The sequence below is a fragment of the Iningainema tapete BLCC-T55 genome, assembly GCF_014698965.1.
Lineage (GTDB): Bacteria > Cyanobacteriota > Cyanobacteriia > Cyanobacteriales > Nostocaceae > Iningainema > Iningainema tapete.
In genome coordinates, this window is sequence record NZ_JACXAE010000049.1 from 1 (window position 1) to 57671 (window position 57671).

Annotated in this window: 39 protein-coding genes and 8 pseudogenes (1 of these 47 running past the window's edge); 30 read left to right on the plus strand and 17 right to left on the minus strand. The window is 43.9% G+C overall.

Features of this window, described 5'->3' with window-relative positions; translation table 11 throughout:
• Positions 1–107: 107 nt before the first annotated feature.
• The gene (locus ICL16_RS13415; protein WP_190828377.1) at positions 108–809 is read right to left on the minus strand and encodes a hypothetical protein; all 702 of its coding nucleotides are present in this window, start codon (positions 807–809) and stop codon (positions 108–110) included.
• 109 nt (positions 810–918) lie between these two features.
• On the opposite strand from ICL16_RS13415, the gene ICL16_RS13420 reads away from it, so the two are divergent.
• Together ICL16_RS13420 and ICL16_RS13425 are read left to right on the plus strand one after the other, a co-directional pair.
• Positions 919–3495, plus strand: a complete 2577-nt coding sequence (locus ICL16_RS13420; RefSeq protein ID WP_190828379.1) for an AAA-type ATPase lid domain-containing protein — start codon at positions 919–921, stop codon at positions 3493–3495.
• A 56-nt stretch (positions 3496–3551) separates the two neighbouring features.
• On the plus strand, positions 3552–4733 hold the full coding sequence (locus tag ICL16_RS13425) for a low temperature requirement protein A (RefSeq protein WP_190828381.1): 1182 nt from the start codon (positions 3552–3554) through the stop codon (positions 4731–4733).
• Positions 4734–4806: 73 nt separating this feature from the next.
• Here ICL16_RS13425 and ICL16_RS13430 read toward each other — a convergent pair whose 3' ends face one another.
• The 6 genes and pseudogenes from ICL16_RS13430 to ICL16_RS13455 all read right to left on the minus strand — a co-directional run bounded on the left by ICL16_RS13430 (position 4807) and on the right by ICL16_RS13455 (position 22591).
• A complete protein-coding gene (locus ICL16_RS13430; RefSeq protein ID WP_202895534.1) occupies positions 4807–5160 on the minus strand; it encodes an asparagine synthase-related protein in 354 nt (117 codons plus the stop codon).
• Positions 5114–5410: pseudogene (locus tag ICL16_RS45615) on the minus strand (class II glutamine amidotransferase domain-containing protein). Before ICL16_RS45615 ends, ICL16_RS13430 begins: the two are co-directional and overlap by 47 nt.
• A 168-nt stretch (positions 5411–5578) precedes the next feature.
• Entirely contained in the window at positions 5579–6352 is a 774-nt protein-coding gene (locus tag ICL16_RS13440; RefSeq protein WP_190828386.1) for a thioesterase II family protein, read from the minus strand.
• A gap of 17 nt (positions 6353–6369) precedes the next feature.
• Positions 6370–13002, minus strand: a complete 6633-nt coding sequence (locus tag ICL16_RS13445) for a type I polyketide synthase (RefSeq protein ID WP_190828388.1) — start codon at positions 13000–13002, stop codon at positions 6370–6372.
• Between the two features lie 110 nt (positions 13003–13112).
• Positions 13113–20867 (minus strand): polyketide synthase, encoded by a 7755-nt coding sequence (locus tag ICL16_RS13450; protein ID WP_190828390.1) that lies wholly within the window; start codon positions 20865–20867, stop codon positions 13113–13115.
• 635 nt (positions 20868–21502) lie between these two features.
• Positions 21503–22591 (minus strand): annotated as a pseudogene (locus ICL16_RS13455) (IS630 family transposase).
• 321 nt (positions 22592–22912) lie between these two features.
• Between ICL16_RS13455 and ICL16_RS13460 the strand changes: the two are divergent.
• From ICL16_RS13460 to ICL16_RS13470, 3 genes and pseudogenes are all read left to right on the plus strand, one after another.
• Complete coding sequence (locus ICL16_RS13460) at positions 22913–23320, plus strand: DMT family transporter (protein WP_202895535.1); 408 nt, start codon at positions 22913–22915, stop codon at positions 23318–23320.
• Between the two features lie 8 nt (positions 23321–23328).
• The gene (locus ICL16_RS13465) at positions 23329–23646 is read left to right on the plus strand and encodes a DMT family transporter (protein ID WP_190828392.1); all 318 of its coding nucleotides are present in this window, start codon (positions 23329–23331) and stop codon (positions 23644–23646) included.
• A 97-nt stretch (positions 23647–23743) separates the two neighbouring features.
• Positions 23744–24820: pseudogene (locus tag ICL16_RS13470) on the plus strand (ISKra4 family transposase).
• A gap of 223 nt (positions 24821–25043) precedes the next feature.
• Here the strand turns inward: ICL16_RS13470 and ICL16_RS13475 are convergent.
• Positions 25044–25291: pseudogene (locus ICL16_RS13475) on the minus strand (transposase); the annotation flags it as partial.
• A gap of 147 nt (positions 25292–25438) precedes the next feature.
• Here ICL16_RS13475 and ICL16_RS13480 point away from each other — a divergent pair.
• The 3 genes and pseudogenes from ICL16_RS13480 to ICL16_RS13490 form a co-directional block, all read left to right on the plus strand.
• Positions 25439–25777 (plus strand): annotated as a pseudogene (locus ICL16_RS13480) (ATP-binding protein); the annotation flags it as partial.
• Positions 25778–26187: 410 nt separating this feature from the next.
• Positions 26188–26391, plus strand: a complete 204-nt coding sequence (locus ICL16_RS13485; RefSeq protein ID WP_190828394.1) for a hypothetical protein — start codon at positions 26188–26190, stop codon at positions 26389–26391.
• A gap of 339 nt (positions 26392–26730) precedes the next feature.
• Positions 26731–27501, plus strand: a complete 771-nt coding sequence (locus ICL16_RS13490) for a sterol desaturase family protein (protein WP_190828396.1) — start codon at positions 26731–26733, stop codon at positions 27499–27501.
• A 69-nt stretch (positions 27502–27570) separates the two neighbouring features.
• On the opposite strand, the pseudogene ICL16_RS13495 reads toward ICL16_RS13490, so the two are convergent.
• The 4 genes and pseudogenes from ICL16_RS13495 to ICL16_RS45630 form a co-directional block, all read right to left on the minus strand.
• Positions 27571–29081, minus strand: a pseudogene (locus ICL16_RS13495) (ISKra4 family transposase).
• A gap of 849 nt (positions 29082–29930) precedes the next feature.
• Positions 29931–30122: a hypothetical protein gene (locus ICL16_RS45620; protein WP_190828640.1), complete on the minus strand. Its 192-nt coding sequence runs from the start codon at positions 30120–30122 to the stop codon at positions 29931–29933.
• A 250-nt stretch (positions 30123–30372) separates the two neighbouring features.
• On the minus strand, positions 30373–30999 hold the full coding sequence (locus tag ICL16_RS45625; protein ID WP_238360764.1) for a hypothetical protein: 627 nt from the start codon (positions 30997–30999) through the stop codon (positions 30373–30375).
• Positions 31000–31469: 470 nt separating this feature from the next.
• Positions 31470–31851, minus strand: a pseudogene (locus ICL16_RS45630) (ISAs1 family transposase); the annotation flags it as partial.
• Positions 31852–32067: 216 nt separating this feature from the next.
• Between ICL16_RS45630 and ICL16_RS13520 the strand changes: the two are divergent.
• From ICL16_RS13520 to ICL16_RS13555, 8 genes are all read left to right on the plus strand, one after another.
• Positions 32068–32895, plus strand: a complete 828-nt coding sequence (locus tag ICL16_RS13520) for a sensor histidine kinase (protein WP_190828399.1) — start codon at positions 32068–32070, stop codon at positions 32893–32895.
• A gap of 212 nt (positions 32896–33107) precedes the next feature.
• Positions 33108–34037: a CHAT domain-containing protein gene (locus ICL16_RS13525; protein ID WP_190828401.1), complete on the plus strand. Its 930-nt coding sequence runs from the start codon at positions 33108–33110 to the stop codon at positions 34035–34037.
• Positions 34038–34053: 16 nt separating this feature from the next.
• Entirely contained in the window at positions 34054–34701 is a 648-nt protein-coding gene (locus ICL16_RS13530; RefSeq protein WP_190828403.1) for a hypothetical protein, read from the plus strand.
• A 147-nt stretch (positions 34702–34848) separates the two neighbouring features.
• On the plus strand, positions 34849–35535 hold the full coding sequence (locus ICL16_RS13535; protein ID WP_190828405.1) for an RICIN domain-containing protein: 687 nt from the start codon (positions 34849–34851) through the stop codon (positions 35533–35535).
• Between the two features lie 267 nt (positions 35536–35802).
• Positions 35803–37494, plus strand: a complete 1692-nt coding sequence (locus tag ICL16_RS13540) for a potassium channel family protein (protein WP_190828407.1) — start codon at positions 35803–35805, stop codon at positions 37492–37494.
• A 65-nt stretch (positions 37495–37559) separates the two neighbouring features.
• On the plus strand, positions 37560–37748 hold the full coding sequence (locus tag ICL16_RS13545) for a hypothetical protein (RefSeq protein WP_190828409.1): 189 nt from the start codon (positions 37560–37562) through the stop codon (positions 37746–37748).
• Positions 37745–38044, plus strand: coding sequence for a type II toxin-antitoxin system mRNA interferase toxin, RelE/StbE family (locus tag ICL16_RS13550; RefSeq protein WP_190828411.1), 300 nt, complete (start codon positions 37745–37747; stop codon positions 38042–38044). The genes ICL16_RS13545 and ICL16_RS13550 overlap by 4 nt, the downstream gene beginning before the upstream one ends.
• A gap of 77 nt (positions 38045–38121) precedes the next feature.
• On the plus strand, positions 38122–38706 hold the full coding sequence (locus ICL16_RS13555) for a TIGR00730 family Rossman fold protein (protein WP_190828413.1): 585 nt from the start codon (positions 38122–38124) through the stop codon (positions 38704–38706).
• A 9-nt stretch (positions 38707–38715) separates the two neighbouring features.
• On the opposite strand, the gene ICL16_RS13560 is transcribed toward ICL16_RS13555, so the two are convergent.
• Positions 38716–39753, minus strand: a complete 1038-nt coding sequence (locus tag ICL16_RS13560) for a S66 peptidase family protein (protein ID WP_190828415.1) — start codon at positions 39751–39753, stop codon at positions 38716–38718.
• Positions 39754–40029: 276 nt separating this feature from the next.
• Here ICL16_RS13560 and ICL16_RS13565 point away from each other — a divergent pair, with 276 nt between their 5' ends.
• The 3 genes from ICL16_RS13565 (at position 40030) to ICL16_RS13575 (ending at position 45266) form a co-directional block, all read left to right on the plus strand.
• A complete protein-coding gene (locus ICL16_RS13565; RefSeq protein ID WP_190828417.1) occupies positions 40030–42219 on the plus strand; it encodes a LamG domain-containing protein in 2190 nt (729 codons plus the stop codon).
• A 34-nt stretch (positions 42220–42253) separates the two neighbouring features.
• Positions 42254–43843, plus strand: coding sequence for an AAA family ATPase (locus ICL16_RS13570; protein WP_202895537.1), 1590 nt, complete (start codon positions 42254–42256; stop codon positions 43841–43843).
• Positions 43844–43952: 109 nt separating this feature from the next.
• Positions 43953–45266 (plus strand): hypothetical protein, encoded by a 1314-nt coding sequence (locus ICL16_RS13575; RefSeq protein ID WP_190828421.1) that lies wholly within the window; start codon positions 43953–43955, stop codon positions 45264–45266.
• On the opposite strand, the gene ICL16_RS13580 is transcribed toward ICL16_RS13575, so the two are convergent.
• Both ICL16_RS13580 and ICL16_RS13585 read right to left on the minus strand, forming a co-directional pair.
• A complete protein-coding gene (locus ICL16_RS13580) occupies positions 45238–45504 on the minus strand; it encodes a Txe/YoeB family addiction module toxin (RefSeq protein ID WP_337906999.1) in 267 nt (88 codons plus the stop codon). The two genes, ICL16_RS13575 and ICL16_RS13580, sit on opposite strands and share 29 nt — an antisense overlap.
• Entirely contained in the window at positions 45501–45773 is a 273-nt protein-coding gene (locus tag ICL16_RS13585; RefSeq protein WP_238360765.1) for a type II toxin-antitoxin system Phd/YefM family antitoxin, read from the minus strand. Before ICL16_RS13585 ends, ICL16_RS13580 begins: the two co-directional genes overlap by 4 nt.
• 58 nt (positions 45774–45831) lie before the next feature.
• On the opposite strand from ICL16_RS13585, the gene ICL16_RS13590 reads away from it, so the two are divergent.
• The 5 genes and pseudogenes from ICL16_RS13590 to ICL16_RS13610 all read left to right on the plus strand — a co-directional run bounded on the left by ICL16_RS13590 (position 45832) and on the right by ICL16_RS13610 (position 48747).
• Positions 45832–47613, plus strand: a complete 1782-nt coding sequence (locus ICL16_RS13590; protein ID WP_190828429.1) for a bifunctional serine/threonine-protein kinase/formylglycine-generating enzyme family protein — start codon at positions 45832–45834, stop codon at positions 47611–47613.
• A gap of 10 nt (positions 47614–47623) precedes the next feature.
• Complete coding sequence (locus ICL16_RS13595; RefSeq protein WP_190828431.1) at positions 47624–47776, plus strand: hypothetical protein; 153 nt, start codon at positions 47624–47626, stop codon at positions 47774–47776.
• Between the two features lie 90 nt (positions 47777–47866).
• Positions 47867–47980 (plus strand): annotated as a pseudogene (locus ICL16_RS13600) (IS1 family transposase); the annotation flags it as partial.
• Between the two features lie 87 nt (positions 47981–48067).
• Entirely contained in the window at positions 48068–48553 is a 486-nt protein-coding gene (locus tag ICL16_RS13605) for a PIN domain-containing protein (protein ID WP_190828433.1), read from the plus strand.
• A gap of 2 nt (positions 48554–48555) precedes the next feature.
• Positions 48556–48747, plus strand: a complete 192-nt coding sequence (locus tag ICL16_RS13610) for a hypothetical protein (protein WP_190828435.1) — start codon at positions 48556–48558, stop codon at positions 48745–48747.
• A gap of 694 nt (positions 48748–49441) precedes the next feature.
• Here the strand turns inward: ICL16_RS13610 and ICL16_RS13615 are convergent.
• On the minus strand, positions 49442–50020 hold the full coding sequence (locus tag ICL16_RS13615; RefSeq protein ID WP_190828616.1) for a Uma2 family endonuclease: 579 nt from the start codon (positions 50018–50020) through the stop codon (positions 49442–49444).
• A gap of 58 nt (positions 50021–50078) precedes the next feature.
• Between ICL16_RS13615 and ICL16_RS13620 the strand changes: the two genes are divergently transcribed.
• The 5 genes from ICL16_RS13620 (at position 50079) to ICL16_RS13640 (ending at position 57180) form a co-directional block, all read left to right on the plus strand.
• Entirely contained in the window at positions 50079–52070 is a 1992-nt protein-coding gene (locus tag ICL16_RS13620) for an AAA family ATPase (protein ID WP_190828436.1), read from the plus strand.
• A 779-nt stretch (positions 52071–52849) separates the two neighbouring features.
• Positions 52850–53872, plus strand: a complete 1023-nt coding sequence (locus ICL16_RS13625; protein ID WP_190828438.1) for a DUF2235 domain-containing protein — start codon at positions 52850–52852, stop codon at positions 53870–53872.
• A 74-nt stretch (positions 53873–53946) separates the two neighbouring features.
• Positions 53947–55587 (plus strand): peroxidase family protein, encoded by a 1641-nt coding sequence (locus ICL16_RS13630; RefSeq protein WP_190828440.1) that lies wholly within the window; start codon positions 53947–53949, stop codon positions 55585–55587.
• Between the two features lie 93 nt (positions 55588–55680).
• Positions 55681–56862: a catalase family protein gene (locus ICL16_RS13635; RefSeq protein ID WP_190828442.1), complete on the plus strand. Its 1182-nt coding sequence runs from the start codon at positions 55681–55683 to the stop codon at positions 56860–56862.
• A gap of 57 nt (positions 56863–56919) precedes the next feature.
• The gene (locus tag ICL16_RS13640; RefSeq protein WP_190828444.1) at positions 56920–57180 is read left to right on the plus strand and encodes a type II toxin-antitoxin system Phd/YefM family antitoxin; all 261 of its coding nucleotides are present in this window, start codon (positions 56920–56922) and stop codon (positions 57178–57180) included.
• Positions 57181–57250: 70 nt separating this feature from the next.
• On the opposite strand, the gene ICL16_RS13645 is transcribed toward ICL16_RS13640, so the two are convergent.
• On the minus strand, positions 57251–57463 hold the full coding sequence (locus ICL16_RS13645) for a hypothetical protein (RefSeq protein ID WP_190828447.1): 213 nt from the start codon (positions 57461–57463) through the stop codon (positions 57251–57253).
• A 33-nt stretch (positions 57464–57496) separates the two neighbouring features.
• Between ICL16_RS13645 and ICL16_RS13650 the strand changes: the two genes are divergently transcribed.
• Positions 57497–57671, plus strand: partial view of an FHA domain-containing protein gene (locus ICL16_RS13650; protein ID WP_190828449.1) — the 5' portion only. 149 nt of this gene lie beyond the right edge of the window; the window shows 175 of its 324 coding nt (coding positions 1–175); the start codon lies at positions 57497–57499; the stop codon falls past the right edge of the window.

The following is a 57671-nucleotide window of genomic DNA, read 5'->3' on the forward strand; positions in this document are numbered from 1 at the left end:
AGCAATCTGGCTTAAAGTCACGGAAAAATTTCTTTTATATATTAGATAAACTTATCACCAATTAATCTGAAGACCCTATGGGCTTAAGGATGATGCTGGATTGACAATCATAATGAGCTTAACTGGTAAGTACCGATAATTTTCCTAGTTTTATGACTACAAATAGAATTACACGTAATTAGGTGTACTGTTTTTATATGAGTTGCTCCAATATAAATTTTCTCCAAGTCTTTGACTTTATTCTGAAATGATATGCTGGGAGCATGGGTGAATCGGCACAATGTTATGTTACCAAAAAATATAGTATCTGAAAAATACTTCTTGTTATCTGGTACACCAATTTCTCGTAATCCAGAATCTAGAGCTAGAACTAAATCTTTCAATGCTTCATTGCAGTAACCTATTAGAGAAACACTTGTTGGAAACAAAATCAAATCTTCAAAAGTAAAAGTTAAAAATCTGAAAGTAGGAATTAGTTCGGCAAATAATTGGTTCACCTTAACCACATCTGATTCATCAAAAAGAGGCGGCTTATGCACAGTTCGTACATTTTTAATAGTCAAGTGTAGTAACTCATGAGAGTAGTAGAAGTGATCTGGTTCTATGTTTCTCAATGGTTTAATAATTTTTTCTAATATTGCTTCTCCAATATTTTCTGGTATGAAAGCTACTGATGTTAGACAGGTTTCGTCATCGTTTTCGTAATCACGTCGCATCTCAACAAAACTAGCATTGCCTTGCCCTTTCTGAAGGCTACCTTTGATCTGCTGTATAACTTCTTTTTGACAAGTGACATAATCATTGTTCATAGTTAAGTACTTACTCCTATGATGGAAAATATATTCAGTTTGTGTCCAACGGAACTGTTATTCGGAGATAATTACTTTTATATAAAGCAGCCTGCGTGGATAACCTACCATGACATCTCCAGAAATTGTCATCTGGCTACAAGAACGTACAGCTTTGGGAATTCTGTCACCTGAAGTGTTGGATGCGATCGCCTCTGTGATTGAAGAGCAAGTTGTACCAGCTCACCACACCTTAGTGACTGAAGGCACACCGCCAGAAGCGCTATACATTATACAACAAGGTCAAATAGAAAGCAACAGTAGCAATAATAACCCAGCTTTAGCTGTAGGATTCCTTCCTGGAGCAGTCATTAACCTACAAGAATTACTGTTAGATGAAGTTGCTGGGCGCACAATTACTACGGTAAGAGAATGCCACTTGTTAGTTGTACCTGCTGCTAAATTTCGGGAAATAGCCGAACAACACCCGGAAATTGCTCAAGCTGTTTCCCGCCAAATGGCTCAAGAATTAGCTCAACTCTCATCAGCCCTCACTTACGAACAAGAACGTTCCGTAGCTTTGCGCCCTTATTTAGTCACCAAAGCGCAACGGGGAATTGTGGGCACAAGTCGCTATGCAGTGCGATTGCGAGAAGAAATTAGAAAAGCTGCGGGAGAACGTAAATCTGTACTCATTTTTGGCGAACCGGGTTTAGAAAAAGATAATATAGCAGCCCTAATTCATTACGGCTCTGCTTATCGAAGAGAACCAATTATTAAAATTAACTGTGGTATTCTTCAGACAAGTGGCGCAGATTTGTTTGGACGTTTTGGCGGTAAACCAGGATTGTTAGAATGGCTGGGGGAAGGCACTCTAGTACTCAACAACATTCAGGAAACACCACCAGAATTGTTGCCAGCGTTGGCTGAGTTGATCAAAACGAATACTTATACCCCTGTAAATCGTTCAGGAGAAGCAAACGTTGAATCTCGTGTTAGTAAAGCCCGCATATTGATAATATCAGAAAAAAACCAACCGCAAATTGAGCGTGCTGTTGGGCATGTAATCAAAGTGCCACCGTTACGGGTACGCAAAGCTGATATTAAAGCGCAGGTAGAATATTACATTAGTTTGTACACCAGGTCAAGAGGTGTTGCGAAACCTAAAGTGACGGCAGAAGCTTTGCGCCGCTTGCAATCTTATGATTTTCCTGGTAACATCAGAGAATTGCAAAATCTGGTGGAACGAGCAATTGTTCAAGCTGGAGAGGCAAGAGAACTTACAGAAGAAATTTTCTGGTCAGCAGAAACTAAGAAAAAGCAATTTCGCGTCAATCTTTTAAATGCTTATCCTAGTCTGCGGCGATTTCTACGTAGTGATTGGTGGCCTGACAGGATCAACTATGGCTTTACTTTAACTGCCTTTGCCTTTATTATTGGGGTACTATTTCTAGGTCCACAAACACGCGATCGCAATTTCGCTTTAAATCTATTCTGGGCTTGGTGGTGGCCTTTTTTCCTACTAGCGTTTCCCTTTTTAGGGCGCGTCTGGTGCGCAGTTTGTCCCTTCATGATTTACGGCGAAGTCACCCAAAAGTTATCTCTATGGCTATTTCCTCGACAACTCAAGGGTTGGCCCAGACATCAAGCAGAAAAATGGGGTGGCTGGTTTCTATTTGGACTATTTACACTGATTTTCTTGTGGGAAGAACTTTGGAACTTAGAAAATACAGCTTACCTGTCTGCTTGTTTACTGCTATTAATTACCGCCGGGGCAATGATTTTCTCAGCTATTTTTGAACGGCGGTTTTGGTGTCGATACCTCTGCCCGATTGGTGGGATGAATGGTTTATTTGCTAAACTATCCATGACAGAACTACGAGCGCAACAAGGTATCTGTTCTGCCAGTTGTACCACATATCAATGTTACAAGGGTGGACCGCAAAAAGGCGAGGGGATGGAAACTTTAGGATGTCCTTTGTACTCTCACCCGGCACAGTTAGAAGATAATAGAGACTGCGTGCTGTGTATGACTTGTCTCAAAGCTTGTCCCCATCGTTCCGTTGAGTTTAATTTACGTCCCCCTGGAATTGAATTGTGGACAACTCATGTAGCTCACACCTATGAGGTAGCACTGTTATTTTTACTATTGGGAGGAGTGTATCTGCATCGTTTATCAGAGTTACAATCTTGGTTGGGATTAAATCTGGATTTAACACAGTTTTTGCCTCACTTAGGATTATCACTCTTGGCATTGATTGTTCCTGCCGTTATCTCATTTGCAGCATATGGATTGATGCGGGGTTTTTACTGGTTGAGTAATAAAATTCAAAATCCGAACCGCCCAGCCCCCCTTGCCAAGGGGGGAGCTAAGCCGCGACGATTCATAGAACTTGCCTATGGTTACTTACCATTAGTTTTGGGAGGTAACTTGGCTCACTATCTTAGATTGGGTTTGGGAGAAGGAGGACGAATTCTTCCTGTAGCTTTTGCTACTTTTGGTTTCTCTGGTGAACAGTTGCCTGTGGTGGTGGCGCATCCGGCTGTGATTGAATTTTTGCAGGGGAGTACTTTGATTTTTGCAGTACTTTTAAGTATGGTACTAACGCAAAAGATTGCTCGTCAACCGATGCGTTCGCTGTTGTGGCAACATTTGGCTACAATTGGGTTAGCTGCAAGTTTGTGGGCGATTATAGTATCTAGCTAATGGTAAAAAACAACTAGCTATTAACAATCAGCTATCAACAATTAACAATTAGCAATATGTCAAGCTTTTTACAACCACCACGTTTACGTATCGGTGAGGATGGCGAAGAAGAACGACGCGCCACTTGGCTAGAACTTTTTTATGATTTGGTGTTTGTGGTTGCAGTTTCTCAACTTGCTCACAATCTTCACGATCATGTTTCTCTCTCAGGAGTGTTAGGATTTGTAGCTCTTTTTATACCAGTGTGGTGGTCTTGGATTGGCAGCACATTCTATGCTAACCGTTTTGATAGTGACGACGTAGGACATCGGCTGCTAACTGGTTTACAAATGCTTGCCATTGCTGCGTTAGCTGTCAATGTCCATCACGGTTTAAGCGCAAGTTCTGCTGGCTTCGCCCTTTCTTATGCTTTCGGTCGCGCTCTGCTTGTGGTAGAATATATTCGAGCAGGGCGTCACATTGCCAAAGCACGTCCTCTGACAAATCGTTACGCAACAGGTTTTGCGATCGCTGCTTCCTTCTGGCTAATCTCAATATTTGTACCGATGCCTTGGCGTTTCGTATTTTGGACATTGGGGCTCCTTGTTGATTTTGCCACACCTTTGACAGCACGTAAGTTAATGCTAGAACTACCCCCTCACGCTTCCCATTTGCCGGAGCGTTTTGGGTTGTTTACCATGATTGTACTAGGAGAAGCAATTATCGCCGTTGTCGATGGTGTCTCTGAGCAAAAATGGGATATTTTAACCGTGATTTCCGCTATATTCGGTCTAACTATCGCTTTTAGCTTATGGTGGGTATACTTTGACAATCTTGGTGGTACACCTATTCAAAGGGCGCGAACAGAAGGAAGAGCAGTAATTGCTAATATCTGGCTATATACTCATCTACCTCTAGTGATGGGCATTGCTGCTACCGGTGTTGCTGTGGAACTGGTACTATTGAGTAAGCCAATGCTAGCCCTACCCGATGCAATACGGTGGCTACTTTGTGGCTCTGTAGCATTGTGCTTCCTAACTTTAGGTATTCTCCATCGCATTGGGGTAATTCGCTACTGTAAAATTCGCACTAAGTTTCGCGTTGCGGCGGCGATTGTTTTGCCGTTGATTGCTTTATTTGGTAAAGGTTTGTTACCAGTTATGGTGATTGGGCTGGTAGCTGTAGTTGGTGCTGTACAAGTAGTTCAAGATTTGCTCCAAAGTCGTCCAACTACCCGCTTAGTAGATCCAGAAATATAAACCAATTGGTGTGTTAGGTTTGTAGATTAATGGTTCTCTTAAGTGATGTATCCTGAATTGGCAGCCGTATTGTTCACTTGACTGTAAGCCCGAACCGTTCATGGAGAAAACAAGTACTCAACAGCTTCATCAAGACAATATCTAGGAAAATGTGTTGGTTGTTATCCATTTCAGGCAATTTGTCAAGTAGTGCAATTACTTTTGCTTGGTCGTATAATGGTACTGATGCCATAACTGAACCTCGCATCGTATCCTGAATCAATTCGTTAAACGACTCATTGAGTCTCTGACCTGGCGGCGGGGCAACATACGGATGTTTCTGGCGACGGTAAACAGTATCCGTTAAGAAAGGCTTTGCTGCTTCTCGTAGCACATATTTTTCAGTCATGCCACGAATTTTCATGGAAACGGAGATTATTTCTTTCATCCCACAGCACAAAGGCAAATTCACCCCGCAAATGCTGCAAGCATTGTGTTCCAAACTCATCGTAGAGATGAAGAGCTATTTCACTATCAGAATGGGTACGAAGTCGCTAACCTCGTTGTTTCAATTCATCCTGTATTCGTTTAAAATCATAAAACTCGCCATTGACAACAATGTGTAAATTCTCTTGTTCGTTAGAAATCGGCTGATCCCCTGTTGTTAGATCAATGATGCTGAGTCGGGTGTGACCCAACCCAACTCGTCGATGGGGAGCAATCCAACACTTTTGTCCGTCTGGTCCTCAATGATGTAAAGTCTGGGTTGCCCGTTTCAACGATTCTTCTGAAATGGCTCCGTTTTTTGCGAAAAATCCGACAATTCCACACATCAATCTACTGTTCCTTGATCAAATATAGACAAATCAGTTTATTTTATTGATACTTTGCTGTAGTTCTTGAGAAAGAAACTGTAGCACAAGTGATTGGGCAGAGTGAATGAAGAAATGATCTCCCTTGAACATCTGCAGTGAGAATGCAGCATTTGTTTGCTCTTGCCAACCTTGGAGTTCTGAGCCACTGACTTCTGAATCCTGTAAGCCACCAAAAGCAGTAATAGGACAGTTAAGTGGTGGCTCTGCAGTGTAGACATAGGTTTCCGCTACCGCAAAATCTGCCCGTAAGACAGGAATAATCAGTAGCTGCATCAGTTCAGTATTCTCCAGCACTGCTTTGGGTGTAGCATTAAGGCTCCGCAGTTTCTCTATGAACTCCGGTTCGTTGAGAGTGTGGATGGATCGATCTGGATCGGGAATCTGCGGAGCCCCCTGACCGGAAACAAACAAGTGTATTGGTTCCAGACTATACTGTTTGCGGAGTAGACGGGCAAGCTCAAAACAGACAAGCGCCCCCATACTGTGACCAAAGAAAGCGAATGGTTTGTCTAAATGTGGAAGGAGAGCAGGAGCGAGCGCACTGACAAGAGGTTCTAACTGCGAGAATGGGGCTATCCCGATCTGGGTTCCCCTTCCAGGTAGTTCAATGGGACAAACTTCGATACTCTTGGGTAGACTGTTGAACCACGAGCGAAAAATGAGAGATCTACCTCCTGCGTAGGGAAAGCAAAATAAACGCATTGAAGCCTGAGGATTAGGGTAAGGACAGGTAACGCAGGAGTTATACATCTGTGAGGTTTGCATAATCAGACTTTTAAATTTTATGGTTGCATACTCTTCGCCAATGCTAATTCCTCAAGCATTAGCTCTGCTAGTTGAGAAATGCTCGGACCTTGCATTATTGACATTATCGACAAGTTCAGTTCTGTCTCCTTATTGAGCCAACTCCTTAGTTCGATCGCCATTAGCGAGTCAAGTCCCAGACTGGTCAGCGATTCCGCGATGTCTAACCTAGAGGTAGAAAATCCGAGTATCTTGGCTACTTGTTCTGTAATGCGAAACTCCAACAACTGTTGACGCTCAGCAGGAGGAGCCGACACGAGGGTGTCTCGGAGCGAATTTGTTTTGCTCTCCTGTTTTGTTTCTTCCACAGACAAAGAACGCACTCCTTGAATTTCTACCTGGAAATCTGTGAAGAACCGCGAGTTGGTCGATTGTTCTGACAAATAACGCGACCAGTTGATGGACGAAACCCCTACTTGTACAGGGGAATTCCATAACAACTGTTCTAGTGCTTGCAATGCTTGTTGAGGAGCCATGCTCTCCTCTCCTTTGAGCTTGAGACGATCGAGTAATTGGCCTCGAGCCGCCATTCCTATCTCACCCCAATTTCCCCAGTTGATGCTCGTGGCTGGTAATCCCTGTGCCCGACGATAAAAGGCCAAGGCATTTAGAAAAGTATTGGCTGCACAGTAGTTGGCTTGACCGGCAGAGCCTAACATAGCGGCTGTGGAAGAAAACAGCACAAAGAAGTCTATTGGCAGATTTTGGGTTAATGCGTGTAGATTCCACGCCCCTTGTACTTTCGGAGCCATCGCTCGCCTAAAGCGCTGCCAATCAAGCTGCTGTATTATGCCATCATCCAGAACGCCTGCGGTGTGGATAATTCCCCGCAGGGGCAAAGCCGATTGCTCAATCACAGCCAGCACTCGGGCTAGTTGCTCGTAGTTGCATACATCAGCCTGGGCTACGACTACCGTAGCACCAAAAAGTTCTAACTCTTTTAACTGACTGTTGACCTCGTCGTTCGGCTGTGACCGCCCTAACAGCACCAAATGCCGGGCACCACGTTCCACCATCCACCGAGCTACTGCTAAACCCAGATCCCCTAAGCCACCAGTAATCAGATAGCTGCTATCCCTACCGAAGCTGACATTAGGGCTAGTAGAATCATCGCTGTTGATCTGGTCAGGGCGTACCAGTCTGGCAACATAACGAGTTTGATTCCGAAAAGCGACTTGGTCTTCTGTATCGTCTGACCAAATTTCCGCAAATAGGGTTGATGCCTCATCCCCTGTTGCTTCTGGGTCTAAATCTATTATCCCACAGTTGAGTTCGGGATGTTCCAGACGGATTGCTTTGTGCATTCCCCACATGGGAGATTGAGCCACTCCTGGAAGATGGTAACTGTTCACTGCTTGCGCTCCTTTTGTCACTAACCACAGGCGAGGAGGTTGAGACAATTTCTTAAGTAGCGCTTGGACTAAGTGCAACGTACTGCCACAACCTTTCAACGAGGCTACTTCTAAGTCGGCTGTTGTTGGGGCAGAAGCTGCATCTAAACTCCAGCAGTGTACCACAGAGTGCAACTCAGGTATAGCCTCCAGTAGCTGCTCAAAGTGTTCTGGACTAGCTGGGTTTATCCTGAATTCAAATGGGGCTATCTGTTCGTACTCCTTGCCTGGAAAAACTAGGGTACAAACCTCTCCTTGGGAACGAAGGAGTTTACCGAATTGCTGACCGACGCCTTGACTATCAGCCATCAGTAGCCAGTTCTTCGGTATGGCGTTCTGGGGCAACGCTTCCGCTTGTGCTACAATCACTGCCGTTTGTGGTAAGTTTCTTATTTGATCGCATAGAGCTACATCATTAAGAGAAACATTCGCAGCTTGTTGAAACCCAACTTCCTGTAACAGAGTCTGCCACTGGTTTGCACTCATCAAGAGGTAGTTGGGGCGCAATTCGCGATCGCTAAACTTCCACCACCCTTGTGTTAACCCAAATGTCAAATCCATCCAACGTGCGGGAGCAGTATGTTCCACCAGCACTAGTATTCCGCCAGGAACCAGCAACTGCTTTACGTGACGCAAAGAGGCACGCAAATCGCTGGTGGCTTCCAGCACGTTCGCCGCCACAATTAGATCGTACTGATGGGGTTCAAATCCTTGCTCAATCGGCGCTTTTTCGATATCCAAAACTTGATAGCGCACAAACGGGTAATTTTTAAACCGCGCCTGCGCTTTTGCCGTGAAAAAGGCTCCGATGTCGGTAAAGACATATTTTGTCCGATCCGCTTTTAGATGCGGCAGGAGATAGGAGGTTGTTGCCCCAGTGCCAGCCCCAATCTCTAAAATCCGCAAGCCCCGTCCTTGAGGCAAACGCAAGAGAGCTGATAGCACGGTTTCTTGGACTAGGATATTCATCATCCGCGCCGTTGGGGCATCTTGATACAGCTTAGTTAGTGTAGTTGTGTCTCCTTCAGGAAATAGTAGTTGTAGGGGGTTGCACTCTCCTCGAAGTACCTCAGCAAGTCTTGGTCCGCAAAGTAAGAGCAGGGTTATCTCGGCTTCTGCCTCTGGGTAGTACACTGAGGCAGAAGCCGACTGCGGGTTTTGAATTTCGGGAGTAGAAACCACTTCCCAATGCTCATTGATGCGTTTGAGTATCCCAACTTCAACTAATATATCTAGCAAACGCCCAAACAGTTGCTGGTGTTGACCGATCACACCCAACTGTTCGGCTATTTGGGCTGTGGAAAAGCGCTCTTGGCACTGAAACTCCCATCCCATTTGTCGGAAGGCCCAAACAATGTAAGCAACGCTCAAAACTTCGAGCCCAGCTAATGCTTCCCCATAAACTGCCAAACTTCGCTGAGTCATCAACTGAAGTAACCGGGGCAAGAGGTGATCGCGAACTTCTTTTGGAGTGGGCAAATAATTTGGTGGAAGACCATAACTCACTTGAGGTCGCCACTCTACTTGATAAAGCCATTTTTTCCAGGATTCAGGCGAGATGCTTAACATCGCTTCCCTGCGGGCGTGCATCAGTTGCAAACCTTCTAGGACTGCAATTAGCTCCCCTTTTGGGGTGAAAAGGCGAAAATCGGCGGTCAGGCTCTGTTGATGCTGACCTTCTGCTTTCCGCAACTGGGCATGGCACCACACGCTTTTGCCAGGACGACCCAAAACCCTCAAACGATCTAAGCCTACTGGTACATAGGTATTTCGTTGGCCTTCATCAGAGGGAATTTCTCCTAAAACAGTTAAGCACATGTCTAACAATACAGGGTGCAACTGGTACTTCCCTGCTTCTGGCACTAATTCTTCCACCAGATTTACCTTGCCCAGAGTTCCTTGAGAGTGCTGCCAGACTTGTTCAAACCCCAGGAAGCTCGGACCGTAGTTAATTCCCTGCTCTTGAGACCATTGGTACAACTTTTCGACAGGAATCTCTTGGGTGCATTGCGCCCTCATTGCCGCCAAATCCACCAGCTCTATCGGTTCTTTTTCTTTGACAAGCAACTTGCCTGAGGTATGCAGCGTCCAGGATGGCTGCGAGTTGTTTTCCTCTGCACTACAACAGAGGCTGTAGATTTTAAAGGAATAGATACCAGACTCTTGTGGAGTTAAAATCACCTGAACGGTCTTAACTTCATTCTCCTGCAGAACCATCGCCTGTTGGATGACCACATCCTCTAGCCAAAGATTATCGGACTTAGCAATCACCGCTCCTGCTGCCAAGGCAATCTCAAAGTAACCCGTTCCTGGTAAAATTGCTGATTCAAAAATGTGATGGTCTTTCACCCAAGCTGGGGAGTTCTGGCTAACAAGCGACTCGAAACGGATTTCTTGCGTTCCTGCTAAGAATAACTGTTGACCCAGCAGTGGATGAAGGTTGTGACTGAGGATACCGTTGTTCTGGAAAAGCCCTTGCATCCCATGCCCATTATCAGTCGCCTCTATCCAATAGCGCTGTCGCTGAAAGGGATAGGTTGGCAGTTGCAGGCGGCGACGCGAATAGTCTTGGTCAAAGCCAACCCAATTTAATGAGACTCCACGTACATATAACTGTCCTAGACTAGTTAGTAGCTGCTGCCAATCATCTTGCTCCGGACGCAAACTGGCAAGCCATAGTCCTTGATGTTCAGGTAAGTACAAGCGACCCATGCCCAATAAAATTGGTTTAGAGCCAATCTCTATTAATATCTCTACCCCCTGCTGTTCAAGGGTTTTCATGTTCGCAGCGAATTGTACGGGTTGCCGGATATGACGGCACCAATACTCCGGTTTAGTAATTTCATCTGTTGCCAGTTTGCCCGTGGTATTGCTCAGAAGTTGCAGCTGTGGTGAGGAAAATCTCACTTGTCGAGCAATTTGCTCAAATTCTGCCAGCATCGGCTCCATCAACTGTGAATGGAAAGCATGGGAGACATTTAATTTCTTGGTTTTGATTCCAGAAGCTGACAACTTGGCAACAAGAGCGTTAATCGCCTCGCATCTACCAGAAATCACCACGCTTTCTGGACCGTTAATAGCAGCGATTGAGATTTCTTGAGCATAGGGTTGAATTAGAGTCACAATTTGCTCTATACTCGCCATTACCGAAACCATCTCTCCACCAGGGGGCAAAGCCTGCATTAAACGACTCCTGTGAGCAATTAGTTTTAAGCCATCTTCCAGACTGAAAACTCCAGCAACACAGGCAGCCACATATTCTCCAAGGCTATGACCCATGACGAAATCTGGTTCCAAGCCCCAAGATTTCCATAATTGGAATAGGGCATATTCTAGAGCAAATAAGGCGGGTTGGGTATAAGCCGTCTCGTCAATTTTGGATGAAATATTTTCTCCTTCCGGGGGATAGAGAACTTCTAGCAGGGGTTTTTCTAGATCAGAACGGAGAATGCGATCGCATCTGTCAAGGGTTTCTCGAAAAGTTGCCTGAGTCTCGTAGAGTTGGCGTCCCATGCCCACATACTGCGACCCTTGACCAGTGAAGAGGAAGGCGATTTTATTATTTGTGTTTACATGCCCCTGAAAAACTTCTATTGTTTCTTGTCCTGCACTGAAGGCAGTTAACTTTTCTCGTGCTTCCTCTGGTTGCGAAGCCACCACACTTAGCCTGTATTTAAAGTGCGATCGCCCGGTATTGGCAGTAAAGCAAATATCTGCTAGCTCTAAGGATGGTTTAGCTGCCAAGTGCTGCGAATACCGAGCTGCTAATTCGGAAAGAGCTTCTGGTGTCTTCGCCGACAAGCATAGTAAATGTAGGGGACGTTCCACTGCCGATGTCTTTCTCACCTCTGGAGGTGCCTCTTCCAGTACGACATGGGCATTGGTGCCGCTAAAGCTAAAAGAACTCACTCCTGCCAGCCGACTGTCAATTAGCCAAGGCAGGCGCTGTGTTACCACCTTGACTGGCAGTTGCTCCCAGTTAATGTGAGGATTAGGCTGCTCGAAGTGCAAAGAAGGGGGAATTTCCCCGTGTTGCAAGGAAAGCACTACCTTGATCAGACTTGCGATTCCTGCTGCTGCTTCTAAGTGACCGATATTGCTTTTCACTGAACCAATGACTAAAGGATGTTCTCGCTGACCGAACACTGCTCCCAATGCCCCCACCTCGATCGGGTCTCCCAAAGATGTCCCAGTACCGTGAGCTTCTACATAACTTACCTGATCGGGTTGCACACCTGCGTCCGCTAGGGCTTGGAGAATCACAGCTTGCTGAGACTTGCCATTGGGTACTGTCAAAGCACTGGTGCGTCCATCGTGGTTAATTGCACAACCGCGAATCACCGCCAAAATATTGTCTCCGTCCGCTTGGGCATCCCGGAGACGTTTGAGAACGATCACACCACATCCTTCTCCACGGACAAAACCGTTAGCGGTTGCGTCAAAAGTCTTGCAACGACCATCTTTTGACAACATGTGGGCTTGTGATAAACAGATATTGTGTTCTGGTGAGAGAATGATATTTACCCCCCCAGCCAGAGCTAAATCGCACTCTCCACGACGTAGACTTTGGCAAGCCAAATGAACTGTCACCAATGATGAAGAGCAGGCTGTATCCACCGACAAGCATGGTCCGCTGAGACCCAGAAGGTATGATAAACGACCACTCGCTGTCGCCCCAGTATTCCCTGAGTCCACATAGCTATCAATTGCAGCCGGATCTTGATTAAACAGAATTTGGTGATAGTCATTGGTTTCTATGCCAATAAAAACACCAGTTTTCCGCGTCAACCTTTCCGGCATTAGAGCGGCGTTTTCCAGGGCTTCCCAGCTCACCTCCAAGAGTAAGCGTTGCTGGGGGTCTAGGCTTTTGGCTTCCCGTTTGGAAATGCCGAAAAATTGGGGGTCGAATTCATCAACCCGCTCGACAAACCCCCCAAAGCGGGTGTACATTTTCCCTGGTGCATCTGGATTCGGGTCGTAGTAAGCATCTATATCCCAACGTTTTTTTGGCACTTCTGATATAGCATCCACTCCATCGACTAGCAATTGCCAAAAATCATCTGGGTTATTAGCACCAGGAAATCGGCAACCCATGCCAAGAATGGCGATCGGCTGGCTTTGCGCATACTTCAAAGCATCAAGTTCTGATTGCAGTTTGGTAATCTTTCTTGAAGCTTCTTCCATTAAAGAAGCATAATAATTATTTGAACTATTATTCATTATCCCTGCTTAAATTCTAATTCCAAATATTACAAATTCAAAATTTTTGCCTAATAAGTGTCACTAAAAAGCATTTGCATGACGCATTAGGTGGAGGCATTTTTGTAGGTTTAGCTAAATCCAAGTTTTGCAGCAAGTTGTTTGGCAATTTCCTCTATAGATTTCTCCTTGTTATTTAAGTCCTGAGTAACGCTCATCATCTCTGCTTCCTTTTGTTGTGCCTCAACCGAAGATTTTGCCCAAAGCTCTGAGTTAGGTACGATCAAACCTGAAAGCACTTCTTGAGCCAAATAATCAACAAGTTCTTCCACTGTTGGATAATCAAATACTAAGGTTGAAGGAAGAGGTGAACCCAAGCTAGTTTGCAAGCGGTTTCGCAACTCTATAGAGGTCAGCGAATCCATTCCCATCTCGAAAAAGCCGCGCCTAAAGTCAAGGGGATTCGAGGGATTCCAACCCAGAAGTTGGGCTACATGAGAGCTAACATGAGCCACCAAGAGGTCTTTGCGTTCCCGAACCGGAACTGCCTCTAATTTCTGGCGAAACTTTACTGTAACCGATTGCTTTGATGGCTGCTCAGATACCTTAGTAAAATTTGTGAAGAATGGCGAGGCTGTCCATTGTTCTTCCCGGAACTGCGACCAGTTCAGGGGTACGACACCAACCCGGATGGGTTGTTCTAAGAACAATTGCTCCAGTACCTGCAATCCTTGCTCAGGGGCTATAGCTCCCATTCCTATGTGATTGAGCCGCTCAATTACCTGTTGGTTTCTCGCTGCCATTCCTACCTCGCCCCAAGCTCCCCAATTAATGCTCGTGCAAGGGACGCCTTTTGAGCGACGATAAAATGCCAAGGCATCTAGAAAAGCATTAGCAGCTACATAGTTGGCTTGACCGGCAGAACCAAGTAGAGAGGCACAAGAAGAAAACAGCACTAAGAAGTCTAAAGGCAGATTTTGGGTTAATAGGTGTAGATTCCACGCCCCTTGCACTTTTGGAGCCATCACTTGCCTAAAAGACTCCCAGTGAAGCTGTTGGAGTACGCCGTCATCCAGAACACCAGCAGCGTGGATAATCCCTCGCAGCGGTGGTGAGGATTGCGTAAGGGAGGTCAACAACCCTGCTACTTGCTTGTAGTCAGATACATCGGCTTGAGCGACGACTACCTGAGCGCCAAACAGTTCTAGCTGCTCCAACTGACTGCGGACAGCAGGCTTAACGGCACTCCGCCCTACCAGCACCAAATGTCTAGCACCACGTTCCACCATCCAGCGCGCTACCAGCAAACCCAAATCGCCCAAGCCGCCCGTAATCAGATAGCTGCTATCTTCACGGAAGCTGACGCTATGGGAAGCGGCATCACCGATTCCTTGTTCGCATATCTCTTGGCGGAGCGACTGGGGGCGTAACCAGCTAACCTCAGGTTGGCTACGCGCCAGTCGCGCCACATAGCGCCTACCGGCACGAAAAGCGACTCGATCTTCTAAAGTCTCTGAACTGATTTCTTCCAGAATTACCCGAGGAGCGTCTGTCGCATTGGGGTCTAAGTCCACCAGCACGCAATTCAATTCGGGGTGTTCCAAGGCGATGACTTGCCCCATACCCCATAAGGGAGATTGAGCGAGTCCCGGCACGCCAGATGCTACTCCTACCGCTTGCGCTCCTTGGGTCACTAACCACAGCCGTGGAGGAGAGGAATACTTCTGGGCTAGAGCCTGCACTAAGTACAACGCACTGCCGCAGCTTACCTTCGATGCTACCTCCAAGTCTTCTCCTGTATGGGTTGGTGGTGCATCTAAGCTCCAACAGTGTACCACTCCATGCACGCTAGTAACTATTTCACATACCTGCTGAAAGTGTTCGGGATTAGCTGGGTCTAACCTGAATTCTTGTTCAGCGACCTGTTCGTACTTGGAAGCTGGCAATATAATGGTACAATTGTCTCCAAGAGATCGCAGGCGTACTACTAAGTGCTGACCAATTCCTTGACTATCAGCAAAAATTAGCCAGTTTTTTGTTGTACCTACCTTGAACTTAGTTTCTACACCCACTTGGGCTGAAATGACCCCATTAGGCATGTCATTTCCTGAGAGGCTTTGGTGGAGCACCTGGGGTAGCCACTCCACCTCATAAAGCCAATTCTTCCAGGATTCCTGCGGCATACCCAGCGTGGTATTACTGCGAACAGCCTTCATTTGCAAGCCTTCTAAAACAGCAATTAGCTCCCCAGAATCAGCGAACAGTTGCAAATCAGCGCTCAGGTTCTGTTCGTGTTGATGAGCGGATTCTACGTTCCGCAATTGGGCATGACTCCACATAGAGACACTAGGACGACCGCAAATCCGCAGACGCTCTAAACCCACTGGCACGTAGCTAATTTGTTTTCCATGCTCAGGGGAGATAGCTTCCATTACCTGCAAGGCAATGTCCAACAACACCGGGTGTAGTTGATAATCTTCTATTTCCCAGACCACTTCCTCCGCCAGCTTGATTTTCCCCAAAGCTACTGTTTCATGATGAAACAGTTGTTCCATACCCCGGAAGCTTGAACCATAATTGAGGTCTTGCTCTTGAAAGCGTCGGTACAACTCAACGATGGGAAATTCTTGAGTACATTGCGCCTTTAGTGCAGCCAAATCCACCCGTTCGGCTACTGACTCTTTTTCTTTGATCAGCAGCTTACCTGAGGTATGGAGCATCCAGGATCGCTTCCCATTGTTTTTCTCTGCAGGAGGTTCGAGGCTATAAATCTCAAAGGAATAAACATCAGCTGACTGTGGGGTCAAAATCACCTGAACGGCTTTGACTTCATCCGACTGCCAAATCATCGCCTGCCGTAAGACAACATCCTCCAGCCAAAGATTGTCAGATTTGGCAACAACAGCTCCCGCAGCTAAAGCCATTTCTAAGTAAGCTGTTTCTGGCAGAATCGTTGTCCCAAAAAGACAATGCTCTCTCAGCCAGAATGGGAAGTCAGGGGTGATTTGGGACTGAAAACGAATCTGAATTTCTTGGGTTGCTGCTAAATATAACTGTTGCCCCAGTAGAGGATGAAGCGTCTGGTTGCCGACACCATTTTTCTGGAAAAGCGCATCACGAGCATATCCCTTGCTGGCTTCTATCCAATAGCGCTGTCGCTGGAAGGGATAAGTTGGTAAGGAAAGGCGACGACGGGAATAGTCTCGATCAAATCCCAACCAGTTTACGGAGACTCCATGCACGTAAAGTTCTGCCAAACTGGCTAATAGCACTTGCCAATCGTCAACCTCCGGACGCAAACTGGCAAGCCAAAGTTTATTACTATCGGGCAGACAAGAGCGAGCCATTCCCAATAAAATTGGTTTAGAGCCAATCTCCACTAAGGTTTCTACACCCAAGTGATCGAGACTTTCCACACTCGCGGCAAATCTGACTGGCTTTAGGATATGACTGCACCAATATTCCGGAGTCGCTACTTCCTCTGTTGCCAATTCGCCAGTAACGTTGGAAATCAACTTAATCTGTGGTGAACAAAAGCTCACTTGTCGGGCAACCTGCTCAAATTCTGCCACCATCGGCTCCATTAAAGGTGAGTGGAAAGCATGAGAGACATTTAATTTTTTCGTCTTGACTCCTGATGCTTCGAGCTTGTTACAGATGGCGTTAATCGCCTCGCAACCACCGGAAATTACAATGCTTTGTGGCGCGTTGATAGCAGCAATTGATACATCTTCATACGGTTGAATTGCTGCTTTTGCCTGTGCTTCCGAGACTTGTAGGGCTACCATCTCCCCATCAGTAGCCAGCGCTTGCATTAAACTTCCCCTGAGGGCAATGAGTTTCAAGCCATCTTCCAGACTGAAAACTCCGGCGACACAGGCAGCTACGTATTCCCCGACACTATGACCCATGACTACATCGGGTTCTATGCCCCAGGATTTCCACAACTGGAACAAAGCATATTCTAGGGCAAATAAGGCGGGTTGGGTATAGACGGTTTCGTCGATTTGAGATTTTGGATCGAGGATTATGTCTGGGAGATTCTCCCCCTGTTGGGGATAAAGTACCTCCAGCAGGGGCTTTTCTAGTAATGGTCGCAGAATTTCATTGCAGCGGTCAAGAGTTTGTCGGAATGTGGGCTGAGTCTGGTAGAGTTGACGTCCCATATTCACATACTGCGACCCCTGACCCGTGAAGAGGAAGGCGATCGCGCCGACTGATGAAGTTACCCCTGATACTGTTGGCAGGGGGCAATTCGTTTGATTATTCGATGCGGGAGTAGTCTGTTGTCCAAAAGCCTGCAGTTGAGAGCCAAGCTGCTCAACAGAGAAAGCCGTGACTGCCAAACGATGGTTAAAGTGCTTGCGTCCTGCGTTAGCTGTGAAACAAATATCCGCTAGGGAAGCATCTGCATTGGACTTGAGATAAACTACATAATTCTGTGCCAACTCCTCCAGAGCCTTCTGGGACTTCGCCGATAATGTCAAAATATGCAGCGTTCGGTCATGTTTGACTTTTGACTTTTGATCGCCACTTGCTTCAACGGGGGAAACCCCAACGCCAGATGCCTGCGACGGGAAACCCGTCTTCAGCACTGGCTTTGCAACGCACTGGCTCCTTTTGACTTGTTCTGGTGCTTCTTCCAAAACTACATGACAATTGGTTCCCCCTATACCAAAAGCACTCACTCCAGCACGTCTTGGAGTTCCATTCGCTTTCCATTCAGAAAGTGTTGTATTAACGTAAAAGGGGCTTTGGGCAAAATCAATATTGGGATTGGGTTGACTAAAGTGCAGACTAGGTGGTATTGATTTATGTTTTAGTGCCAGCACAGTCTTAATTAAACCTGCGATCCCAGCCGCTTCAGCAATATGTCCGATATTGGTTTTAACCGAGCCAATCGCACAAAAACCGTTTTTCTCGGTACTCTGGCGAAAGGCTTGGGTCAGCGCTGCAATTTCAATGGGGTCTCCCAGACTTGTAGCAGTTCCGTGGGTTTCTACATAAGTAATTGTGCTTGGGTCAACTTGTGCGATCGCCAAAGCCTCCGAGATTACGGCAGCTTGACCTTCTACACTGGGTGCTGTGTATCCCACCTTCGCTGCACCATCGTTGTTAATCGCTGACCCTTTGATCACAGCATGGATGCAGTCTCCGTCGGCGAGCGCCGCCTCTAGCAACTTCAAGACAACAACACCACCTCCGTTGCCGAAAACAGTTCCACTGGCTTTTGCATCAAAGGCTCGGCAGTGTCCATCGGCAGACCAAATCATGTCCTCTTGGTACAGATACCCCGCCTTTTGGGGAACGCCGACGGCAATGCCTCCTGCTAGAGCCATATCGCATTCACCGTTAAGCAAACTCTGGCAAGCCATGTGAACTGCTACCAGTCCAGTTGAACAAGCCGTTTGAATATTAACACTTGGTCCAGTTAAATTCAGTTTGTAAGAAACCCGTGTGGGCAGATAATCTTTTTCATTGCTAAGTCTTACCTGTAAATCGCTGGCTGATACTAAGAAGGTGCGATTAGAAGAGAAGCCCTGGTTGGGATGAACGTTATTAATCAGGTACGTGTTCATACCCGAACCTGCGTAAACCCCGATCAATTCCTGATAAGTTTCCGGATTGTAGCCAGCACTCTCAAGGGCTTCCCAGGCACATTCCAAGAAAATTCGCTGTTGCGGGTCCATGATTTCGGCATCTAGAGTGCTGTAGCCGAAGAAGGAAGCATCAAATAGATCGATATTTGGCAAAACCGCAGCGGCTTTTACGTAGTTAGGATGACGTTGCAAATTTGGGTCGCTTTGCGACAATTCCCCATCAGAAAAAAATGAAATAGATTCCACTCCATCTCGCAGGTTCTGCCAAAATGCCTCAATATCCGTAGCTCCTGGGAAGCGACCTGACATACCGATAATGGCGATATTTGATTCTCTGATGTTGTCAGACTGACGGCTAACTCGGCGGCTAGGTTTGTGGGTAGTGGCAGCTTCTGATTCTCTGTTAGTTTGACTTAAGCGTTGAGCCAAACTATATATAGTAGGGTATTGAAACAGCTCTACAATTGACAGTTTTACTCCAAAGATTTCTGCTAATTTATTAGCACTCTGATTCAGGAGTAGAGAATTACCACCTAAGTCAAAAAAGTTGTCATAAATTCCTACACCTTCTAATTGCAACAATTCTTGCCAAACCTTAGCAATCTGTTGCTCGGCATCGGATTGGGGCCTAACGAGAACCGTTTCCAACTCAGGTCTAGACTTTTCTGGAGCTGGTAGAGCGCGGCGCTCTAACTTCCCGCTGGGGGTTACGGGAAAAGCCTTTAGCACCACAAAGGCGCTGGGAATCATGTAATCGGGCAGACGTGCTTTAAGATAACTCCGCAGCGACGGCACCAGCCCAGCAATCGAGTTTGGTGGTTCCGATACCTGTTCGGTTTGCACAAGTGCCTCAACGCTCTGCTCATGGGTAGGGTTTTCTTGGGAAGCCGGTACTATGTATGCTACTAGGCGTTTGTCACCGGGTACATCCTCACGAGCCAAGACTACAGCTTGTCGAACTGCCGGATATGCAGCGATCGCCACCTCAATTTCTCCCAACTCAATGCGGAAGCCACGTATCTTTACCTGGTCATCACTTCGACCGAGAAACTCAATCTGCGCATCGTGATTGTAGCGACCCTTGTCACCAGTTTTATACAAACGTGCTTCTGATGAGTCGCTAAACGGGTTGGGAATAAACCGCTCGGTAGTTAAATCGGGTCGGTTAAGGTAGCCCCGTGCCAGAGCAATGCCACCAATGTACAGTTCACCTGGAACGCCTTCGCTTACTTGCTGCATCTGGGAATCCAGCAAATAGATCTGTGTGTTAGCAATGGGGCGACCAATCGGAGGAAGCGCAGGCCAATCGGAGGGTGAACCAGTAAGGGTGAAAGCTGTAACTACATGGCTTTCGGATGGTCCATAGTGATTGTGTAGAGTGCAATTTTGTAGCTTTGTAAACCAGTTAGCAATCTGTCTGGTTATCTGCAACTGTTCGCCTGCGGTGATAATCTCGCGCAGCGTCGGCACAACAACTCCCCGATCATCAGCTACTGATGCCAGCTGTTGAAGGGCTACAAAGGGAAGGAAGAGTCTGTTGATTTCTTGCTCTGTGAGAAAACGCAACAACTCGAAAGCATCGACGCGCACATGCTCTTTTATTAAAACTAGCGTTCCGCCTGAACTCCAAGTAGAGAAGATTTCCTGAAAGGAAACATCGAAACTGACAGGAGCAAATTGTAAAGTCCTCGCTCCCACAGGCAGTTTTGAGCTTTCCCGTTGCCAATTAATGAGATTACATAAGGGACGGTGACTCATAGCCACCCCCTTAGGTTTGCCTGTGGAGCCGGAAGTGTAGATTACGTAGGCTAGGTTATCGGGCGTTACCGCACTGATTGGGTTTTCCTCACTGTGGAAAGCAATCTCCTCCCATTGCGTGTCCACGCAGACAACGTGCGCTTGATGTTTGGGAAGAGACTCGACTAACCGCGCTTGGGTTAGCAGCACTTTAGTTTGAGTGTCTTCCAGCATGAACGCCAATCGCTCATCAGGGTAAGCAGGGTCAAGCGGCACATAGGCTCCTCCCGCCTTGAGAATGCCCAACAGTCCCACTACCATTTCTAGGGAGCGCTCCATGCAAATGCCTACCAATACCTCTTTCCCGACGCCCAATGCCTGTAAGTAGTGTGCTAGGAAGTTAGCGCGACTGTTCAACTGGCGATAGGTGAGACTTTCATGTTCAAACACCACCGATGGGGTATCTGGCGTTTGCTCTACAATAGCCTCAACTAGTTCATGAATACAGGTTTGAGTATATTTTCTTTGTTTGCTATTTCGCTTCTTCATCGATCTTTCGAGTAATTTCTGACTCTTTTTGGCACGTTTGCTCAGATTAAAGTTAGCGAAGCTCTTTATGGAGTGAGACTCGCCTGATCCATGTTTGATAATTCCACGCTCTCGATACCACAGGGATCGTTGCCTGAATTTAATAGTATCTGCCAGTAATAGTCTCAAATGGCATGCCGCTCAACAAAAACCTTTCCTTGACATTTATGCCAAAGATTTACCTGCACTATCCCTGCTGTTTTCTAGTTCCTCGAACTCACGTTATCTTACAATATCCTCCACTTCCAAAACATCTTTTAAGCTTTTGTCTACAAATCATATCAGCTTCACAAATAAAATACAACAAAGCTTAAGACATTTAAAAGGACAGTTAAGACAGTTAAGACAGTTAAAAGGACAGTTAAGACAGTTAAGACAGTTAAAAGGACAGTTAAGACAGTTCAGCAGATATTTAAAAGAATTAAAACAGTGTACAAAGAATAGTTACAAACGGTAACTTATTATTTACAGCTTTTTTATTTAACGCATTAAAATTATCCAAGTGGGGTTGAAAAAAATATGCTTATATAAATATGGGGAGGTAATTTTAGGCTATGACAACTATAGGAATCCTATTTGAGTTTTGAACATACGACCTACTTCTGAAGGGTAGCAAAATCAAAGGTGGTGTGTCGAATAAACCATTCAAACATCCACTTTAAGTGGGAGAATGAAGGAATCAATGCACAGAAACGTCGAACCCGTGTTTTAGCTTGTAACCAAATATCTTCGATGGGATTTTGTTCCGGGCAATTGGGAGCAAAGCGGACGCAGGGAACTTATACATTGCTCGGTTGGTAAACCAAGATTTACCTCCTCTAAGAAAGCTCGAACTTCTTTGGAACGGTGATAAGTAGCGCCATCCCAGAAAATCAGCAATCGTTGGTTGGGGGATTGAGTGAGCAAATACCGCAGGTAATTGATAGTATTTTCTGAGTTTCCTCCATCATATGCTTTCAAAAGCAATTCTCCTTGAAGATAGTCAACTGCTCCTTAATATGTCTGTTTTTCTCGCTCATTTACGCGCTCGTACTGTAATTTCAGTGTCAGTTTTCCCCCAGATATAGCCATTCAAATCTCCCCACATCAAATGACATTCATCAATGAGGAAAACTCTCAGCTTTCCTGTTTCGATTTCAAAGCGGTGGTTTGCCAACAATGCTTCAATCTCTTTTTTTTTCTGCAACTGCATCTGGATTGGCTTTAGGATTCAATTTTGTTGTTTTCTTCCAACTGATTCCTGCTTCTTCAAATATGGCATAGTAGCTTTGTTTTGATTGATAAACCACGTCATAGTCAAAAGCTAGCTTATATTCTAGTTCGCCAAGCTCCCAGGTATCCTTCGTTTGCAGCCAACTTAAAACTTCTTCTCGTTGCTCGTATGAAAGGTGGCTCTTTCTTCCTTGATAGTTCAACCGCAGTCCGTCAATTCCATTTTCCTCGTAGGCTTGCTTCCAACCTGTTATTGACCCTCGTGATACGTCTAATATTGTTTGAATTTCATCATATAAGTATCCTTGATAAACCAGCTTTACTGCCAACGCTTTTCTTACCTCACGCCCATCTGGTCTTACGGCTATAAAATTTTGTAGTTCGGCGATCGCCCTTTGAGCATCTTTCTCTGACATCTCTTGCCGTGATACTACCTCTGGGACTGTGATAGTTTGCCGACCCTGACTTCTCATAGTTTCCTGTTACACTTGTTTCCCTAGCCGTATTATCTCGTAGTCTTGTTCAAAAATCAAATAGGAGTCCTATAAGAAAATAATTGTGTAATTAATTCAGTAATTCTGTGTTACTGTGTTAGAGGATGTTTTAAAAGTCCCAGTGAGGTGATCCATTCCAAAAACGCCGCGTAAAATCCTAAACACCGCATGAAACCCTGATTATTGCGTTGACTAAACTCAATGCCCAAGGATAAACATGTCTGCAATTACTGACATTTTTGAGTGTTACGAGTTACAGTTCGATTCTAAGCAGGAGATTAATTGTAAGCAGAAGAACATATGATTATTAGTTGGATATATGTATTTTTAGCAGCTGTTTTGGAAGTAGCTGGTGCTACTTGCTTGAAATTATCAAAAGGCTTAACTGACATGCTGCCTTCTATATTTGTATTCCTCTTCTATATTCTATCCTTTACCATTATTTCACTTGCTTTGAAAAAGCTCAACTTGAGTATGGTTTATGGAATTTGGGCAGGGTTGGGAACAGTTGGAATAACAACTATAAGTTTTTTGTGGTTAGATGAGCCAGCAAGCTTGGCAAAGTTAGGAGGAATTTCTCTGATAGTAATAGGAGTCATTGCATTAAAATTATCTAGTAAAAATGAGCTTGTAGAACAGGACGAGAATGAGCTTGTAGAACAGGACGAGAAAGATAGTGCATCTGTAACATTAGTAGAAAAAGGTTAATAGAGAAGATGCTTGGCTGGTTTTACTTGTCATTATCAATAATCCTAGAATTAGCGGGTAGCACCTGTATGAAGCTATCAGAGGGTTTTACAAAAAAATTGCCTTCGGTTTTTGTATTTGTGTTTTACGGTACGTGTTTCTATTTTTTCTCACTTGCTCTGAAAACAATAGAATTGAGTGTAGCTTATGCAATTTGGGGAGGTGTGGGAACAGTAGCGGTATCAATTATAGGAGTTATAGCTTTGAAGGAGCCGATAGGTCTTATAAAAGCAGTGTCAATTGGTATGATCGCAGTAGGCGTGATTATTTTGGAGTTAGTTCCTTAACTTCGGGAGCATCCCAGTTTTTATTCTTCCAAAAAAAGTAAATAAAGTTTGAGTTGGTAAGGGAGTAACCCACGTGACCGCGTCCATAGGAGCCGTTATGACTGAAGAAGAAAACCAACTTGTAATCGAACACGCTCGTGCGATCGCTAAAATACTCTATAAAAATGCCCCAGTGGAGGAACTAACAAGTTTAGGGAAGATAGAAGAAGTAGTACGCAGTCAAATGCAAGAACATGTAATGCCTACTGTCGGGGTTTTTTTATCGAAAATGTCACAGGAGAAAGCACAGGACGCAAACGAGAAGTAAAAAGTATCATTGGGAGATTGCCCATAAAAAGTTCTCAAGCGCAAAAGCACCGAACTTAAACCCCATAGTCAATTAAGTCCATATCTAGAAGCATGTTGCTTGAGAGCAAGTGCTACGGTATCATACGAACGTGCGTGCCGTAGATGTAAAATATGCAACTGGAATAGAAGTCTCCAAAAGTGTACAACAGCGACTGGTACACCGTCAAAATTTTGAACTCCCGCAGGTGGAATCAACGGTTGAGGAATTGAGTGTTGACGGGGGGAATATCCGGATCCGTACAGCAACTGGAAAACCATCTGAGTGGAAAGGCTATAAAGCTGTACGTTTACATGACTTGCCTGCACTTGTCAGCGTCATTTCAACAAAATGATCTGCTGATTGATTGGGTGAACCACCAAGCTTTGGCTCCAATTCTCACGTGTATTGGGGATGGACATGATGGAGTTTGGAACATTGTTCGCGAATTTACCGACGTAATAGAGCGACGTGAAGTTCTTGACTGGTTCCATAGGCATGGAAAATCTCTATAAGGTTGGTGGTTCAATTGCATTGGATAAACGCTGCCAAACAGCATCTCTGGCAAGGACGTGTTGATGAAGCGATCACGTGCTTCGCCGACTGTACACGTAAAGCTTGCACAGAACTTCTGTACTTACCTTGAGAAACATCGACACCGTATTGTCAATTACCAGTATTATCAAGCTGAGCAAATTTGTTCTATTGGATCTGGCGCAATTGAATCTACTGTCAAACAAATTGACCGTCGAACTCAAATTAGGAGCGCACAATGGAATGTTGAGAATGTTCCTCAGGTTATGGCTCCGAAGTTGTGCCTATCTTAATGGATTAATCTTTGCTCGCTAAATAAAAACTGGGATGCTCCCCTTAACTTCCTTTGATTATGAGAATTAAGTCGGTGGGCGGGAAGATTTATAACTATAGCAATCCTAAATCATTAAGATGAAGAAAACTTCAAATTGCAATGGCAGACATTCCCGGCTCCTTAGTGGGTATCCCTGTATAATCATAGCTTATCTATTCTGCCCAGAAACTTAGCTTGTCCTGAGTTCAGGTTATAATTATCACTCTCGTGAATGTATAACCACGTCCCGTCTTTGCGCCAGTTGCAATTGTGTGTACACAGTCTGCCAAGGGGGAAAGTCTCAAGGGCTAACTCGCCATCTCACTCCTTCTACTAGGATATAGAAGATGGCGTTCAAAACTTCCCACATATCGACTTCTCGCTTACGACCACCGGGTTTGGGTTCACCGAATCATGTCACTCAGAAATTCATATTGTGCACGGGTCAGGTTGCTGGGGTATGCTTTACTCATGTTCCTCTCTCGGTGCTGTCTATGATCTATACGAGCGCGTATACCGAGAGAGCTTTTTTACAAACTGATCGACTTTTCAAACACCCTCTTACCCAATCCAAAATCTGCATTACCAAGCTCCTGCCTGGGAAAGAGCCAAAATCCAACATAGAAATGATGCTCGTTGCTGGTTCATCCGGTATTGGCAAAACAGCAGTGGTTAACGAAGTCCACAAACCAATTGTACGGCAACGAGGTTATTTTATCAAAGGTAAGTTCGATCAGTTCCAGCGCAATATTCCCTTCTTTGCCTTTGTACAAGCCTTTCGCTATTTAATCGGGCAACTGCTGAGTGAAACTGATGCTCAACTAAAACAATGGAAGTCCAAAATTCTGACTGCTTTGGGCGAGAATGCACAAGTAATTATAGAAGTAATACCCGAACTAGAACGTATTATTGGTAAGCAACCACCTGTGAGTGAACTTTCGGGCACAGCACTACAAAACCCAGGGTAAGAGCATCTCAAGTAGGCTTGACACAAGAGGTGAGAAGAATCTAATCTTAAATCAAGAAAACTTGAACTAAGAACTTGAATCATATAGTCATCATCCATAGCAGCCCGTTTACTTTTTTGTCGCAGACTACGTTTGTAAGTCTGTTCTCGGTTAAGTGTAGCGAACTGCAAACAAGAACGCTTCAAACCGCAAACAAGGCATTTTTGAAACCACATTAACTGCTAAATAATCGACACGTTGCGACTGCAAGGCTTTTAGCCGCCAAAAAGTCACCTTGACAGGGCTAACGGGTCGTACTAATGTATAAAGTATAAGATTTTCAAGATGCTTTTGGTTTTGGCAAATGGAAAAATTTACACAGATGTAGTAGTATTAATGGTCAGGACTTTCCTAAAATTAGTTTGAAAACAGGTGAATTACAGCGCTGGCGGTTTATTTATGGAGGTGTACGCGAATCATTAAATGCTCGTTTGAGAGATGCTGATGGAAATTACAATTCTGATAAACTACCTGAGTTGTATGAAATTGCAGTCGATGGTTTGTCTTTGAGTGAAGATGCTCTCCATCTGAAACCTAAGGCAGCAATTGAATTTGAGCCAGGATAAAGAAGGGATGTATTAGTGATGGCTAAAACCCCAGGAACTTACTATTTAATGGAAAACCCTGTATCTCCCAATAAGACGCTGGGTGATGAACCCGAGAACGAAGAACCGAAATATCTAGCTGAGGTCGAGGTAGTACCGGGTGAGCAAAATAAGCCTGTGTCCGCCAATGGATGTTAAACTGCTAGATAAATATTTGTCTTGATTCATCCACAGCGGTTTTCTGGAGCCGCCGAAATTTTGATCCCACATTCCGCACCTTGGACTGTCACATCCAGTTCCGCAATGATTCATACCGCCATTATGCAACGCCTACTTAGCTAATCTACATTAAGGGTATCAATGATACATACAATATTAATGCAATTAATAGGATGGTCTGTAGTTTTTCTTACAGTTTCAGTATTCTGGCTTTGGGAAATTCGCTCTCCTTTACATCAGATTAAATACAAAGCTAAATTCCTTAAGGAATTGGGAGCGATAGGAATAACAATCGTCTTTACTATTATTTATGCATACGTTTCTGTAGTAATTATGAAACTATTGACTTCTCTATTTATTGGAGAGTCTGCAGTTTTTGCAGGAGTAATGTCTGTACCTCTGTGGCTAAGGCTTATCACCGCGTATATATTGCAGGACTTTAGCTACTATCTGTTACACAGGACGATGCATATTAATCCGTTTGTCTGGTTGACCCACAAATGGCATCATTCAACAAAGCAATTATGGTGGCTGAGTGGACCAAAAGAAAGCTTTACTGGCGGACTTTTATACTATTTTACATTTTTTTGGTTTCCACTGCTGGACATTCCCTCAGAAGTCATGGCTGTAGTGACAGTGCATCAGGTGGTTCATAATATTTGGGCACACCTCAATGTAAAATGGGACTCCTGGTTAGGAATATTGGAATGGATTTATGTCACGCCCCGTGTTCACACTTTGCATCATTTTGATACAAAGGGAAGAAATTTGAGCTTTATGTTTACTTTCATTGACCGATTATTTGGAACCTACGTGTCTCCAGAAAACTTTGATCTAAAAAAACATGAAAATAGATTGGATGATGAATTAGATGATGAATCAGTAACGGTAAAGACAATTGTGGGTGTTTAATGGAGCTTAGGCTACCGCATATATCGTCAGAGGGAAATCGATTGGGTGCGGCTCTTTTAGAACGACGGATTAAGCAGCTAATAACCTCTGTGGATCTTGAAACTTACTGACATGATTACGCTTGAACTCCTGCAATTTATGAAAGTGCCAATACTCGGAGAAGTCGCCACTGGCTCTGAGGGTACGAATTTGGAGCACAGCTTCAGCTCGGTCAATTCGCCAGCGTGTCCCAGTAATATCCATGCGGTCACAGATCAAACGACGACAGGCTCCTTCAATGACTCCCGTGGAATCGGATAGCCTTGAGCAAGGTAATGGTCATCGTGGAGATAAGAGCTATATTTCAACAGATAGTTGGCACATTTATCAGCATTTTCACGCTCTTTGGTAGAGAGGTTTTGTAAGGTAGCACTGCGTCGGATGCCTGCAGCAACATCACTAGCTTTGCCTTGCAAGAGGCGCGATCGCCCGCTCCTTGACCCAAGTTTCTGCGGCATCACTACCAGGAGAGAGGAAGCAAAAACCAGCTTTCCAGAGATATTCCAACACATGAATGAAGTCAAGCACAATCGTCACCTCCACGTTGAATTGTCGAGCTGCAGCTTTGATGTAGTCCAACTGACGTTCCTCGCCATCAACCAGCACTACCCACTCCCGCAAATGCTCTGGATCTCGGTGGGATGCTTCTTCAAAGGCACTGGTAATTACTGTCTGAGCATCCTGCCGCACACTAGCCCAAACCCGCTTGTTGATCATAGCAGGACGCTCAGTCGGCTCTGTGTGGTCGCCAATGATATCTTCTGCTTCTCGCTCAAAGCGGGGGGTACTATACACGGATGCTACCGTCGCCATTCGCTTTCGTTGCCGTTTCTCCCCTGGACTTAAGCGGGTCTTACTCCCTTTGGCAGACTGCGCTGCTTTGGCTGTTGCCTCGCGCAAATCCTGCTGATGCATGACAATCCCTTTGCCATCGGTGGTGAGCACCAACAAATCCTGACTCGATTCGCCACCCTCAAGCTGCCGTTGGGCGTAGAAGTCAGCAAAATCCTGGGCAACTTTCACCGTCAGTTCTTCGCATTGCCGTTTCCCCACCTGCGCACCTGTGGTTTCCCTGATTGTCGTGCTCGTTTCTGTAAATGATACCTTCGCGGCTTCAACTGCTACCAGCCGTCGCACTCCATCTGAATATTGATCCACTGCCTGGTTCAACTTGCCGTCTTTTGAATAGAGCGCACTCACCCCCAACTGTTTGGTACTATACCCTAACCGAGTCACTACCACTTAAACAAACAGCGTTTCTAACGAGCGTTGACATTTCTGGCGACGATGCGGACGCTTTTGTCCATCTGTACCCAGCACATCCGTCTGCGCTACTTCGTTGACCGCTCGTAAATCTAGATGTCCTTGCAACAATCTTCGAGAGCAGTTCTGTTCCAACATTTTGCACAAACGCTTCTACTTCTCCATGTTCCATACTCTGGCATTCCAACGAGCGACCAGGTCTTCAACACACTTTCGTACTGTTGGTTGGCACTCTCAAACACATCTTTTTCAATTACATTTGTCGGCGGAGTAGTCATAGCATTTACGAGGTTTCACTGACTTATCTCCAAGCCTATTCATCAACCCCTTCTTTTTGCTGCTACACAACAGAAATATTTACCAAATGCCTCTAATCTCGTTACAAATTGTTACCTCAAAAGAGCCGCACCCAAATCGATTGGTTAGCTCAAAGTAGTTGACTTCAGTTCCTTGATACTTGTCCACGGGAGCTTGAGCCGGATGATGGGATAACTGTCAAGTCCGGTTCTTAGGGGACTGCGGGGTGGTGACACCCCAATGTTACCCGACCCCGGAAAAACGATGTATTGGATACGCCTGAGGAGCAACGCGAAAAAGTGAACACAAATAAAAAAGGGCGATCGCTTCCCGGACGAATTCAGTAACATAATAATATTTTGAACATGTGATTACCGTGAAAACACTACAGCAGTTCTAGGTGAGTGCATCTAAAAAGTCTTCTGGATAAGAATTTGACCTTTGACAAGTATAAATGGTCAGCAGAAAATGCCCTGTTGACGGGTGTTGATTAAGACAAATTTTCTACAGAAACGGCGGTAGTGGTAAAATTTTTAGCTAGCCGTGGCTGGAAAAATGAAACAAGTCAACATAGAATTGCAGAAATTATTCCAATTAAGAGCAGTCCATTGACACGCCCGCGTGCAACATAATTTCTGCATGATTTCGTAACCAGAACTTACTAGGGCAAACGCATTTAAATTTTGTTAATATATATTGACACCAAAAAGGATATATGTATACACAATAAATAAGTTATTTGGGACAATTAAGCAGTAAAACGATTATGCATATGATTAATAAAAGTTGATTGTATCGGCTCAATAATCTGGGGGAGGCAGTGACTCGGTTTACCAAGACCAACCTAGAGGATTAAGAGTAGCTGTGTAGTGAATCGTAGTAGCTAGGGACTCAATATTTCTAGATTGAGTGATGCGCAGATCGCACATACTCGAAAAAACTAATCCCCAACTTACGAGTCGTAGCAACAAGGGACATAAAAGTATCCCAAGCCTTGGTTCCATCTGAGGTTTGAGTGCCATAGCTAATACAGGTGCTGCACCATTGTCCTGGCTCCGAGTTCAGCAGGATTATTATGTAATGGAAGTTCGGGATGCTCCAAGACTAATAGCAACTCCTCCATTTTTGCTGCTGTTAATCGTTTTCGTTTATCCAACTCCTCATAACCACTTTTAGTGACGAAAATGTCCCAAAACTCAGACCGCAGTTTCTGTGCGGCTTCATCGCTTGGGGCGTCTCTATAAGCCAGTAAGAAAGCGGTAGTAATCCCAGCTATGTCTTAAGAAACTGATCTAAAAGCTTTTGATGATAAGCCACCACAGGACTCAACTTTTTGTAGTGTCGCCCAACATGATCCCAACACAAAGCCAATTCAGTCGTCAGTAATTTGAATTGAGGAGCATCATCACACACAAGAGCTTGCACCACTGGCCAATCGGTTTGATGATGGTAAAAAGCAATTGCTGCTGCTGACAAGATACGGGTACGTTGTTGAGAACCGAGGTTGGGTAGATGGTGATCGAGTAGAGTATTAAACTCTAATTCACTGATTGCAGTTTCTTGAGGTAATAGTTTCAAAGACTTCTGAATTTTCTGGGGAATTTGGAAACACTCCAGTAAGTCATATGTGAGTGGATTGAGAAGAAACTCAAGTTCTGGCTCATTTTGTAATCCTTTGAGAACAGTCAACCTGTCTTTCTTCTCAGTCGTGAAGTACACCGTATAAATCGGGTTGCACACTATATTAGTGGTGTAGTTGACCCCAGCAACACGGGCACTTGTTTGGTCAAAGTGCTGCCAGGGGCTACTGGCAAGTCCTGCTTCGTAAATTTCACTTTTCTCCGTGTGAAAATCTTCATGGTTTTTAATCAACAAGTTGGATAAATAACCTGCCGACATGGAAATACCAATATCACCCAGAAATTCTAGTAATTTGCCGCATCGTCATGTTGCTGCCATAGTATAGGCTGATGACCAAAGCTTTTATTCCCGGACCAAATTCCCCCTCGTACCCAAATGGTAGTTCTGCCAAGTAAGTTTTTCCTTATGTGGGTGAGTAGTATTTCTCCTTGCGGAATAAAACGTTGTCGGTACTGAGTTTGATGTCTTGAACTACAACTTCTTCTCTTCGAGACGCTTCGCGAACGTAACCTTTGAACTGTGCATCAACTGGTAGTTTTTCTTGGGGATATTTGATAATTTCCTGGCGGTCTATTTTAATGCTTTCGTTTTTCTTGGCTTTCTCATGATTTTTTGGAGTTTTTCGTTCTTTCTCCGAGGAGTGATTGTTTTTATTCTCTCTGGGCTGCTGGGGTTTGATTTCTGGTTTCCCTTGTTCCCCTTTGAGACGCAGGGTAAGAGCATCTCAATTAGGCTTGACATAAGGAATCAGAAGAATCTATTGTCAGATCAATGAAACTTGAACTGAGAACTTGAATCATATAATCATCATCCATAGCTGCCCGTTTACTTTTTTGTCGCAGACTACGTTTGTAGGTCTGTTCTCGGTTAAGGGTATTGAGAGCGAAGCGTCGAAGGAGTGCAAAATTACGATAGCGTAGCGTTAGCGAGTCTTCGAGCGTCGGACTATGTTCGGAGCGAATGCGACAAGCATCTTCATTAAAAGTGACGTCTTGAGTCCAATGAGCTTCGTTTTCAATGCTCCAATGTTTTCTGATCGCCCGACCTAAAAGTTGAGCATCACGCTCGTAAAGAAGTTAAATAAAACTGAACTTCACGGGTAGTTTTATTCGGTGAGATGACGCACACGGACCTCTGTTGAATAGCTGCGATTTCTGCTACAACTGTTGGTTTTTTCACAGTGGAAGCACTTTTTTTCCCATTCTCAGATTTAATTTCAAAGCCCTGAGACATATTCCTGGAGATTTTGAATTACGGTATTGTTGTCATCCCTCTGATCTTACTCAGCCGTCAAGTACATTTCATCTAAATTTACTTATCCCTACAATGTCTTATTGGTCAAGGATATTTTATACAAATTTAGATGAGCTTACCCTGGTAGCTGGAGTAGCACACGAAATCAATAACCCGGTTGGTTTTCTCACAGGCAATATACAACCAGCCCTAGATTACGTGCAAAGTTTATTTGGGTTGATCGATCTTTACCAGCAAGATTTACCTAATCCTAGTATAGCAATTAAAAATGAGATTGAGGCAATGGATTTAGAGTATCTGCGCTCTGATTTGCCAAAGTTAATTTCTTCAATGAGAGAAGGTGTTAATCGCATACGTAGTATCAGTACTAGCTTGCGCACATTTTCACGGGCAGACACTGTGAGAAAAGTATCTTTTAACATTCACGAAGGTATTGATAGCACGTTAATGATTCTGAAACACCGTCTCAAAGCGAATGAAAATCGTCCGGCAATTGAAGTCGTCAAAGATTACGGTAAGTTACCTGCTGTGGAATGCTTCCCTGGGCAACTTAATCAGGTGTTCATGAATTTGTTAGCAAATGCAATTGATGCAATAGAAGAGTCAAATCAAGGACTTACCTTTGCACAAATTCAAGCCCGACCAAATTGTATTACGATTCAGACAGCTTTATCTTCTGATGGTGAGCATGTAGTCATTCGCATCCGAGATAATGGTGTAAGTATGTCTGACGAGGTAAAGCAAAAAATTTTTGATTATTTATACACTACCAAAACTGTAAGTAAAGGTACGGGATTGGGGTTAGCAATTGTGCGTCAAATAATTGTCGAGCAACATGGCGGAACCATAAACGTGAACTCTTGCCCAGGGCAAGGCGCAGAGTTTGAGATTACTATTTGATTGACAAAGTGGGCTATAAGCCAGAAACCCAGATTTCTTGGTGTTCCTGATTTAGGATTGCTATATAAATAAGTTATGAATGCGTGCTGATGTTTTTTTTCGGAAACGCCATTTTTGCTTTTGTAGCTTTATCCATATGACAATTGATCATATGAATGTCAAAACAACATACAGAAAAAAACTTTTCCAATTAATACAATTGGAGTAAATTTATGCCGCAAAAAATCCTAATTTTAGCAGCAAACCCTAAAGGTACAACACCACTGCGATTAGATGAGGAGGTGCGTGAAATTTATGCTGGGCTGCTAGAGCGAGCTAAAAATCGCGATCAGTTTATCTTAGAACAGAGATGGGCAGTGCGCCCAAGAGATATTCAGCGGGCGATGCTGGATATTAATCCGCAGATTATTCATTTTTCTGGGCATGGGGCGGGAGATGAGGGTTTAGTATTTGAAGATGAAACAGGTTCGGTAAAGCTAATTGATGGAGAAGCTCTAGCGCGACTATTTGAACTGTTTGCTGAACAGATAGAGTGTGTTGTTCTTAACGGTTGTTACTCTCAGGTGCAGGCAAGTGCGATCGCTCGACACATTAAGTATGTGATTGGCATGAAAAAGGCGATTGGAGACAGAGCTGCTATTGAATTTGCCGTGGGTTTTTACGATGCTATAGGAGCAGGGCGTCCGGTTAAATTTGCCTACAAATTTGGTTGTACGGCAATTCAGTTAGCTGGTATTTCAGAGCAACTAACCCCAATTTTAACAGAGAAAGCAAATATTGATGATAATATTAATATTACTTTACCTCAACAGCAAGTTCTGAATGAACCTGTGTCTGAGGAATCTCAAATACTAAATGACACTGAGATCGAAATACTCGCAAAACTCTTAAGCCGTAGTGGACGGGCAGAATATTCCGCACGTACAGCACTGTGTAAAAAGATTGGCATTGATCCAAATCAACTTGGATTTATCAGAGAATCTACCGTCAATGACTTTGCTTTACAGATAATTGACTATTTGCATAGTATTGATGACATAAAAGCTCTTTGTAAAATTTGTAAAGAACTCGAAGTTATTTTTAAAAGCGGTAGGTACGCCAATGATTTAGAAAAGATTAAATTCAAACTCAATTGTCAGTAGTATCAGGAGTGAAAAGATGTCAACTCAATTCTTTCTCGACGAACTTGATATAGAAAAATTAGCAAAAATAGTGCTTCGTAGTCAACAAGTAAGAACACGAGAAGCACTGTGTATGAGAATTGGAGTAGATCCCAGACGACTTTGGTTTATCAGGGATTCTTCAGATTCTGATTTTGTTATACAGCTAATTAACCACTTAAACGAAGTGAGTAACAAAGAATCTCTGTGTAAACTTTGTTGTGAAGAACTACTGCCTATTTTCCGTAATTCAGAAACTAGTGCAGCTATTTTAGAAGAGATTGCCGTTAAACTTAATTGTCAGCAAAAGCTTAGCCACGCTCATGTCAATAGTTCTCAACATCAAACTCCAACTCCAACTCAAATTTTTCCAGGTTACATGTTTGGAAAAAGTCTAAGTAATCTCATAATCATCTCAGGTCTTATAGTCGGTCTTGGCGGAGGATTAGTTTACTATTTTACATCACAGAAGCAGCAAGCTCCATTAGGAAGTTACCAACATACTTGTCCAGATATTTCTGTAAAAAACAGTTTTTTGACGGCTAAATGTTACGATCGCCAGGGTCAACTAAAACAAAGTACTTTAAATTTCGAGCAATGTAGAGATGGTATTGAAAACCAAGATGGTAGATTGATATGCAAATAATTGAATTCTAAATGATTAGTGATATTTTTGGGTAAGACATACCAAAACTACTAAAAAAATGTGCAAGCGAGTGCGCTCATGCAATCTTATGTAATTTAGAAAAGATTAAATTAAAACTTAATTTTCAGTAGGAGCAGGAGTGAAAAGATGTCAACTCAATTCTTTCTGGACGAACTTGATATAGAAAATTTAACAAAAATAGTGCTCCGTAGCCAACAATTAAGAACACGAGAAGCACTGTGTATGAGAATTGGAATAGATCCCAGACGACTTTGGTTTATCAGGGATTCTTCAGATTCTGACTTTGTTATACAGCTAATTAACCATTTAAATGAAATTAGTAATAGAAAATCTCTTTGTAAACTTTGTTGTGACGAATTACTCCCGATTTTTCGTAAGTCAGAAACTAGTGTAGCTATTTTAGAAGAAATTGCAGTCAAACTCAATTGTAATCAAAAGCTTAGCCATCATCCTCCAACTAATTCTCAAACTCAAAATTTAACTTCAACAAATGGTTCTGTTTTTAATAGAGGTATAAGTAATATTATAATAGTTACATGCCTTATAGTCGCTTTGGGAGGAGGATTAATTTATTATTTTACATCACAGAAGCAGCAAGACCTATTAGATAGGAATAATACGCTAAATAAACATCCACAAACAAGTGGAATGTTCATAAGAAACTTATTATCGGGAAAATGCATTGATGTCGCAGGTGCCTCAGGTCAAGTTAATGGCGATCAATTACAACTTTGGGATTGCGAAGTGTCTGGACGTAATGCTGACAATGGTTCACCCACTGACCAAAAGTGGAGCCTGGAAAGTACAATATAGGTAGAGCAATAGCGACCAACATTATATTTTTCCCTATCCCAGCGCGATCGCACTCTCCATTACTCGAAATGTAAATAGTTACGTGTAAATATCTGAAACCTGTTAAGATTCTTACTGCTTTGGGCAAGAATCTATAGATAATTAATCATTTAGGGCATCTAATTAGCAATTACAGTGTTTTCAGCTACAGATATATCCTGGTAATTGAGCAACAATATTGAGATGTATTTAAAAATGCAGCCATCCTCTCAATTATGCTGCTTGTCCATGAAACCTCGAATCATTGTTTGTGGCTTAGGGCGCACCGGTTATAAAGTCTTCCGTTTGCTGAGACAACAGGGGGCGTTAGTTGTCGGAGTTCATCACCAACCTATTTCTGGGGAAACAGCGGGGGATCTAATTGTTGGCGATGTACATGCAGCTAGTACCTTGACAGCAGCAGGAATTCAGCAGGCACACACTCTGGTGATTGCTGGAATTGACGACGAACAAAATTTGGCAGTGATGATGCAAGCGCGGGTGTTGAATCCGCGTATTCGGATTATCAACCGCTTTTATAATACCAGTTTGGGAGAGCGTTTGGATCAAACTGTACCGAATCACTTGACGATGAGTGTTGCAGGGTTGGCTGCACCAGTATTTACTTTTGCCGCGATGGGAAATCAAGCGATCGGACAAATCAAGTTATTTCAGCAAACTTGGCCAATTCATGAAGTATATATAGATGAAAATCACCCGTGGCAAAATCGTAAATTAAGTGATTTGTGGAATGATCGATCGCGAATGCTTATTTACTATCTCCCTACCTCTGGTAATATGGATTTGGTAACAGCAGTGGTGAGTGGACAAAAATTAAAAGTAGGCGATCGCTTAATAGTTGGTAGCCAACCCCGCATCCGCTCTACTCGTAAATCTTTGCTCAAAAAACAACTCAAAGTTCTGAGCAATTTACGCCAGTTTCAGCAACATGCACAATCAGTAGTAGTAATGGCAGTTGTGCTACTGATGATTCTATTAACTGCCACAGTCGCCTATACTTCTGCCAACTTAAAAATTTCCTTGATCGATGCTCTTTATTTTGCCGTCGGCATGATTACTGGTGCAGGTGGTAATGACAAAGTGGTAGAAAATGCTCCTATCAGCATTAAATTATTCACCATTGTCATGATGTTAGTTGGGGCAGCAGCATTTGGTATTTGGTATGCCTTGCTCAACGATTTTATCTTGGGAACTCGTTTCAAACAATTTTGGGATGTAGCACGAGTTCCCCATTGCCATCACTATATCGTTTGTGGTTTAAGTGGCATCAGTATTAAAATTGTTCAGCAACTCCATGCCAGCGGACACGAGGTGGTAGTAATTGAAAGAGATCCTCACAACAAATATGTTAATACTGCGCGTGGATTAGGTATTCCCATCATTCACGGCGATGCCACCTTTCCATCCATTCTCAAAACAGTTAACTTAGAGTCTGCTACAGCACTGTTAGCAGTTACAGGCAACGATGCCACTAATATAGAGATTGCCCTTAAAGCCAAAGGATTAACATCCAAAGTATCGGTGATTGTCCATTATGCAGATCCTGATTTTGCTCGCGTGGCGCAACAGGTATTTGACTTTGAGGCAGTACTATGCCCTGCCGAACTTGCCGCCCCAGCTTTTGCCGCTGCTGCACTGGGGGGAAGAATACTCGGTAATGGCATTACCTCAGATAGTTTGTGGGTAGCTTTTGCCACTTTGATTACACCATCACACCCCTTTTGCAAACAACGGGTTCAAGATGCCGCAATGTCTGCTGACTTTGTGCCATTGTATGTAGAGACAAATTCTCAAAATATCCACGGCTGGGATTTACTGGAAATTAATCTTAGTGCAGGTGATGTACTATACCTAACTATGCCAGCTAACAGATTATACCAGTTGTGGCGTAGCGCCCCCTTACAGTTAATGGCGAGTTGATGCGAGTCGTCAAATTAATTTGAGTACGATTAGAATTAGAGTATGCTCAATTGACTGCTAGTTTTATGGAAACCCGAAGCATCAAGGAAGAAGCTCGACGCCTAATTGATCAGTTGCCTGAGAATTCAACTTGGGACGATCTAATGTATGAAATTTATGTCAGGCAGGTAGTTGAGGCTGGACTAGCTGACAGCAAAGCTGGTAGAGTAACATCAGTGGAGCAAGTGCGTAAAAGGTTTGGATTGGCAGAGTGAAAGTTTTTTGGACAGATACAGCACTACAGAACCTTTCAGCAATTTATACATACATCGCGCAAAACTCTTCCCAGTACGCGGCAAGAATGGTTGATCGATTGACCAAGCGCTCTCAACAAATTGCCACTTTTCCTTTGTCAGGTAGAATTGTACCAGAGTTTCAAACTGAGCAGATTCGTGAAGTTATCGAAGGCTCCTACCGCATCATCTACTACATTAAGCCTGAGCAAATAGATATTCTAGCAGTTTTACATGGTTCGCAGCAAATAACCTTTCCTCAAAACCAATTCGAGTGATTTACTTCATATAGCAGTGATCGCAATTATACATTCTGTGCTAATCTGTCTCCAGCGACTAGGAGGCAGATTGAATTGTGAAATCTATCTGTGTATTCTGTGGTTCAAGTAAAGGTCTTCGACCTGCTTACACAGAAGCTGCCGAGACTCTTGGTAAAATCATAGCGAGCCAAGGATTGGGCTTGGTTTATGGAGGAGGCAATGTCGGACTGATGGGCATTGTGGCTGATGCAGCTTTGGTAGGTGGTGGTGAAGTGATTGGAGTAATTCCAGAATTCCTTGTTGCAAGAGAAATCGCTCATAAAGGACTCACCACGCTTCATGTTGTTAACTCCATGCATGAACGCAAAACCAAAATGGCAGAATTGGCTGATGGCTTCATTGCCCTTCCTGGTGGATACGGAACTTTAGAAGAGTTTTGTGAAATATTAACTTGGGCGCAGTTGGTACTACACCATAAACCTTGTGGTTTGTTAAATGTTGAGGGATATTTTGATCCTCTACTCCAATTATTTGACCAAGCTGTAACTGAAAAATTCTTGAAACCAGCCCTTCGCAATTTGGTACTGGAAGCAACCGATCCGGAACATTTGCTGGAGTTATTTGCCAGTTACCAACCGATTATAGTTGATAAGTGGATTGGGCGAGAAGTCAAGCCTTAGCAATCTAACTTATTCCACAGCAGGTTCAAGCATCCGAATAGTTGCTGCATTGGCGTCTATTTCTACTTCTAAACCAATAGGTAGTGTCAGTATAGTTTCAATATGACCAATCATCGCACCGTACCAAGCAGGAATGCCCAATGGTTTGATGTGATCCCAAACTACTTCTTCTAGGGTGAGGGAACCGTAATCAGCGTCAGGCAAACATTCAGAACATTGTCCAAAAATAAAGCCAGCAAGTTTATCCAGTACACCTGCAACTTTCAGATGTGTCATCATGCGATCGATACGATAAATATTTTCTCGAACATCTTCTAAAAATAAAACAGCACCTTTGCAATCTGGTAAATAAGGAGAACCAACAATAGCTGACAAAACCGAAAGATTTCCACCAATCAATTTGCCTTTCGCTTTTCCTGGGGTAATGGTTTGTGTGCGATATTTTACCTGCATCAAACGGTTAGCATCCTCTTTGAGGTTTTGAAAGGTAACAGTTTCACCTGCAAACAATACGCGGCGAAAATACTCTGTTTGGATGGGATTCCATGAAGTTAATCCATTGGGACCGTGAAATGTTACCAAGTTACTCTGAGCATTTAAACCTAGAGTTAAAGCTGTTAAATCACTAAAGCCAACCAAAATTTTAGGATTTTTACGGATGCGCTCATAGTCCAAATATGGTAAAATTCTAGCACATCCCCAACCACCAAGAATAGGTAAAATTGCCGCTATCGAGCGATCGCCAAAAAACTGATTGATATCAGCAGCTCTATCTTTATCTTTGCCTGCCAAATAGCCATACCGTTCCATTACGTGAGGCGCAATGCGGGGAACAAGCCCCAATCCTTTGACAGCATCAACAACAATATCTAATCTTTCCTTGACAAATGTCGCACCCGCAGGACTAACAATTCCTACCACAGATCCAGGCTGCAAACGTTTGGGTTTTAACAGCGGTTTTTGCGCGGCTCTCCCCAACTTAATTGGAGAAGCGAAAACAGAAGCTGTAGCGGCTAAACTGATAAGCAAGTCACGACGGTGGATCATTTGAATTGTGAGGGTCTAATTGGATATACGAAAAAACACCAATATAGCAGTCCTAAACGATTTGTAAACACAAGTCTTTCTTTTCTTCTCCTGTCGGAGACGCTGCGCGAAGGCGTTCTTGGCGTCTTGGCGGTTCATAACTCAATTAATGCCATAACAGATAAAAACAAAAATAGATGATAAATTTATGAATTATTGAAAATTATACGCATAATTTGATACTTGCAAAGTTTATAATTGCCACAATAGCTTTGGAAGTTAAGTAGCACCAAGCAAATGCTGACAATCGACAAGCTCAGGGTTGGAGTTGCAGGGATTTCTATTAGCACCCTGCAACGCGGCAACCCTCCCATTGACCGTATGGCACAGCAGGCTGCACTTTCCCAAAAAACCATGCAGGAATCTCAACATGATTGGACAAACACTTCCACCTTTAATGGAGTCAGTGACAAACTGGATATGCCCTACGCTCCCGAGCTAAATCCTTCCAGTTTTACCGTAGAGATGTGGGTAATGGTTGAGGGAGGCACGGGCTACCAGTCTATAGTCTCCTCAGTCGGAGGCTCTCCCTTAGAAGGACGCAAGGGCTACCTTTTTTGCATCACTCCTTCACGACAATGGCAGTTCTGGTTGGGGAATGGGGAGCCACGTACATTATGGAAAGTACTAACTGGGCCAAAGGTAATACCTGCTGTGTGGACACATTTGGCAGGAACCTATGACCGACAATCTCAGACAATGACATTCTACGTCGATGGGCAGGAAGTAGGAAGACAAATGGACGTACAATACCAGCCTAACGATCGCAATCCCATGCATGTCGGCGCAGGTGCTACAGAGCAGAAAGGGGCAAGCCCATGCTTTTTCTGCGGTAAGATTGCTGAAGTTCATGTTTGGGACAAAGTATTAAGTACCCAGGAGATTCAAGCACTTTCAACCGAGCGATCGATCCAAGTTCAGGCAGAAGCGATCGCCGACGCTCCGAGTCAGTCTGCCAATGCCCAACAGGTAAAGCCAACAATAGAAACTCTTACTCCACCAGTCGAAACACCTCTCGCTCCACAACCCGATAGGGCGACTTCTATGTCTCCTCCCCAATCCGTTCTCTGGCAAATTGGTAAACCAGGTCAAACCGGAATAGCCGCTCCTACTGGTGCCTGGACACAAGTATATAATTATACTATTGGCACAGACCCTGACCCGGTTAATTGTCCAATCTTCCCCTCTTGCTTGGTTCCTCCTAGTGCTAGTAAAATTCCCAATTCAACTAGCCAACTTAACATTTACTTTATCCTCACAGAAGATTATACTGAAGGTCAACTAGTTCTTTGTTACGATCGCTACGGTTCAGGTGAAGACTACATATATTTGGATGGGCAACTCATTGCTAAGACACCTGGTGCAGATCAGGTCAAGCTAAAGCAAACTCAAATCCCACTAGGAGTCGTTTTCACAGGACCTCACACGCTCTCAATTACAGTATCAAATAGTGCTGATAGCGCACACGTCATCGACTACCTGCAACTCCAAACCACTAAACCAATGCTTAACAACCTCACGTCCCAACTTTTGCCCTTAGGCGGCAATCAGCGTCCCACTAGCGGCAACCAAAAAGCTGCGCAAAACCCACAAGCGCAAGGCGGTCTTGGTGGTGGGTTACTAGGCGGATTACTAGAGCCAGTATCAGGTGTTGTCAATCAAGCCACTGGTGTTGTCGGTCAGGTAGCAGGTGCAGCCGGACTCCCTGGTGAAGTACTCGGACAAGCTACCGGATTAGTTGGTGGTTTAGCAGGTCAAGCCACAGGTGCACTACCTGGTGAAGTACTCGGACAAGCCACCGGATTAGTTGGTGGTTTAGCAGGGCAGGTGGCAGGTGCCGCTGGACTCCCCGGTGAAGTACTCGGACAAGCCACCGGACTAGTTGGTGGGTTAGCAGGTGCAGGAGGAAATGCCGCATTAGTCAATGCATTACTAGGTCAAGCAACAGGATTGGCGGGCGGATTATTACCAGGGCAATCTGCGGCAAATCCGCAAGCGGCAGCTGCCCTATCAGTCGAAGTTGTTGCCCAACTCGCTGGACTAGTTAATCAGTTAAGTGCGTTAATCGCTCAGCTTAGTCAAATGCTCAATCAACTTGGAGCAATCAATCAATCTGCTGGCTTACCCATGTTATCACCTCAACAATTCGCACAGCAGCAACAATTCGCACAGCAGCAACAACTCGCGCAACTACAACAGCTAGCGCAGCAGCAACAACTCGCGCAACTGCAACAGCTAGCGCAGCAGCAACAACTTGCTCAACTGCAAGCAGCAGGAAGGCTTCCGGGGGGAACTCAACAATTACAGCAGGGTGTGACACCGCAACAACTCGCTCAACTACAAGCTGCCCAACAAATGGCAGGAGGTTTGACACCTCAACAACTTGCTCTATATAGGCAACAGCAGGGAGCTAGACAAATTGTCTAGGGGCAATACTAATAACACTCACAAGCCACCAACCATGCAACTGTCATTGACAGCAGTTGGGGGTTTGGGTGACGTGCTGCACCAACTGCAAGATTTAGTGGCTCTACCGCTCAAACGTCCTGATTTGCTAGAAAAACTGGGACTAGAACCTACGCGGGGAATCTTGCTAATTGGTCCCCCTGGAACTGGTAAAACCCTAACCGCTCGCGTTTTAGCAGAAGAATTGGGTGTGAATTACATCGCCATTGCTGGTCCTGAAGTCGTGGGAAAGTACTATGGTGAAGCAGAGGCGCGTTTGCGGCAGATTTTCCAGAAAGCTGTGGACTCAGCTCCTTGCCTGATTTTTATTGACGAGATTGACAGTCTTGCACCCAATCGCACCAGCGTGGAAGGTGAAGTTGAAAAGCGCGTCGTTGCTCAACTATTGAGTTTAATGGATGGCTTTGCTCAACTCAATGGGGTAATTGTCTTAGCCGCTACTAACTGTCCCGAACACATAGATCCTGCCCTGCGTCGTCCAGGTAGGTTTGACCGCGAAGTACATTTTCGTGTTCCTGATCGCAATGGTAGGTTAGAAATTCTCCAGATTCAAACTCGCTCCATGCCTTTGGATGTAACTGTCGATCTGAGCGCGATCGCCGATTTAGCCGTCGGATTTGTTGGTGCTGACTTGCGGGCGCTGTGTCAAAAAGCCGCTTATAACGCTTTGCACCGCTCCACTCCCTCTCTGGATTCACCAATACCCAAGGATCTCAGTATCATTCAGCAAGATTTTTTACAAGCATTAAAGGATGTCTCGCCCTCAGTCCTGCGTCCAGTGGCGATTGAAACCCCATCTATTACCTGGGATCAAATTGGTGGGTTAGAAACCATTAAGTATATTCTACAGGAATCAGTAGAGGGTGCATTACTTTATCCCGAACTCTACCGTCAAATGAGAGCTATATCTCCACGGGGTATTCTACTTTGGGGACCACCAGGAACTGGCAAAACTTTACTGGCAAAAGCTGTAGCCGCTCAAGCTAGGGCAAACTTTATTGCTGTCAATGGAGCAGAATTGCACAGCCGTTGGGTGGGTGTATCAGAGCAAGCTGTGCGAGATTTGTTTACTAGAGCTAGACTTGCAGCGCCTTGTGTCATTTTTATTGATGAAATTGATACTCTTGTTCCTGTAAGAGGAGGTTATGAAGGTGATGGTGTTAGCGCTCGTGTCGTTGGTCAACTTCTGACAGAAATGGATGGGATTGAATCATGTGACAACGTTTTGATTATTGCCGCAACCAATCGACCGGATATGCTTGACCCCGCGCTGTTAAGAGCTGGTCGTCTGGATTTACAACTAAAAGTAGATTTGCCCAATTTTACCAGTAGATTGGAAATTTTGCAAGTACACAATCGCGATCGCCCTTTGGCACAAGATGTTAACCTGGTAGCCTGGGCTGTGCGTACAGAAGGTTGGAACGGTGCCGAACTTGCGCTTCTGAGCAATCAGGCTACCCTGCAAGCTATTCGACGCTATCGTGTACTTGGGTTCACCAACCCAATTGCTCCGAGCATCATTGCTACAGATTTTGAATCTGCCTATCAATCTCTGCTAGAACGACGTTACAGTTGGGATAAATAGGTAGGCAGAAAAGTTTGTAGTAAGGGCTAAAGCCCTTATAACTAAAGCCTTGAGCGCTTAAGCGCTTACTACGAACGTAGAAGCCAAACAATTTTCTGAATTTTGAATTATGAGTGGTAGTCCCAAATTTTCAGAGGCAGAAATTGCTGAGTGGAAGCAAAAAATTCTGGAAGCCGAGCGCCAGCGACGACAACAAGCAGAAGCAATCCGGCGGCAGGAAGCCGAGGAGCAGGAGCGACAACGGCAACTAGACATGTCTCGTTACCAAGCCCATGCACGGGTAAATGTACTATTGTCAGATTTGCAATGGCAGTGGGGAAATTTATATATTCAAGAAGCAGTGGCTTTGCAATATCGTTGTCAGAATCAACTAGAAGCGATCGCAAAAGCCGAGTCAGAAAAACAACTGCTAGTTATCTCAGAAGAACTGATGCGCATTGAACAGGCGATGCAACAAGCAAGCTTGCGCAAGCGACGAGATGAGGCAGAAAAGAAAAGACGAAAAGACATCGAGCGCCAACAGTTTGAATTAGAAGAACTCCAACAGCGAGTGGCGCGTCTTCCAGAAGCAGAAGTCTTGAAGTACGATGCTGCGGGACAGCAACAGGTACGGTGTGTCCTCCAAAAACTGCAAGATGTAATTGCGCTGGGCGATGCGGTGGCGGTGCGCAAACCTTTGGCAGAAGCAACGGCGCTGGTACAAAAGCACGTCCGTCAAATTACGCAAAGGCAGACAGATGTCCAGCAGCAAAAAACACAGGTACATCAGCAACTGGCAGAACTCCAAGTGATCATAGCAGGTTTGAAGGCTGACCCGGTAGTGATGCGCTGGCAAAGTTCAGCTGTGATAGAATTAGAGAATCAGATGAATGCAGCACAACTGGGGATTGCAAGCGATCTCCACTTACAAGTTATTTCCAGCTTCAGCCAGAGTCATCAGCGCTCTCAAACAATAATCGAAACTGCCAACGCAGCCCAGATGCAGGCAGAGCGACGGGATTATATTGCTGACAGCATTGCTCAAACGTTGCAAGAAATGGGTTTCAATATTACTTTTCATCAACCAGAGCATCCAGACCATCCAGCCAGTGCTATGATTCTGGGAGCCTCCACCCATACTGGCAAAGGAATTAGTGTCAGCGTCCCGATAGCGGGACAGGTGTTTTATGACGTAGACGGCTATGTCAAGCACAGCGTTATAACGGTTGATGGCAACACTGCTGCCATCTGTGACGAAGCCGAACAAGTACTTACTGAAATGCACACTGCCCTAGAAGACAAATTTGGTGTCAGGATGGGCGAAGTACTATGGCAAGGGAAAGATCCCAATCGCGTCCTTCGTCAAGCAGAGCAGTTGCCTAGCAGTCAACGCTATCAAAAACATCGAGCCTTTGTTACTCGTAATGTGTCCACATCCGAATAACTTTCACCATATTTTCTGCTTCAATAACTTGGTACACGAGTCGATGTTGAATATTAATTCTCCGGGAGTAGTAGCCTTGTAAATCACCAATAAGCTTTTCGTAAGGGGGAGGAGTTTGAAACGGATTTTCCTTAAGCACGCACAGAAGAGAAAGTGCTTTTTCTTTTAACCCTGCCGAGGCAAGTTTCTTCGCGTCTTTTTCTGCTTGTTTTGTAAGTACAATCTGCCAGGTACTCACCAATCTATATCCTCAAGCGGTGTGCATTCTGCAACTGGTTCTTGCCCCCCTTCAAGTATCGACTCACGCATTCCAGGAATTGAGACAAGAAAGAGCGTTTCTTGAATTGCGTTCCAGTCTTCCTCTGACACAAGTACCGCTTTGTTCCGCTTTCCAGTAATCAGAATCGGTTCATGAGCGGTTGCCGCTTCGTCAATGAGGTTATAGAGGTTTGCTCTGGCTTGTGTGGCTGAGATGACGTTCATTAGCACAATTAATGAAACTACCATTCTTCATGGTACGCAATTACGTACATAATGGCAAGTAGTGAATCGCAGAGGAAGACAAATGAACCCGAATCAATTCTGGCGAATGTTTGAAGATGAGTGGTTTACACCCAAGTATCGCCTGAAGAAGTTGTTAGGTGCGGGATCGTTTGGTGCTGTATTTCTCGCCGACGATGTAGTTGCCGATCGCGTGATGAGGGAAGTTGCCATCAAAATTTTCGCAAATGAAAGCCCAGAGCAAGAACGTCAGATTCGGGAGTTGCAAACTGCTATCTCTCTCAAACATCCTGGCTTGCTAGAGAGTTTCAGTCCCGAACAGGGATGGCTCAAAGGAATTGAGTATCTCGGTTTAGTCATGGAACTGGCTCAAGAGTCTCTTAGTGCGCGGTTGCAACATGCTAGTTTACCTTTAGCACAAGTCAAAGCTCTTGTCAATAATTTGGCAGGTGCGCTGCATTATTTGCACGATCGCGGCATTGTGCATCGAGACGTGAAACCTGCCAATATCATGCTAGTAGGGGGACAATGGAAGCTAACAGATTTTGGCATGTCCCGGCACTTGGAGGGCAGCGATACTGTCCCCAGTCACCAAGTAGGAGCGATCGCTTATGCACCCCCAGAATCATACATGGGTAAGATTAGTCTGGCATGGGATTTGTGGTCGCTGGGGGTGATAATAATTGAAGCGCTGACGGGTAAACATCCCTTTGCTGGCAACTCCATGCAAGAAATAATGCAGCGAGTGACGATTGAAGTCCCAATCCCTTCAGAACTGCCTGCTCCCTTTGCCGCAATTGTCCAGGGTTGCTTAGTAAAAGACTATACCAAGCGTTGGACAGCAGCCCAGGTTCTTGCCGCACTCGATCCTACCACAGATTTAGGCAGAGTAACGGTGCTATTGCCTCTTTCGCCCAGCTTTCGCAAAGTTCTCCCAAAAGAAGCACAAGGGCAGGGATACGTGTCGATTCCAACTTCTGGTGTTCAGATTCAAGAGCAGGGGAGCAGGGGAGCAGGGGAGCAGGGGAGTGGGGGAGTGGGGGAGTGGGGGGGAGAGAAGAGTAAAGCGATCGCCTTGCCTAACCGACTCTCTAACTACCAAGAACGGCTTCCTGGTGGGGCAATGTTGGATATGATTGCCATTAATGCGGGAAATTTTTTCATGGGAACCTCTACAGAAGACATTGAGCGGGTTTTACGGCTAGAAACCTGGTTTAAACGTTGGGAAGTGTCCAAGTGGTTGCGCCCGGAAATGCCCCTGCATCGAGTTAGTGTACCTGCCTTTTGTATGAGTAAGACACCGATTACTCAAGAGCAATGGCAAGTTGTGATGCAAACTAATCCTTCCCAATTTAGTGGTTTGTTGCGTCCAGTGGAAAATGTTTCTTGGTGGGATGCAGTTGAGTTTTGCTTACGCCTTTCCCAACTCACAGGCAAACTTTATCGCCTACCTACCGAAGCGGAGTGGGAATATGCTTGTCGCGCTGGAACCCAAACCCTATACACTTTCGGTAACAGTAAACAGCTTTTGCCAAGCTATGCCTGGTACACTTGGAACGCCCACAACAAAACTCAACCTGTAGGACAAAAGAAGCCAAACGCTTGGGGGTTGCACGATATACACGGCTTAGTTTGGGAGTGGTGTGAAGATTCCTGGCATGAGAGTTACAACGGCGCACCCACAGATGGCAGTGCTTGGAATGAAGACGGGCATCCGACAAAGCACGTAGCACGGGGTGGCTCCTGGTACAGCTTAGCAGATGATTGTCGCTGTGCCTACCGTTTTTGCTTTGATGCCAGTTTCCGCTACCCTAGCATCGGGTTTCGTGTGCTTGCATCTTTGTGATGAAATCCTGATGGATAAGCAAGATAAGCAAAAAGAGTTTAGACGTAACTTAACGATTTTTGGGTTAGTAAGCGGTTTAACCATAGTTTCTCTATTTGCTGGACTCAGTGAAATTCGTCGTCATGATGCCGAAATGCTGCAATCGAGCACCAACTCTACATAACTTCATGATTCGGGAAATAAATCTGCAAATTAAATGTGATTTACTTTAGTATATATGTGTAATAATCGGAGGTAAGTTTTAGAAGGATAAAATACACGCTTATGCCATTACCTCCCACGTTTACATCGAAAAACATCATATTATTCCAAATCACTAGATATGCTTAAACACTCAGTTTGTTTATTACTCCATTATTTTAAGTGAGGAAGTTTTAGTCAACCATAAAACCCAAAATCTCGAAGTCGAAATTTAATGTGGTAAAATCAGGATTGAATAGATTGTAGAATTTTTGTGACTGAAACAGTCTATATTGAAACCAGTATTTTTGGGCATTTGACCGCTAGATCAACTAACAACTTGATACTTGCTGCTAATATCAATATTACACAAGATTGGTGGCAAAATTACAGTAGCTCATTTGTCCTTTATGCTTCAGAAGTTGTTGAGGATGAGGCAGCTAAGGGAGATAGAGCGATCGCAACTCAACGATTGGAGTTATTAAGAGCATTAATGCTTCTCGAACTTACAGAGGAAGCACTCGAACTTTCTCAGGCATTTCTTAGCCAAAGCAATTTACCCCCAAAAGCCGCAAATGACGCTTTACACATGGCACTAGCAACCGTCTATGGTTTGGACTATCTGCTAACATGGAACTGCAAACATATGGCAAATGCTCAAATTCAACGCAAGCTATCTCAGATTAGTTCCGCACTTGGATACGTGTTACCAATCATTTGCACTCCCTACGAGCTGATGGGATATAACATGGAGATTTAGTTATGTACAAAAATGAAGTTCTGGAAGAAATTTATAAATACAGAGAAGAATATGCTATGTCTTTTCAATGCGACTTGAGAGCGATTTTTAACGACTTAAAACAAAAAGAACTTGCTCATAAAGATAGACTCGTCAAACTTCCGATCCGGCGATCGCAAATCCCCACGCAAATGGGCGCAGCAAATAGCCCATAATTATTTAGGTCAAAGTATAATACAACATTGTGTACCTTGCACCAAGTGCGAATTGATATAAATATTTAATCTGGAGCGATCTTATTTGAATTACAAACACCTCGTGAGGGCAGGGAACTCTTAACAGGGAACGAGGAACAGTACTGTTTAAAAATCATTTAGGATCGCTATATATTAACTTTTAATTTGGTTATCTCTAGAAAATCTTGTTAACTCATGCGCTCGCCACATCAACTCGACTTACCTAGCACGTACATTTGTATTAATCTCATTGACTATTTCTTGGAAAGGCACAGATTCCAGAACAGATAGAAGATTCACCGCTTTAGCCACTAGATAGGGTCTGTCTTCATACTCATTAACTTAACGTTGGGTTTTCGTGGCCGTTTAACAATGCCCAAATCTTGATTTTCAGGAGATAAAGTCAGCTAGCAGCTTCTGCTTATATTTATCTAAAGATGAAGTCTTTTTCCGAGCCACTTGATATCACCTTCTATTAATTTGTTTATGGGCGCGACAACACATTGTAGTTCAATTTTCATTTACTCGAAATGTTTTATCCAAGATAGTAACTCGGCATTGCTGAATTGTAAGATGAATTATGGTTGTAGCACGTTGTCAATTTCCGAAAGAATCCTGTAGAGACGTAGCTACGTCTCTACATCAACGCGAATTTTAAAATTCATACCTTGATTCAGCAACGCCGTAACTCTTGTGGAATTCCACCAATCACACCCTGGTATCTTCCAATCCCTAAACCTATTTCTGGCATCCAGTAGGGTTCGCCAATTTGCAATTGATAATTCCCATTCACCAACTTATACACTTCAAACGGTTGATGTTCGTCGCGTCGCCAATACTCTGGGTTGTAAATCACGTAGTACAGCACACCCAGTTTATTGTAGATAGCTAACTTTTCGTCGTATTCACCTCCTGGGGTATGAGACACAATTTCCAATGTCAAAATCGGTACGACATCGTTTTCTTCCCAAACAGCGTAACTTCTACGAGATTTTCCGCCCTTTTTGCGTTCTACACCCACCGAAAGAAAGCCATCAGGTACAACGGGTACTCTAGGATTCACTCCCGTAGTATGATATACTGCCATATCTACACCGAAGAACCAATCCATTCGATTTGCCCAAATCGAGGAAAGTAAAAACAGTAAAACGTTGGGTAAAAAATTCTGATCTTCATTATCCACGGGCGTATCATCTGAACAGGGTAGTTCATCAGTAGTGGGTAACGCAATTTTGAGATCGGGTGACAGCATAGCCGTTGCGAAAGTGCGTTCAGTTCTTTTCATTATAAAAAAGTTGTGAGTGTTTGCCATGTTCTCGATCTCTGCCCGTTGGATTCAAGAGTTTGAAAAGCACCTGTATCGACGTCAGCACCTGATTTTGTATAGCAACATTCACGATCAATTTCTCTGGCAGGGAACTTATCAAGGTATGGGAGAATTCCTCAATGCCTATTTCCTCAAACAGGGATTTGACTTGATTGTTCGTTACGATCCGGTGGATGGTTTTACCTTTGCCCAGTCAGAAATGCGGCAATTATTTGATGAACTGGCACGGCAGCGTTCTTCGCAGCAGCAAGTAAGCCTCGGACAATCCTCTACACCAGCAACACCAGCAGCCGATCCCATGCAGCCCCCATCCCGTGCCAATCCAGGCGCAGTGGTGCAACGGATTACCAGCAATTACCTATCACCAGAGATGGCATTTAGTCATCTGCGGGCTGTGATTTCCACGACTACAACCTCAGTGGTGGCGATCGTTGATTTGGGAGATATGCTCACTGCCGATCCAGAACGCTATCTGCTGGATGAACGTCATCTACTGATGTTACTAAAAAAATGTACCTTGGAAGGAGCGGTAATTCGTGAAGGACATCTCACGGGCTATCGTAACACCCTCATTCTCTTGGCAAGCGATCTCCGGCGAGTGCCTGCCTGGTTTTACACCAATAATCCCTTCGTAGCCCTAGTTCAGGTTTCCCGTCCTAATAAAGAAGAACGTCTTCAGTTTATTCTACGCTTTGGTCAACAAGGATTTTATGGGGGAAACCAGATTAATGCTCAACGTCCTAGTCTGCAACAACCCTCAGATCTCGAAGTTGCTGCTGAGGAATTTGCTGCTTTAACTGAAGGCTTTCAAACGATGGATTTAGAAGCAATCCGGCATACCTCTTGGCGAGAACGCATTCCCCTAAGTCCGAAAACAGTGTTGCGTTTGATAGACTTTTATAAATTTGGGCAACGAGATGAACCTTTTGAGAAGATCAGTGCAGATAAAATTGCTTATGCTCAGGAGGAACTATCCCAATCTGTCATCGGTCAACCTCGTGCCGTGGAAGCTGTAACTACTCTACTAACTAGTGCTAAAGTGGGTATTAGCCTGAATCATGTCAGCGGTCGTAACAGTAAGCCAAAAGGAATTTTCTTTTTCGTTGGTCCTACTGGTGTTGGTAAAACTGAGTTAGCAAAATCACTCACCCGCTTGATTTTTGGAGATGAACAGGCGTTTGCCCGCTTTGATATGAGCGAGTATAAAGAAGAACACGCGGCTGAGAAGTTAGCGGGATCGCCTCCTGGTTTTGTCGGTTATGAAGAAGGAGGAATACTGACAAATCGCGTTTTGGAGCGTCCTTATAGTATATTGCTGTTTGATGAAATTGAAAAAGCTCATCCTAAAGTTCTGGATAAGTTTCTCCAAATCTTAGAGGATGGTCGCCTTACTGATAGTAAAGGGCAAACAGCATATTTCAATCAAACTGTAATTATTTTTACTAGTAATATTGGTGCTTCTGACTTGACAGATCCACAAACAGGTGCTGTCATCCGTAATGGTATTATGACAGAGGTGCAACAGCAGGGTGTCAATTCCTTCACTTATGCTCAAGTCGAAGCACATTTCCGCTCAGAAGTCCACTGGCATTTCACTAGTCGTATTGGTCGTGCTGAACTACTCAACCGTCTGGGTGACAGTATTGTAGTGTTTGATTTACTTCGTCCGGAGTTTGTCTGGAAAATTGGCGAGAAGTTTATCAAGCAACTGGCTGAGTCTGCTTGGGATAAATACCGACTTATACTACTATTTCATACTTCTATTTTAGAAGTTCTCAGTGTTTATATGCAGGCAGCAGATAATTTACTTTTTGGTGGTCGGCGAATTAAAACTTTACTAGAAACTTTGGTTGAGCGCCCTCTGAACCGTTGGATTTTTGAAAACTATCCCGATTTCAATATCTTGGCTGGAAAGCAGCTAATTATTGGTTTGGGAAATAATGGTGTGATATTAGTTACAGAGAATCTGTCATAATCAGTTATTTGTTTGGCTTATGTTTCAGGCTACTTCAAACTGAATTAATGATATTCGTTCAGATTCGTAAACAACAAGATCTCCGACTTCTTAAAGAAGTCGGGTATCTGAGCCTAAGAGCGTGTTTGTAAATCAAACACGATTGCTATATAAAAGCTGCTGTCGCAGATAAAATCCAATCGAAAAAACTATTTTTACTCAAAAGTATGATTAGTAGGAAAAGTACAAAAGTATGATTAGTAGGAAAAGTAGGAAAAGTAGGAAAAGCAATACAGAAAATTAAGAAAATCCAAAAAGGGTTGATTTAAAAATATTTAGTTTATAAGATGGTTATTCAATGGGTTTTTAACAATATAGGTTTTTAGCAAAAAGAGAAGATTAATTTGTGTCTCAAGTCAATACAGAAAATAAAAAAAAACGACTTGTAAGCTATTAGAGGTAAAAGATGATGACCAAAGAGCGGATCAAAAAGGCTATTTTATTCTTGGGCAATCCGCCTATAACTTAAGTTATAGGCTCAAATCTCAAGTCAGAAGACAGCTGACTAAAAAGCAACTGTTTAGTCAGCTGTCTTCTGACTTGAGCTATTAGCCATGTACTTGAGTACATGGCAAACGTGTATAGAATGAAATAGCTCTGAAAAAGTTTAATGACAATAAACGTCTTGCACCTAACAAAGCTGAAATTTGACAGCAAACATAAGCTCGATGAAGCTTAAATTCGCATAAGTTTTTTTGAACAGAAATTTATTCCATTAATTCAAGGCTTTGAGAGAGAACATGAAAAAACGTCTTGTTGTATGTTGTGATGGAACTTGGCAACAGTTAGCTAGTTCATGCCCAAGCAATGTGATTAAGATTGCTCAGATGGTGAAACCGATCGCCAGTGATGGAACTCCACAAATGGTGTTTTATGACGAGGGAATTGGAACAGATAGTCAAGCTACCAAGCTTGTGGGCGGAGCCACCGGACTAGGAATCGATAGAAATATACAAGATGGCTACCGCTTTTTGAGTCTCAACTATGTTAAAGGTGACGAAATCTATCTGTTTGGTTTTAGTCGAGGTGCTTACACAGTCAGAAGTCTAGCCGGGATGATCTATTGCTCAGGTTTGCTTTATCGCTCACATATTACCAAAGCACCTGAAGCTTACGAGCTTTATCGTGCCAGAGACGTTAAACCAAAGGATCAAGTAGCATTTGATTACCGTGAAAAAAACGGCAATCGCGTCCCAATCACCCTGCTTGCTTGTTTCGACACCGTCGGCGCTCTTGGTATTCCTGGTTTACCAGCCTTGAAGAAGTTTTCCGAACAGATCAATCAGAGGTACAAATTCCACGACACCACTTTAAACAGCTGTATAGAGAATGCGTTACATGCTGTGGCGATCGACGAAATCCGCGAAATTTTTGCTGTAACTCCGATGAGGAAAAACCCTGATGCTGAGAACCAGAGGGTGATTGAAGCTTGGTTTCCTGGCGAACATGGTTGCGTCGGTGGTGGAACGGAAGAATACAGGGGATTATCAGACGCCACCTTACAGTGGATGCTCGATTCAATCTGTAATCTCGGACTAGAACTGGAATTTGATCCCAGTGTCATTCCAGGGGGTATCCAGCCTGATTACAGCTGCGATTTTAAGAACGATCCTGGGTTTTTCAAATTGGCGGGAATCAAGCTGCGCGAGGTGGGCGATCGCATTGAAGATCTTCACGAAAGTACAATCAAGCGTTGGCAAAACCTACAAGACTACCGCCCCAAGAATCTAGAAAGGCTTGCCGATAAGCTGAATTTAAAGTAAACAAGAAGAGGCAACTTCAAGTCAAAATTGGACAAAACCAATCAAATCTATAAATTAGGGAGAATCACCAAATTATGGCAGCAAAAAGAGACACATCCAAAGACGGGTTCAAAAACCAGCTTGAGACAATGGCTTTAACAGGGTTTAAACCAATTTGGGAATTTATTCAAAGTAACGATGCTCTCAAAAAAAGAGTCAATAAAACTCTCATTAACAATGCCATCTCTAAAATTCCTACTCGTCCCTATCCGTTTAGTACAAAGTCTCCCTACACTTCTTGGGAATCATTAATAGATCGAGGCTACTCCGGGCTTCATTTACCACCTCTTGATTGGGAACCTTTAACCGATAAAAACTATATAGGAGTTAATTTATCTCCTACCGATCAGTTTGAAAAAAACCTTCCTCCTATTCAAGATCTGAAAGTCTTGTATAAGAAAACTGGAGAGACTAAATACTCACCAAAATCCACCTTGATGTTCCCGTATTTTGTCCAGTGGTTTACCGACAGTTTTCTACGCACAGATCGTAACGATCCCCGTAAGAATACTTCCAACCACCACATTGATATGTGTAATGTGTATGGATTGAACTCCGCAATTACTGACTTACTACGATCTAAACAAGGAGGCAAACTAAAAAGCCAATTTATTAATGGGGAAGAATATCCTCCTTTTTACTTTGATGAAAATGGACAACCCAAGGAAGAATTCAAAGGACTGCCCCTTCAATTAACAAAGGAGAATGTCCCAAAAATCGAGTCTATTCCCCCAGAAAAAAGACAAAAATTATTTGCTATGGGGGTAGAATTAGAACGGGTAAATGTGCAAATAGGCTATGTCATGCTTAACGTTCTTTGCTTACGAGAACACAATCGCATCTGCGACCTTTTGGCAAAGAATTATCCATCTTGGGATGATGAACGCCTCTTCCAAACGGCAAGAAACGTTGTCATGGTCGAGATGTTGAAAATAGTGCTAGAGGATTATATCAATCATATTACTCCCTATCACTTTCAATTCTTCACAGATCCCCTTGCATTTGTTGATGAAAAATGGTATCGCATGAATTGGATGGCGGTAGAATTTACCTTAGTCTATCGTTGGCATAGTATGCTGCCCGACACTCTCATTCATGACGGGAAACAAATGCATATGCGCGAATCGATGTGGAACAATGACATGATTATTAACAAGGGTTTGGGAGCTATATTTGAGGAAAGTTGTTCCCAACCTGCCGCGCAACTGAGTTTATTTAATACGCCAGACTTTCTCATTGAAACCGAGGTAGCAAGTATTCATTTAGGTCGCACAGCAAAATTACGAAGCTACAATGATTATCGTGAGATGTGTAAGTATCCACGAGTAACTAATTTCAATCAGATTAGTAGCGATGAAAACGTTCAAAAAGAACTGAAACGATTATATGGTCATGTAGATAATATAGAGTTGTATGTAGGAATGTATGCAGAAGATCTACGACCAAATTCAGCCTTACCTCCTTTAGTCGGAAGACTGATCGGAATTGATGCCTTTTCTCAAGCTTTGACCAATCCTCTGTTAGCAGAGAATGTCTTCAATCCAGAAACTTTTTCACCAGTAGGTTGGGAAGAGATTATGAATACCAAAACTCTCTCTCAAGTTCTACATCGCAATATTCCTCAAGGTAAAGACTATAGAGTTTCTTTTTACCGCGAAGATTGGCAACCAGTTTGATTATCTAATAGACATCTCCGAAAAACAATGTAGAGACGCGAAATTTCGCGTCTCTACAAAGATTGCATACTGATTAATTAATCCTACAAAACAATGAAACTATTTACAGAATATCCGGAAAAAGACGAACTCAAATACTACGATCTCTTTCGAGATTTAATCAAAAAGCGGATGGAAAATCTTTACGGGGGTGATAAGGCAGAACCTGCGAAGAGAGATACTCACGCTAAAACCCACGCTGCTGTTCAAGGAACTCTAGAAATCTTTGACTTTGATGAAGCAGCAATTAAGCAGGAATTGAGCAAACGCACCTCATTAAATGAAGCTCAACTTTCTAACATTTCTATCAAACAAGGTTTATTTGCGAAACCGAAACAATATCCTGTGTGGCTACGATTTGCAAGTGGTGCCTTTTCAGTTAAGAATGATTATAAACCAGATACACGCTCTATGTCCGTAAAAGTGATTGGGGTGGAAGGAGAAAGACTAGCTCAAAGTCACGAGTTAAAAACCCAGGACATTATTGTACACAATGCCAACAACTTTTTTGTCCTAACCATCAAATACTACTACAGCTTTTTTGTGGCGATTTATATATCGGGGCTTTCTTCATTTCTTAAACTATACCCACTGTTATGGCTACTGCGGCATCCCAAACAATTCGCACTTCTAAAAAATGGTTTCAAACGGTTTCCCAAGAGTTTGCTTACAGAAAGCTATTGGAGTGGTTCAGCGTTTTCTTTGGGACTAAAATCTGATTTTGACCCAACAAAACCGGGTATAGTTCCTGTAGAATATCCGGCTGTGGTAAAGTTTGCATTTACTCCTGTTTCTAGTCAACCACCTCATCAACAGATACCTTACCAAGTTAGATCCCAAAGTGATCTTAAGCGTGCCAAAGCCTCAAGTTCAGACGACAACTACTACCGAGAGGATATAATTCAATCTCTAGCAAACAGTAATGCTGAATACTGTTGGGACTTTCAAATCCAATTTCAAACTAGCCCAGAGATGTCCATTGATGATGCTACCATTGTTTGGAAGGAAGAGGAATCACCCTTGTTTACAGTTGGTCGTCTAACAGTTAAGCATCAGAATGTTCAATCTCCCCAAGAAGATGACTTTGGGGAAAATCTTCGCTTTTCTGTTTGGAACGGTTTGGCAGTCCATCGTCCTGTCGGTGCGATCAATCGGTTACGCAGCATTGTTTATCCTATCGTTGCTGAGTACCGTCTCAAACAACGAAGAGTCAAATACACCGAACCAACTGCTTGACTTTTTACCTAGAAAATGATCGCTCAGATCGCTTGAGCGATCGCACCAACAAACGCAATGAAAAAGGTTACACTAACGGAATTGAGTAATAATATTGATCGTCTACTGGTGATGGTACTAGAAACAGGTATTCCATTAGAAATTAACAAAAATGGAAAGGTGTTAAAAATTGTGACTATAGAAAAAAAAGATAAACTGAAAAATTTGACTTTTAAACCTGATGTCATTCAAGGAAATCCAGATGATTTAGTTAATATCAGTTGGGAGCAGGAGGTTAATTTTGCTAATTTTGGGCTTTTTGTTTGCCATACACCTTAAACTGTCTGACAACGTAGTTGATTAGGCGGGGCGTTGTTGGCTCAAAACTTGATGTGCATAGTTGAAATCATCATTTGTAATTCGGATTGCAACAGGATCTGTCAAACCTTGAGCGCGATCGCGATGGATTGCTTCTACAGCAGTGCGATCGCGCCATCAATGCCAAATCCGCCCCATTCCAACCTTCAGTTACTGCCGCCCAATGTGCCAAATTCACATCTTCCAAAGGACGTTCAAGGTTGTGAACTTGGACAATTGACAAGCGGCTTTCCAGATTTGGCAATCCACTAATAACAGGCTTGCGAGAGAGCAACTCGTGAATTGGGAGCAGATTTATGATGGCGGGTGCTTCGGTTGCGATCAAATTCCTGGGATAGCTCAATTTAAACCTGAGACAACCTATTTGCTTGTTCTCAACGGTTCATTAGGGAACGATTCTTTTTCTCTAAATCGGTTGCGATCGCTAATTGGGCGTAGCCATTCTCCTCACA

Bases quoted from the DNA above. Each gene is read 5' to 3' on its own strand.
- ICL16_RS13525 (WP_190828401.1), top strand. From the start codon at position 33,108: ATGCCGCAAAAAATCCTAATTTTAGCAGCAAACCCTAAAGGTACAACA.
- ICL16_RS13545 (WP_190828409.1), top strand. From the start codon at position 37,560: ATGGAAACCCGAAGCATCAAGGAAGAAGCTCGACGCCTAATTGATCAG.
- ICL16_RS13595 (WP_190828431.1), top strand. From the start codon at position 47,624: ATGGATAAGCAAGATAAGCAAAAAGAGTTTAGACGTAACTTAACGATT.
- ICL16_RS13535 (WP_190828405.1), top strand. From the start codon at position 34,849: ATGTCAACTCAATTCTTTCTGGACGAACTTGATATAGAAAATTTAACA.
- ICL16_RS13460 (WP_202895535.1), top strand. From the start codon at position 22,913: ATGATTATTAGTTGGATATATGTATTTTTAGCAGCTGTTTTGGAAGTA.
- ICL16_RS13625 (WP_190828438.1), top strand. From the start codon at position 52,850: ATGAAAAAACGTCTTGTTGTATGTTGTGATGGAACTTGGCAACAGTTA.
- ICL16_RS13640 (WP_190828444.1), top strand. From the start codon at position 56,920: ATGAAAAAGGTTACACTAACGGAATTGAGTAATAATATTGATCGTCTA.
- ICL16_RS13425 (WP_190828381.1), top strand. From the start codon at position 3,552: ATGTCAAGCTTTTTACAACCACCACGTTTACGTATCGGTGAGGATGGC.
- ICL16_RS45625 (WP_238360764.1), bottom strand. From the start codon at position 30,999: ATGTCGGCAGGTTATTTATCCAACTTGTTGATTAAAAACCATGAAGAT.
- ICL16_RS13540 (WP_190828407.1), top strand. From the start codon at position 35,803: ATGAAACCTCGAATCATTGTTTGTGGCTTAGGGCGCACCGGTTATAAA.
- ICL16_RS45620 (WP_190828640.1), bottom strand. From the start codon at position 30,122: ATGGCACTCAAACCTCAGATGGAACCAAGGCTTGGGATACTTTTATGT.
- ICL16_RS13420 (WP_190828379.1), top strand. From the start codon at position 919: ATGACATCTCCAGAAATTGTCATCTGGCTACAAGAACGTACAGCTTTG.
- ICL16_RS13530 (WP_190828403.1), top strand. From the start codon at position 34,054: ATGTCAACTCAATTCTTTCTCGACGAACTTGATATAGAAAAATTAGCA.
- ICL16_RS13585 (WP_238360765.1), bottom strand. From the start codon at position 45,773: ATGGTAGTTTCATTAATTGTGCTAATGAACGTCATCTCAGCCACACAA.
- ICL16_RS13415 (WP_190828377.1), bottom strand. From the start codon at position 809: ATGAACAATGATTATGTCACTTGTCAAAAAGAAGTTATACAGCAGATC.
- ICL16_RS13565 (WP_190828417.1), top strand. From the start codon at position 40,030: ATGCTGACAATCGACAAGCTCAGGGTTGGAGTTGCAGGGATTTCTATT.
- ICL16_RS13630 (WP_190828440.1), top strand. From the start codon at position 53,947: ATGGCAGCAAAAAGAGACACATCCAAAGACGGGTTCAAAAACCAGCTT.
- ICL16_RS13430 (WP_202895534.1), bottom strand. From the start codon at position 5,160: ATGAAAGAAATAATCTCCGTTTCCATGAAAATTCGTGGCATGACTGAA.
- ICL16_RS13620 (WP_190828436.1), top strand. From the start codon at position 50,079: ATGTTCTCGATCTCTGCCCGTTGGATTCAAGAGTTTGAAAAGCACCTG.
- ICL16_RS13440 (WP_190828386.1), bottom strand. From the start codon at position 6,352: ATGCAAACCTCACAGATGTATAACTCCTGCGTTACCTGTCCTTACCCT.
- ICL16_RS13570 (WP_202895537.1), top strand. From the start codon at position 42,254: ATGCAACTGTCATTGACAGCAGTTGGGGGTTTGGGTGACGTGCTGCAC.
- ICL16_RS13590 (WP_190828429.1), top strand. From the start codon at position 45,832: ATGAACCCGAATCAATTCTGGCGAATGTTTGAAGATGAGTGGTTTACA.
- ICL16_RS13445 (WP_190828388.1), bottom strand. From the start codon at position 13,002: ATGAATAATAGTTCAAATAATTATTATGCTTCTTTAATGGAAGAAGCT.
- ICL16_RS13575 (WP_190828421.1), top strand. From the start codon at position 43,953: ATGAGTGGTAGTCCCAAATTTTCAGAGGCAGAAATTGCTGAGTGGAAG.
- ICL16_RS13450 (WP_190828390.1), bottom strand. From the start codon at position 20,867: ATGAAGAAGCGAAATAGCAAACAAAGAAAATATACTCAAACCTGTATT.
- ICL16_RS13490 (WP_190828396.1), top strand. From the start codon at position 26,731: ATGATACATACAATATTAATGCAATTAATAGGATGGTCTGTAGTTTTT.
- ICL16_RS13610 (WP_190828435.1), top strand. From the start codon at position 48,556: ATGTACAAAAATGAAGTTCTGGAAGAAATTTATAAATACAGAGAAGAA.
- ICL16_RS13615 (WP_190828616.1), bottom strand. From the start codon at position 50,020: ATGCTGTCACCCGATCTCAAAATTGCGTTACCCACTACTGATGAACTA.
- ICL16_RS13560 (WP_190828415.1), bottom strand. From the start codon at position 39,753: ATGATCCACCGTCGTGACTTGCTTATCAGTTTAGCCGCTACAGCTTCT.
- ICL16_RS13520 (WP_190828399.1), top strand. From the start codon at position 32,068: ATGTCTTATTGGTCAAGGATATTTTATACAAATTTAGATGAGCTTACC.
- ICL16_RS13635 (WP_190828442.1), top strand. From the start codon at position 55,681: ATGAAACTATTTACAGAATATCCGGAAAAAGACGAACTCAAATACTAC.
- ICL16_RS13465 (WP_190828392.1), top strand. From the start codon at position 23,329: ATGCTTGGCTGGTTTTACTTGTCATTATCAATAATCCTAGAATTAGCG.